The sequence below is a fragment of the Achromobacter sp. Bel genome (assembly GCF_012928505.1).
Classification (GTDB): Bacteria; Pseudomonadota; Gammaproteobacteria; order Burkholderiales; family Burkholderiaceae_B; genus Achromobacter.
Window position 1 is genome coordinate 1 of the sequence record NZ_JABBJN010000040.1, and the last position, 53,514, is coordinate 53,514.

At 64.4% G+C, this 53,514-nt stretch carries 42 protein-coding genes; 28 read left to right on the top strand and 14 right to left on the bottom strand.

Annotated elements, in window-relative coordinates; translation table 11 throughout:
• The 6 genes from HG262_RS21845 to HG262_RS21870 form a co-directional block, all read left to right on the top strand.
• The coding region (locus HG262_RS21845; protein WP_169273020.1) for a glycine zipper 2TM domain-containing protein at positions 1-401 on the top strand (401 nt) is incomplete at its 5' end.
• Positions 402-443: 42 nt separating this feature from the next.
• Positions 444-1,265, top strand: coding sequence for a PhaM family polyhydroxyalkanoate granule multifunctional regulatory protein (locus tag HG262_RS21850; protein ID WP_169273021.1), 822 nt, complete (start codon positions 444-446; stop codon positions 1,263-1,265).
• 65 nt (positions 1,266-1,330) lie between these two features.
• Positions 1,331-2,704 carry a bifunctional UDP-N-acetylglucosamine diphosphorylase/glucosamine-1-phosphate N-acetyltransferase GlmU gene (glmU, locus tag HG262_RS21855; RefSeq protein ID WP_169273022.1) on the top strand — a complete coding sequence of 458 codons (1,374 nt, stop codon included), beginning with the start codon at positions 1,331-1,333 and terminating at the stop codon, positions 2,702-2,704.
• A complete protein-coding gene (locus tag HG262_RS21860; protein ID WP_169273023.1) occupies positions 2,704-4,101 on the top strand; it encodes an MFS transporter in 1,398 nt (465 codons plus the stop codon). The genes glmU and HG262_RS21860 overlap by 1 nt, the downstream gene beginning before the upstream one ends.
• A 139-nt stretch (positions 4,102-4,240) precedes the next feature.
• Positions 4,241-5,563 (top strand): UDP-glucose/GDP-mannose dehydrogenase family protein, encoded by a 1,323-nt coding sequence (locus tag HG262_RS21865; RefSeq protein ID WP_169273024.1) that lies wholly within the window; start codon positions 4,241-4,243, stop codon positions 5,561-5,563.
• On the top strand, positions 5,560-6,618 hold the full coding sequence (locus HG262_RS21870; protein ID WP_169273025.1) for a glycosyltransferase family 4 protein: 1,059 nt from the start codon (positions 5,560-5,562) through the stop codon (positions 6,616-6,618). The genes HG262_RS21865 and HG262_RS21870 overlap by 4 nt, the downstream gene beginning before the upstream one ends.
• A gap of 18 nt (positions 6,619-6,636) precedes the next feature.
• On the opposite strand, the gene HG262_RS21875 is transcribed toward HG262_RS21870, so the two are convergent.
• Positions 6,637-7,125: an Lrp/AsnC family transcriptional regulator gene (locus HG262_RS21875; RefSeq protein ID WP_169273026.1), complete on the bottom strand. Its 489-nt coding sequence runs from the start codon at positions 7,123-7,125 to the stop codon at positions 6,637-6,639.
• A gap of 150 nt (positions 7,126-7,275) precedes the next feature.
• Here HG262_RS21875 and glmS point away from each other — a divergent pair, with 150 nt between their 5' ends.
• The 3 genes from glmS (at position 7,276) to HG262_RS21890 (ending at position 10,892) form a co-directional block, all read left to right on the top strand.
• A complete protein-coding gene (gene glmS, locus HG262_RS21880) occupies positions 7,276-9,108 on the top strand; it encodes a glutamine--fructose-6-phosphate transaminase (isomerizing) (protein ID WP_169273027.1) in 1,833 nt (610 codons plus the stop codon).
• A gap of 166 nt (positions 9,109-9,274) precedes the next feature.
• Positions 9,275-9,535, top strand: a complete 261-nt coding sequence (locus HG262_RS21885) for a helix-turn-helix transcriptional regulator (RefSeq protein WP_169273028.1) — start codon at positions 9,275-9,277, stop codon at positions 9,533-9,535.
• A gap of 43 nt (positions 9,536-9,578) precedes the next feature.
• Positions 9,579-10,892 (top strand): type II toxin-antitoxin system HipA family toxin, encoded by a 1,314-nt coding sequence (locus HG262_RS21890; protein ID WP_248293456.1) that lies wholly within the window; start codon positions 9,579-9,581, stop codon positions 10,890-10,892.
• Here the strand turns inward: HG262_RS21890 and HG262_RS31060 are convergent.
• Both HG262_RS31060 and HG262_RS21895 read right to left on the bottom strand, forming a co-directional pair.
• A complete protein-coding gene (locus tag HG262_RS31060) occupies positions 10,889-11,017 on the bottom strand; it encodes a DUF1643 domain-containing protein (RefSeq protein WP_248293457.1) in 129 nt (42 codons plus the stop codon). The two genes, HG262_RS21890 and HG262_RS31060, sit on opposite strands and share 4 nt — an antisense overlap.
• A gap of 11 nt (positions 11,018-11,028) precedes the next feature.
• Positions 11,029-11,925 (bottom strand): LysR family transcriptional regulator, encoded by an 897-nt coding sequence (locus HG262_RS21895; RefSeq protein WP_169273030.1) that lies wholly within the window; start codon positions 11,923-11,925, stop codon positions 11,029-11,031.
• Between the two features lie 106 nt (positions 11,926-12,031).
• On the opposite strand from HG262_RS21895, the gene HG262_RS21900 reads away from it, so the two are divergent.
• Together HG262_RS21900 and HG262_RS21905 are read left to right on the top strand one after the other, a co-directional pair.
• Positions 12,032-12,718 carry an RraA family protein gene (locus HG262_RS21900; protein ID WP_169273031.1) on the top strand — a complete coding sequence of 229 codons (687 nt, stop codon included), beginning with the start codon at positions 12,032-12,034 and terminating at the stop codon, positions 12,716-12,718.
• 39 nt (positions 12,719-12,757) lie between these two features.
• On the top strand, positions 12,758-13,735 hold the full coding sequence (locus tag HG262_RS21905; protein ID WP_169273032.1) for a tripartite tricarboxylate transporter substrate binding protein: 978 nt from the start codon (positions 12,758-12,760) through the stop codon (positions 13,733-13,735).
• A gap of 101 nt (positions 13,736-13,836) precedes the next feature.
• On the opposite strand, the gene HG262_RS21910 is transcribed toward HG262_RS21905, so the two are convergent.
• On the bottom strand, positions 13,837-14,418 hold the full coding sequence (locus tag HG262_RS21910; protein WP_169273033.1) for a TetR/AcrR family transcriptional regulator: 582 nt from the start codon (positions 14,416-14,418) through the stop codon (positions 13,837-13,839).
• Positions 14,419-14,585: 167 nt separating this feature from the next.
• Here HG262_RS21910 and HG262_RS21915 point away from each other — a divergent pair, with 167 nt between their 5' ends.
• Positions 14,586-15,773, top strand: a complete 1,188-nt coding sequence (locus HG262_RS21915) for a YbfB/YjiJ family MFS transporter (protein ID WP_169273034.1) — start codon at positions 14,586-14,588, stop codon at positions 15,771-15,773.
• Between the two features lie 32 nt (positions 15,774-15,805).
• Here the strand turns inward: HG262_RS21915 and HG262_RS21920 are convergent, their stop codons facing one another.
• The 6 genes from HG262_RS21920 to HG262_RS21945 form a co-directional block, all read right to left on the bottom strand.
• Complete coding sequence (locus tag HG262_RS21920; RefSeq protein ID WP_169273035.1) at positions 15,806-16,720, bottom strand: SMP-30/gluconolactonase/LRE family protein; 915 nt, start codon at positions 16,718-16,720, stop codon at positions 15,806-15,808.
• A gap of 57 nt (positions 16,721-16,777) precedes the next feature.
• The gene (locus tag HG262_RS21925) at positions 16,778-17,611 is read right to left on the bottom strand and encodes an NAD(P)-dependent oxidoreductase (protein WP_169273036.1); all 834 of its coding nucleotides are present in this window, start codon (positions 17,609-17,611) and stop codon (positions 16,778-16,780) included.
• 38 nt (positions 17,612-17,649) lie between these two features.
• Entirely contained in the window at positions 17,650-18,642 is a 993-nt protein-coding gene (locus HG262_RS21930; RefSeq protein WP_169273037.1) for a TRAP transporter substrate-binding protein, read from the bottom strand.
• 72 nt (positions 18,643-18,714) lie between these two features.
• Positions 18,715-19,986, bottom strand: a complete 1,272-nt coding sequence (locus HG262_RS21935; RefSeq protein WP_169273038.1) for a TRAP transporter large permease — start codon at positions 19,984-19,986, stop codon at positions 18,715-18,717.
• On the bottom strand, positions 19,983-20,522 hold the full coding sequence (locus HG262_RS21940; protein ID WP_248293458.1) for a TRAP transporter small permease: 540 nt from the start codon (positions 20,520-20,522) through the stop codon (positions 19,983-19,985). Before HG262_RS21940 ends, HG262_RS21935 begins: the two co-directional genes overlap by 4 nt.
• A gap of 175 nt (positions 20,523-20,697) precedes the next feature.
• The gene (locus HG262_RS21945; protein WP_169273040.1) at positions 20,698-21,633 is read right to left on the bottom strand and encodes a 3-hydroxyacyl-CoA dehydrogenase NAD-binding domain-containing protein; all 936 of its coding nucleotides are present in this window, start codon (positions 21,631-21,633) and stop codon (positions 20,698-20,700) included.
• Positions 21,634-21,777: 144 nt separating this feature from the next.
• On the opposite strand from HG262_RS21945, the gene HG262_RS21950 reads away from it, so the two are divergent.
• From HG262_RS21950 to HG262_RS21995, 10 genes are all read left to right on the top strand, one after another.
• A complete protein-coding gene (locus HG262_RS21950) occupies positions 21,778-22,671 on the top strand; it encodes a LysR family transcriptional regulator (RefSeq protein WP_169273041.1) in 894 nt (297 codons plus the stop codon).
• Between the two features lie 630 nt (positions 22,672-23,301).
• A complete protein-coding gene (locus tag HG262_RS21955; RefSeq protein ID WP_169273042.1) occupies positions 23,302-24,561 on the top strand; it encodes a nucleotide sugar dehydrogenase in 1,260 nt (419 codons plus the stop codon).
• 39 nt (positions 24,562-24,600) lie between these two features.
• On the top strand, positions 24,601-27,081 hold the full coding sequence (locus tag HG262_RS21960; protein ID WP_169273043.1) for a hypothetical protein: 2,481 nt from the start codon (positions 24,601-24,603) through the stop codon (positions 27,079-27,081).
• Positions 27,078-29,129: a glycosyltransferase gene (locus HG262_RS21965; protein WP_169273044.1), complete on the top strand. Its 2,052-nt coding sequence runs from the start codon at positions 27,078-27,080 to the stop codon at positions 29,127-29,129. Before HG262_RS21960 ends, HG262_RS21965 begins: the two co-directional genes overlap by 4 nt.
• 42 nt (positions 29,130-29,171) lie before the next feature.
• Positions 29,172-30,329, top strand: coding sequence for a polysaccharide biosynthesis/export family protein (locus HG262_RS21970; protein WP_169273045.1), 1,158 nt, complete (start codon positions 29,172-29,174; stop codon positions 30,327-30,329).
• Between the two features lie 7 nt (positions 30,330-30,336).
• Complete coding sequence (locus HG262_RS21975; RefSeq protein ID WP_169273046.1) at positions 30,337-31,677, top strand: ABC transporter permease; 1,341 nt, start codon at positions 30,337-30,339, stop codon at positions 31,675-31,677.
• 9 nt (positions 31,678-31,686) lie between these two features.
• Positions 31,687-32,403, top strand: a complete 717-nt coding sequence (locus HG262_RS21980) for an ATPase (RefSeq protein WP_169273047.1) — start codon at positions 31,687-31,689, stop codon at positions 32,401-32,403.
• Positions 32,404-32,524: 121 nt separating this feature from the next.
• Positions 32,525-33,556 (top strand): sugar ABC transporter, encoded by a 1,032-nt coding sequence (locus HG262_RS21985; protein ID WP_169273058.1) that lies wholly within the window; start codon positions 32,525-32,527, stop codon positions 33,554-33,556.
• Positions 33,549-35,453 carry a tetratricopeptide repeat protein gene (locus HG262_RS21990; RefSeq protein WP_169273048.1) on the top strand — a complete coding sequence of 635 codons (1,905 nt, stop codon included), beginning with the start codon at positions 33,549-33,551 and terminating at the stop codon, positions 35,451-35,453. The genes HG262_RS21985 and HG262_RS21990 overlap by 8 nt, the downstream gene beginning before the upstream one ends.
• A 12-nt stretch (positions 35,454-35,465) precedes the next feature.
• A complete protein-coding gene (locus HG262_RS21995) occupies positions 35,466-36,674 on the top strand; it encodes a polysaccharide lyase family 1 protein (RefSeq protein ID WP_169273049.1) in 1,209 nt (402 codons plus the stop codon).
• 58 nt (positions 36,675-36,732) lie between these two features.
• Here HG262_RS21995 and HG262_RS22000 read toward each other — a convergent pair whose 3' ends face one another.
• Complete coding sequence (locus HG262_RS22000) at positions 36,733-37,353, bottom strand: hypothetical protein (RefSeq protein ID WP_169273050.1); 621 nt, start codon at positions 37,351-37,353, stop codon at positions 36,733-36,735.
• A 98-nt stretch (positions 37,354-37,451) separates the two neighbouring features.
• Between HG262_RS22000 and HG262_RS22005 the strand changes: the two genes are divergently transcribed.
• The 5 genes from HG262_RS22005 to HG262_RS22025 all read left to right on the top strand — a co-directional run bounded on the left by HG262_RS22005 (position 37,452) and on the right by HG262_RS22025 (position 43,190).
• On the top strand, positions 37,452-37,928 hold the full coding sequence (locus tag HG262_RS22005; RefSeq protein WP_169273051.1) for a VOC family protein: 477 nt from the start codon (positions 37,452-37,454) through the stop codon (positions 37,926-37,928).
• 260 nt (positions 37,929-38,188) lie between these two features.
• Positions 38,189-39,106, top strand: a complete 918-nt coding sequence (locus HG262_RS22010; protein ID WP_348984415.1) for a LytTR family transcriptional regulator DNA-binding domain-containing protein — start codon at positions 38,189-38,191, stop codon at positions 39,104-39,106.
• Between the two features lie 154 nt (positions 39,107-39,260).
• Positions 39,261-40,406, top strand: coding sequence for a D-alanyl-D-alanine-carboxypeptidase/endopeptidase AmpH (ampH, locus tag HG262_RS22015; RefSeq protein ID WP_169273052.1), 1,146 nt, complete (start codon positions 39,261-39,263; stop codon positions 40,404-40,406).
• Between the two features lie 23 nt (positions 40,407-40,429).
• Positions 40,430-41,599, top strand: a complete 1,170-nt coding sequence (locus tag HG262_RS22020) for a hypothetical protein (protein WP_169273053.1) — start codon at positions 40,430-40,432, stop codon at positions 41,597-41,599.
• Positions 41,600-41,606: 7 nt separating this feature from the next.
• Entirely contained in the window at positions 41,607-43,190 is a 1,584-nt protein-coding gene (locus HG262_RS22025; protein WP_169273054.1) for a serine hydrolase, read from the top strand.
• A gap of 33 nt (positions 43,191-43,223) precedes the next feature.
• Here the strand turns inward: HG262_RS22025 and HG262_RS22030 are convergent, their stop codons facing one another.
• On the bottom strand, positions 43,224-49,391 hold the full coding sequence (locus HG262_RS22030; RefSeq protein ID WP_169273055.1) for an autotransporter outer membrane beta-barrel domain-containing protein: 6,168 nt from the start codon (positions 49,389-49,391) through the stop codon (positions 43,224-43,226).
• A gap of 171 nt (positions 49,392-49,562) precedes the next feature.
• Between HG262_RS22030 and HG262_RS22035 the strand changes: the two genes are divergently transcribed.
• Positions 49,563-50,339, top strand: a complete 777-nt coding sequence (locus HG262_RS22035) for a fused MFS/spermidine synthase (RefSeq protein WP_169273056.1) — start codon at positions 49,563-49,565, stop codon at positions 50,337-50,339.
• Between the two features lie 36 nt (positions 50,340-50,375).
• Here the strand turns inward: HG262_RS22035 and HG262_RS22040 are convergent, their stop codons facing one another.
• Positions 50,376-52,646: an FdhF/YdeP family oxidoreductase gene (locus HG262_RS22040; protein ID WP_169273060.1), complete on the bottom strand. Its 2,271-nt coding sequence runs from the start codon at positions 52,644-52,646 to the stop codon at positions 50,376-50,378.
• Positions 52,640-53,514 (bottom strand): chloride channel protein (locus HG262_RS22045; RefSeq protein ID WP_169273057.1); only part of this gene is annotated, 875 nt, incomplete at its 5' end. The genes HG262_RS22040 and HG262_RS22045, both read right to left, overlap by 7 nt.

Below are 53,514 nucleotides of genomic sequence, written 5' to 3' on the forward strand. Positions count from 1 at the left end.
CCTCGGCTGCGGCGCCCCGTCCCGCGGCCTCCGCCCCGGCGCCACAGGCCTGCCAGAGCTGCGGCGTAGTGGAGTCGGTGCGCCAGGTGCAAGTCCCGGTGAAGGACAACAGCGACCACCTGGTCGGCACCATCGGCGGCGGGGTGGTGGGGGGCGTTGTGGGTAATCAATTTGGCGGAGGCAGCGGCAAGACGGCGCTGACCGTGCTGGGCGCCGTCGGCGGTGCTTTGGCAGGCCGTGAAGTTGAGCGTAATATCAGACAGCAACAAACGGTGACGCACTATGAGCTGACGGTCCGCATGGGCGACGGTAGTGCGCGCCAGTTCCGCAGCGCGCAGCCGTTCGCCTTTGCCTCGGGCGACCATGTGCGCGTGGAGAATAACCAGCTGCTGCCGGGTTGACCGGCAGCCGGCGGAAACCATCCGTATTTGGGGAGACCTGGCATGAGCGACCAATTCACGAATCCGTTCGTCCTTCCTGGCATGGGACAGAATTCCGACCTGTCGGGCAATCCCCTTCTGGCCAGCATGGAAATGATGCGCCAGGCCTGGGCAGGCCTGACCGGGCCGGGCGGCCTGGCCAGCAGCCTGCCGATGGCCCCTCCCATGAACCTCGAAGACCTGGACCGCCGCATCGCCGAACTGCGCTCGGTGGAAAACTGGCTGCGCATGAACCTGTCGATGCTGTCGTCCACTATCCAGGGCATGGAAGTGCAGCGCTCCACCATCAGCACGCTGCGCGCGTTTGTGGACAGCGCGGCCAGCATGGACATGGGCATGGTCCGCGACAGCGGCGCGGCGTCTCCGCTGGAAGTGGTGCTGGGCCTGAAGCCTGCGCCCAAGGCCGCCGCCAAGCCAGCATCGAATGCGGCTCCGGCGCCAGGCAAGGCGCAGGATGAGCCGGCGGGCAAGGGCGCAGACGCCAACGCGTCGGCGGACCAAGCCGGGCCGGAATCCGCCATGCAAGGCATGAGCGAACAAATGGGCGCCGCCGCGCAATCGGCCTCCAAGGCGTGGTGGGATCTGCTGCAGCAGCAGTTCAACCAGATCGCTGCGGCCACCGCCGCATCCATGCCGGGCACGCCCGCCGCGCCGGGCGCGGACCCGGGGGCGGACGCCAAGGCCAAACCCGGCGAATCCAAGGCTGCGGCCAAGACCGAGGCCAAGGCGTCCAAACCTGCGGCACGCAAGCCTGCCGCCAAGACCGCCGGCAGATCCGCGACGAAAACCGCCAAGAAAATCGGGGCTGCCGACGGCAAGCCCTGACCTCTTTCAATCGACAAGCGAGACGGCCGCCAGGCCGCTCGGCGTCCCAACCCTACCTGGAACTTATGCTTAACGTAGTGATTCTTGCCGCCGGACTGGGCAAACGCATGCAGTCCGACCTTCCCAAAGTGCTGCACACGCTGGCAGGCAAACCGATGCTGGCCCACGTGCTGGACAGCGCGCGCCAGTTGAAGCCGGCGCGCATTATCGTCGTGGTGGGCCATGGCGCCGACCGCGTCAAGCAGGCGTTCGATGGCCAGGCCGATCTGCACTTCGTGCTGCAACAGCCGCAGCAAGGCACTGGCCACGCGGTGCAGCAGGCGGTGCCGCTGATGCTGGAAGGCGACGGCAAGGACGACGTGACGCTGGTGCTGTACGGCGATGTGCCCCTGGTGCAGCCGGACACGCTGCAACGTCTGCTGGCCGCGCGCGCCTCGGGCGCCGCCGTGCTGACGGAAGTGCTGGCGGATTCCACGGGCTACGGCCGCATCGTGCGCGACGCCCAGGGCAACGTGTGCCGCATCGTCGAGCACAAGGACGCTTCGGAAACCGAACACGCCATTAAAGAAGTGAACACCGGCATCCTGACGGCGCCGACCGCGCAACTGAAAGACTGGCTGTCCCGCATCGACAACAAGAACGCCCAGGGCGAGTACTACCTGACCGACGTGGTCGGGCTGGCGGTTGCCGATCGCGTGCCGGTAGGCGCGGCCCAACCGGGCGCGGGCTGGGAAACGCTGGGCGTGAACAGCCGCGTGCAGCAGGCCGAACTGGAACGCCGCTGGCAGGCCGAGCAGGCGCGCCGCCAACTGGAAGCCGGCGTCACGCTGGCCGACCCGGCGCGCTTTGACGTGCGCGGCACGCTTTCCTGCGGACGCGACGTGTTCATCGACGTGGGCTGCGTGTTCGAAGGCAACGTGACGTTGGCCGATGGCGTGCGCGTGGGCCCGCACTGCGTGCTGCGCGACGTGGCCGTCGGCGCCGGCACCCAGATCGAAGCGTTCAGCCACTTACAGCAGGCCGAAGTGGGCCGCGATGCGCGCGTGGGCCCGTATGCCCGCCTGCGTCCGGGCGCCGAATTGGGCGACCGCAGCCACGTCGGCAACTTCGTCGAGATCAAGAAGAGCGTACTGGGCGCCGACAGCAAGGCCAATCACCTGGCCTATATCGGCGACGCCGACATCGGCCAGCGCGTGAACGTGGGCGCCGGCACCATCACCTGCAATTACGACGGCGTGAACAAGCACCGCACCGTCATCGAGGACGACGCTTTCATCGGCTCGGACACGCAGCTGGTGGCACCCGTGCGCGTGGGCCGCGGCGCGACCCTGGGCGCAGGCACCACCCTGACCCGCGACGCACCGGCCGACAAACTGACCGTGTCGCGCGCCAAACAGCTCACCGTCGAGGGTTGGCAGCGTCCGGTCAAGAAGTCGTGATGGCGGGGAAGGACTCCGCCCAGGACACACCGCCGGGCGGGGGCACCAAGCCCGCGCCGCCCGACGGCCTGCCGGCCCCCCGCCGGTACTGGGCGGCCGCTACGGTGATGACGGGCATCAGCCTGTCGGTGCTGGACACCACCATCGCCAACGTGGCGCTACCCACCATCGCCGTCGACCTCAACGCGTCGCCCGCCGAAGCCGTCTGGATCGTCAACGCCTACAACCTGGCAGTGGTGATGACGCTGCTGCCGTTGTCGGCGTTGGCCGAGCGCATCGGCTTTCGCCGCATGTTCACCTTTGGCCTGATGCTGTTCACCCTGGCCTCGTTGGGGTGCGCGTTGGCCGGCACGCTGTGGCAGTTGACGGCGGCGCGCGTGTTCCAGGGCGTGGGCGCGGCGACGCTGATGTGCATGTTCGGCGGCCTGGTGCGCAATATCTATCCCCTGAAAATGCTGGGCCGGGGCATCAGCATCAACGCCACCACGGTGGCGGTGATGTCGGTGCTGGGCCCCACCATCGGGTCCGCCATCCTGTCGGTGGCGCCCTGGCCGTGGATCTTCGCGGTGAACCTGCCGATCTGCGTGCTGGCCATGTTCGGCCTGCGCCATCTGCCCGAAGTGCCGCGCAACGACGTGAAGCTGGATTGGGTCAGCGCCCTGCTGTGCATGGCGACGCTGGGCGTCTTCATTTCGGGCGTGGACATGATGGGCCAGGATTTGCTGCGAGGCATCGGCCTGGTGGCGATCGCAGCCGTGGCGGGCTTGGTGCTGGTGCGCCGCGTCCGCAAGCAGCCGGCGCCGCTGGTGCCGGTGGATCTGCTGCGCATTCGTACGCTGGCGTTTGCCGTGGGCGCGTCGGCCTGTACCTTCGCGGCACAGATGGCGTCGTATGTGTCGCTGCCCTTCTATTTCCAGCAGGTGCTGGGCCGGCCGTATCTGGAAGTGGGCATGTTGATGGGCGCCTGGCCCGTGGGCACGGCCCTCATCGCACCGCTGGCGGGCCGCCTGTCCGACCGCTATTCCGCCGCCACCTTGAGCGGCGTGGGGGCGGCGACCATGGTGGCCGGCATGCTGTGGCTGGCGTTGCTGCCGTCTTCGGTGTCGAACTGGCCCATCGTGGCGGGCATGTTCGTGGCGGGGGTGGGCTTCGGCTTTTTCCAGACGCCGAACAACCGCGCCATGCTGTCGGCCGCGCCTCGTTCCCGCAGCGGCGCGGCAGGCGGTTTGCAGGCCACGACCCGAGTCTTCGGCCAGAGCTTCGGCACGGCGCTGGTGGCCATCGCCTTCAGCGTCAGCGTCGCGCATGGCCCCGGGTTGGCGCTGGTGCTGGGCACGGTGTGCGCGGCGCTGGCGGTGGTGGTCAACACCGTCCGGTTCAACAAACTGCGGGTCTAGGGGCTGTTGGCACTGAAAGGCGCTTCGCACAGGCGCAAGAGCGGTTCCGCCCCGGCGCCCCGGCCGCTTCTATAATGGCGGCCAGCGCCGGGTCCAGGGACCCGGCGCGCAAGATTCCCTATTTTGAAGGCGTGCAGGCATGAAAATCACGGTCGTGGGTACCGGTTACGTGGGGTTGGTGTCGGGAGCGTGCCTGGCCGACATGGGCAACGACGTCATGTGTCTGGACGTGGACGCGGCGAAGATCGCCCTGTTGCGCCAGGGCGGCATCCCCATCTATGAGCCCGGCCTGGAAGACCTGGTCCGCCGCAACGTGCAGGCGGGCCGCCTGCATTTCACTGACGACGTGGCGCAAAGCGTGGCCTTCGGCGATGTGCAGTTCATCGCCGTGGGCACGCCGCCGGGCGAAGACGGTTCGGCCGACCTGAAATACGTGTTGGCCGCCGCCCAGAACATCGCGCGCCACATGACGTCCCGCAAGCTGATCGTGGACAAGTCCACCGTGCCCGTCGGTACGGCCGACAAAGTGCGCGCGGTGGTGAACAAGGAACTGGCCGCGCGGGGCGTCCAGATCCCGTTCAGCGTGGCTTCCAACCCTGAATTCCTGAAGGAAGGGGCCGCCATCAACGACTTCATGAGCCCGGACCGCGTGGTCGTCGGCGCCGACGACGACTACACGGTCGGTGTGATGCGCCGCATCTACGAACCGTTCCAGCGCACGCACGACCGCCTGATGGTGATGGACGTGCGCTCGGCCGAACTGACGAAGTACGCCGCCAACGCCATGCTGGCCACGCGCATTTCGTTCATGAACGAGATGGCGAACCTGGCCGAAGCGCTGGGCGCCGACATCGAGCAGGTGCGTCGCGGCATCGGGGCGGACCCCCGCATCGGCTACCACTTCCTGTACCCCGGCGCGGGCTACGGCGGTTCGTGCTTCCCCAAGGACGTGCAGGCGCTGGTCAACACGGCGGCCGAGAATTCCCTGCCCATGCGTGTTATCGAAGCGGCCGAAGCGGCCAACCACGCGCAGAAGTTCCGCTTGTCGGAAAAGCTGGTGGCGCGCTACGGCGAAGACCTGCGCGGCCGCAAGATCGCGCTGTGGGGTTTGTCGTTCAAGCCGAACACCGACGACATGCGTGAAGCGCCCAGCCTGACGGTCATCGCCGAACTGACGCGCCGCGGCGCCGAGGTGCGCGCCTATGACCCGGTGGCCATGCACGAGGCCGCGCGCATACTGGTTGGCCAGCCCGGCATTACGTTCGCCACCGACATGTACGACGCGCTGGACGGCGCGGACGCGCTTTTGATCGCCACCGAATGGAAAGTCTTCCGCGCGCCCGACTTCGACCGCGTGAAGGCCTTGCTGAACACGCCGCTGATCATCGACGGCCGCAACCTGTACACGCCCGCCGACGTGCGCGGCCTGGGCTTCGAGTATTCCGGCATCGGGCGCGCATGAAGATCCTGCAACTGAACTTCGAGAAAGGCTGGCGCGGCGGCGAACGGCAGACGCTGTATTGCATGCGCGCCTTCCGCAAGGCGGGCCATGACGTCGAAGTGATGTGCCGCGAGGGTGCGCCGCTGGCCGAACGCGCCCGCCAGGAGGGCTTTGTGGCCCACACGTGCCGCAATGTGCCGGGCCAGCTGGCGTTCCTGGCCGGCGCCGGCCGCTACGACATCATCCACGCGCAGACCGCCAACACCATCACGTGGGCCGTGCTGACCAAATGGCTGCATCGCCGCCCGGTGGCGTTCTCGCGCCGCACGTCGTTCGTGGTCAAGCCGGGCGACGAGTGGAAGACGGGGTTCAAGTGGCGCCACGCCAACCTGTTCGTGGCCATCAGCGAGATGGCAGCAAGCGAACCGCGCCGGCTGGGCATCGAGCCGGTCATCATCCGCAGCGCCGTCGAACCGCACGAGATCAACGCGGAAAACGTCGCCGCCCTGGTGCGTGAATTCGACCTGGCCGGCAAGAAAGTCATGGCGACGTCCGCCGCGCTGATCCGCGACAAAGATCCGGTGACCCTGGTGCGCGCCGTGGGCGAGCTGGCCAAGACGCGCCGCGACTTCGTCTTCCTGCACTTTGGCGCTGGCGGTGATCGCGAACAGCAGGCCAGGGACGAAGCCAAAAAACTGGGTATCGAAGACGTCTATCGCTTCGCGGGCTTTCGCAAGGGCGTCGAAGACTTCTACAGCATTCTCGACGTGTTCGTGATGAGCTCGGAGGAAGAAGCGTTGGGCAGCAGCGTGCTGGACGCGTTCCTGCAGCGCGTGCCGGTGGTGTCCACCGACGCGGGCGGCTTGAAGGAAAGCCTGGCCGACGGCCGCGGCGTGCTGGTGGCGGTGGGCGACCACCAGGCCATGGCGGCCGGCATGGTCCGCTGCCTGGACGACGCGGCTTTCCGCGACGACGTCACCGAGCGCGCCTATGCGTATGTGAAGAGCGAGCATGACGTCCAGGAGATGGGCAACCGCTACCTGGCGCAGTTCCAGCGCGTTCTGGGGCGCCGTTAGTCCGGCCGCGCCGCGGCATCACCCGCGCACGTCGATCCGCGTCTCGAACTTGGCGCGATGCACCGAAAAGAACGTGCGCACATTGCGCACGTTGGCCTGGGCCGTGAAGGCCCGGTGCACCAGCGCGTGATAGGCCGGCATGTCCTTGACCTGCGCGATCACCACGAAGTCCGGTCCCGGCGACACCCGGTAGCACTGCAGCACGGCGGGCTCGGCCAGCATGCCCTGCTCGAACGCATCCAGGCTTTCTGCCGCCTGCACGTCCAGCGTGATCTCCACGATCGCCGTCAGTGTGCTGCCCAGCTTTTCGGCAGCCAGGATGGCGACCTGGCGGGCGATCACGCCTTCGTCCACCAGCCGTCGCACCCGCCGCAGGCACGTCGGGGGCGACGCATGCACCTGCACGGCCAGATCCTGATTGGTCAGCGAACTGTCTTCTTGTAACTGTTCAAGAATGCGCCGGTCCAGATCGTCGAGTTCCGGCAGTGAAATCTGCGCGTTTTGCATGATTAATTCAAAAATACTGACTTTGAGAAAGATTATTTAATCACAATTATGTAAGGGAATTAATTTCCATTTATGTGATCATAAAGAAATCAAATTTCTCGGTGCCTCGCGCACAATGCGTCGGTACACGAACTTAGCGGAGTCTCTCCTATGTGCGGCATTGTTGGCGCCGTCGCCCAGCGCGACATCACCCCGATCCTGGTTGAAGGCCTGAAGCGGCTGGAATATCGCGGCTACGATTCTTGCGGCGTCGCCGTCTACGCCGACGGCCACTTGCGCCGCACGCGCAGCACGCAGCGCGTGGCCGAGCTGGCCGATCAGGTCGCCCAGGACAAGGTGCAAGGTTTCACCGGCATCGCCCACACCCGCTGGGCCACCCACGGCGTGCCGGCCACGCACAACGCCCACCCGCATTTCTCGCACCTGGGCAACGACGAGCCGCGCATCGCGCTGGTCCACAACGGCATCATCGAAAACCACGACGAACTGCGCGCCGAGCTGCAGGCCGTGGGCTACGTGTTTGAAAGCCAGACCGACACCGAAGTCATCGCGCACCTGGTGAACCACCTGTACGCCGGTGACCTGTTCGAAGCCGTGCAGAACGCCGTGCGCCGCCTGCATGGCGCCTACGCCATCGCCGTGTTCTGCCGCGACGAACCGCACCGCGTCGTCGGCGCGCGCCAAGGCTCGCCGCTGGTGGTGGGCGTGGGCCAGAACGAGAACTTCCTGGCCTCCGACGCGCTGGCTCTGGCCGGCACGACCGACCAGATCATCTACCTGGAAGACGGCGACGTCGTCGACCTGCAGCTTTCGCGCGTGTGGATCGTGGACGCCAACGGCAAGAACGTGGACCGCGAGGTCCACACCGTGCACGTGCACACCGGCGCTGCCGAACTCGGGCCCTACCGCCACTACATGCAGAAGGAAATCTTCGAGCAGCCGCGCGCGGTGGGCGATACCCTGCAAGACATCGAAGCCATCACGCCCGAACTGTTCGGCGACGATGCCTTCAAGATCTTCAAGGACATCGATTCGCTGTTGATCCTGGCGTGCGGCACCAGCTACTACGCGGGCCTGACCGCCAAGTATTGGATCGAGTCCATCGCCAAGATCCCGGTCGCGGTTGAAATCGCCAGCGAATACCGCTATCGCGACAGCGTGCCCAACCCGCGTTCGCTGGTGGTGACGATCTCGCAGTCCGGCGAAACCGCCGACACGCTGGCCGCGCTGAAGCATGCGCGTTCGCTGGGCATGGAAAACACGCTGACCATCTGCAACGTGTCCACCAGCGCGATGGTGCGCGAGTGCAAGCTGTCCTACATCACGCGCGCCGGCGTTGAAATCGGCGTGGCGTCGACCAAGGCCTTCACCACGCAGCTGACCGCGCTGTTCCTGCTGACGCTGGCGCTGGCGCAAGTGCGCGGCCGCCTGAGCGACGAGCAGGAAGCCGAGCATCTGAAGGCGCTGCGCCATCTGCCTGTGGCCATCGGTTCGGTGCTGGCATTGGAACCGCAGATCATGGCGTGGGCCGACCGCTTCGCTTCCAAGGAAAACGCGTTGTTCCTGGGCCGTGGCATGCATTACCCGATCGCGCTGGAAGGCGCGCTGAAGCTCAAGGAAATCAGCTACATCCACGCCGAAGCCTACCCGGCCGGCGAATTGAAGCACGGCCCGCTGGCGCTGGTGACGGAACACATGCCCGTCGTGACCATCGCGCCCAAGGACGAGCTGCTGGAAAAGCTGAAGTCCAACATGCAGGAAGTGCGCGCGCGCGGCGGCGAGCTTTACGTCTTTGCCGACGCCGACAGCAAGATCCAGAGCGCCGAAGGCATGCACGTGATCCGCATGCCGGAGAACTACGGCAAGCTGTCGCCGATCCTGCACACGATCCCGCTGCAACTGCTGTCGTATCACACGGCATGCGCGCGAGGCACGGACGTGGACAAGCCGCGCAACCTGGCCAAGAGCGTGACGGTGGAGTGATGTAGGGTAATTTCCGAGAAGGGCCGTAAAGCGGCCCTTCTTTTCGCCCGGTGTATGGAGTCCGCAAATACAGCTTTAATGGTGTATTCTTGTTTTACAACCTACGTTGTGTATTTCAATTTTACTCAGTAAAATTTGTAAATCAGCAAAACAACGTGAGGCTTGTATGCCCGACTTCACCGTCCGCACGGCGGAGCAGCTGCCAGCACTGCTCCAGGGGTTTCGCAAACAGTCCGGCCTGACCCAAGCGGATACGGCTATGCGCCTGGGCATCAGCCAGCAGGCCTTGTCCAATCTCGAGCGCCATGCCGACAAGGTCAGCGCCGACCGCCTGCTGGAGCTTCTGAGCCTCCTGGGCGTCGAGCTCGTGCTGCGCAAGACCAGCGAATCGCCGTCGCCCAAGGCGTCGGTTGGCCCCAGCTGGTGAGCCCATGGGGCGACGCTCACACACCCGCACCCTGAATCTCTGGATGAACGGCGAATTCGTTGGCACCTGGAGCGTGCAACCGCATGTCGGAGAAGTCCTGCAGTATGCCGACGCCTGGGTTGCTTCCGGCCTGGGGCGCCCGCTGTCGCTGTCCCTCCCCTTTACCCCAGGCAATTCGCCGCACCGTGGCGAAGCCGTGCGCACCTATTTCGAAAATCTGCTGCCGGACAGCAAAGAAATCCGCGAGCGCGTCGCACGTCGGTACCAGGCCGGTTCGACCAACGCGTTCGCCCTGCTGGCAGAAATCGGTCGGGACTGTGTCGGCGCGCTGCAAGTGGTGCCGGGCCCCGAGGCGCCGGACGGCGTTCAAGAGGTGAACGCGGTTCCGATGACCGACGCCGAGATTGCCCAGCTGCTTCGCAACACCCTGGCGCCAGGCCCTCTGGGCCGGAACGCTGCCGAGGATGAAGACTTCCGCATCTCCATTGCCGGAGCACAGGAAAAGTCGGCCATGCTCTGGCACGACGGGCGTTGGTGCCGGCCGCATGGCGCGACACCGACCACTCACATCTTCAAGCTGCCACTGGGCCTGGTCGCAAACATGAAGTTCGACATGAGCGATTCAGTCGAAAACGAGTGGCTGTGCTCCGAAATCCTGCGCGCCTACCAAATGCCTGTGGCGCGCACCGAGCCCCTGATGTTCGAGGACATGAAGGTGCTGGCGGTCGAGCGCTTCGACCGCATGTGGTGGGAGAGCCCAGGGGGCAAGCGCTGGCTCATCCGGCTGCCGCAAGAAGACATGTGCCAGGCGACGGCAACCCCGCCGCATTTAAAGTATGAGTCCGACGGTGGGCCGGGTGTGCGCCAAATCATGAAGCTGTTGGCCACGTCGCGCGCTCCTGACCGCGACCGCCGCACGTTCTTCCAGGCCCAGGTCCTCTTCTGGATGCTGCGTGCGACGGATGGCCACGCGAAGAACTTCAGCATTTTCCTGCGCCAGGGTGGCACCTACGAACTCACCCCGCTGTACGACGTGCTTTCCGCCTACCCCATGATCGGCAAGAGGGCAAATCCGCTGTCTCCGTACGACGCCAAGATGGCCATGGCCGTGTGCTCGAAAAACCCCCATTGGGTCATGCGCGACATCCTGCGTCGGCACTGGATTGCCGTGGGTACCGAACATGGCGTAGTGAATCACAACGGTAAGGGGGTGGAGCATGTCCTCGACGACCTGGTGGCGCGCACGCCGGGGGTTGTGAAGACCGTCCGTGCGCGGCTGCCGGCTGGATTCCCCATGCACGTGGCCGACAGCATCCTCAACGGCCTGCAAGAGGCTGCCGACAAACTGGCAGGTTAGCGCCAGAGGACCAGCAGGGTGGCGTAGCCCAGCATTCGAGGATGGCTGGGGTCTCCCGACTTGGCCAGGCCCAGGTGCTTCATCGGCTTGCCACTGTCGCGCAGGATGTCCAACATTTCGTCCAACGTCGTCCCCATCATCGCGCGACCGACTGCGCTGCGACGACCTTCATGAAATCGTCGGCAAGTCGATGCGAGATGCCTTTTGCGCGCACGGCATATACCTGTGCCGTGGCCGTCAGCCCCTGTACGGGCAGGAACAGGATATCGCTTCGGCTGTGGTCGGCGACCGACCTTCCTACCAAGGCAAAGCCCAGGCCGGCTGCGACCAGACCCAGCGCGGTGTGGATCTCCTTTGCCTCGTATCCCACACGTACCTTGGCGCCCGCCTGTTCCAACGCCTGGATGGTCGAGCGGGCGAAGCTGCTATCCGGATCCTTCGGATAGCTGATGAAGGCCATGTCGGCCAAGTCGTTGGGGGTGAGTCGCTTGCGCCTGGCAAGCGCATCCGCACAGGGCACGGCCGCAATCAGCGCATCCTCGAACAGCGGAAAGTAGTCCAGGTCCTCTTCCTCGACACGCGGGCCGATGGTGCGCGACAGACCCACATGGATAAGCCCGCTGCGCAGTGCCTCTGCCTGGTGTTCACTGAGAATCTCGGTTAGATCGATACGCACTTTGGGCAGGTCGGCCTTCATCGCGCGTACCGCATCGGGCAACACCGAAAAAATAGTCGACCGCGTGAAGCCGATACTCAACCAGCCGAAATGCCCGGAGGCCATGTCCTGCGCCTCGTCGAACAGACGCTGGGCGTCGGCCAGCAGCGCCTTGGCTTTGGGGTAAATGAAGCGCCCAAGCGGCGTGAGCGTCATGGGTCGTTTGGAACGGTCGAAGACCTTTGCGCCCAGTTGGGCCTCCAAGTGCCCCAACTGCATGCTGACCGCCGTGGGCACCACGTGCAGGCGTTGCGCCGCCAGGTTGGCACTGCGGCTTTCGACCACTTCGCAAAAGAACTGCAGGGATTTTAGGTTCATGGAATTTGATCTTACGCTCAAAAACGGTTGATTGATCTAGACTTTTCTTTAGCTGAACATGGGGTCGAACGCGCTATCGATGCGCCGGAACCTGGAGACCCTGTTAATGCCCGATTTGAACGAACCCGAATGGCTGACCCGTGCCCGCAGCCTTTCCACCGCAGAGGTGTCCGACGCCCTCGACTACTACAAGCTGCCGGGTAGCGCTCTGGGGATTCGGCCTGTCGCCGGTCCGTCCCGGCTGTTCGGTCACGCCTATACCGTCCGATTCGCGCCAATAGACGATGCCCAGCCCGGAACGGTGGGCGACTTCATCGACCGGCTCGCACCCGGCTCCGTCGCCGTCTTGGATAACGGCGGCCGGATGGACTGCACGGTGTGGGGGGGCATTCTCAGCCGCCTGGCTGCGCACAAGAATATTGCCGGCACGGTCGTGCACGGCGTATGCCGCGATACCGCCGAAGCCGACGATGCCAACTATCCGCTGTATGCCCGAGGCGCCTTCATGCGCACCGGCAAGGATCGAGTGCAGGTACAGGCCTATGAGGAACCCGTCGCGCTCGGTGACGTGCGCGTGTGCCCGGGAGATCTTGTGATTGGCGACGCCGATGGCGTGGTGGTGGTGCCCCGCGCGCGCATCCAGGAAGTTCTCGAAAAGGCGCTGGAAACACGGGCGCTGGAAAGCGAGATATTGGACGCCGCATTCAACGGCATGCCGCTTGCCGACGCGCGCAAGCAGTTCGGTTATCACACCCTGCAGCGCGCCCCGGACAGACTGACTGATTCATTCTGATTTTGTGCCGACAACAACTACACAATGCAAGGAGACATGATGTTGATTGCCCGCTTTTTAAGCGCAGGAGCGCTGGGTCTGTTCGCCACCGCAATCGCTGCGCCCGTCTTGGCGCAGGAACCTTACCCCTGCCAGCTTGTGAAGATCATCTCACCTTATCCCCCGGGGGGAACCACAGACATTCTGGCGCGTCTGATTGCGCCAGGCCTGGCCGATGAACTGGGCACCAACGTCATCGTCGAGAACAAGGGCGGTGCCAGCAGCAACATCGGTACCCAGTACGTCACCACGGCCGCGCCCGACGGCTGCACGTTGCTTTTGGGGAACAACACCGGGGTAGTCATCAACCGCAATTTGTACGCGTTGCGCAACGATCCCGTCAGCACATTGGCGCCGGTCGCCGAAGTGGCTGCGGTCCCGCTGGTGCTTTATGTCAACGCCTCCGTGCCCGCTAAAACCGTCGACGAGCTTTTCACCCTGATTCGTGCCAAGCCTGGCGAATTCAATTTCGCCTCGGGCGGCAGCGGCAGCCCGCAACATCTGATGGGCGAAATGCTTAAAGTCGACATGAAGCTCGACATGATCCACATCCCCTATCGCGGGCAAGGTCCCGCGCTGGCCGACGTGATCTCGGGCCAAGTGCCCATTGCGTTTGAAACCACTACCGCGATCGCCCCGCAGCTGGGCTCGGGCCGTATCCGCGCATTGGCCACTACTGGCCAAACCCGATCCCAAAGCCTGTCCGACGTGCCCACCATGAAAGAACTGGGCTATGCCAATTTCGTGATCGAGAACTGGTATGGAATCTTCGCCCCGGCACAGACACCTTCGGCATTGATCGAACGCCTCAATCTGGGGGTGGTCAAGACGCTGAAGCGTCCGACGCTAGCCAAGAGCCTGGCTGACATGGGCTCCGATGACGTGGCCGGAACGCCCGAACAGTTCGCAAGCTTTATCGCCAAGGAACTGCCGTACTGGGAATCGCTGGTGAAACGCACGGGCGCGAAGGTGGAATGACATGACCGAGCTGCCCGCCCCCTTGCGCTAGTTGGGCGCCGCCAAGCCCATCGACCCGACGGCATGCCTCGCTGGGGGGTATGCCAGGGGGATAGCCCGGCTTAATCCGGCTTCAAGAGTAGGGCAATCAGTTGATCAGCAGTCGTCCGCATGCGCCGCTCATCTTGGTAAATCCGTTCAATCACCACCAATCCTCGGGTCATGGTCACTATCATCCGGGCGGCTTGCCGTGGCGCTAACATCAGCCGTTCGCGCGCGTCGGCTCGGGAGCACCGCTCATTCAGCGCCGTTTCGATTTCGTCGATCATGTCCTGAATAGCCAAGCGCATGGTTTCATCAAGCTGCTCGGTACCCACCGCCGTCTTCGTGCTTAAGCAACCGCGGGTGGGCGTTCCCGTGGTCATTGACTTGATGGCAAAGCTAAAAAATCGACTCAGCGCGGCTCTCAGATCGGGCTGATCCAGCGCTTCTCGCATTTTGTGCACGTACTTCGCTTTGTATAAGCCGAACGTGCGTAGAAAAATTGCTTCCTTGTCGCCGTAGGCGTTGTACAGAGAGCCGCGTTGCACGCCGGTCGCCTCGGCCAATTCCTGCATGGTCGTCTTGGAATAGCCTTGCTGCCAGAAAAGCGCAAGCGCCTTTTCCAACACGTCAGACTCGTCAAATTGGCGCACCCCAGCCATTGCCCCTTCCTCCTTCGGAAATCCGCTACACATCGCCCATTCAGGATTGGATCACATCATTGACAATACCGTCAAACATGACTATCTTCCATTCTTGACGTCAGTGTCAAAGATGAAAAGTCTGCTTGGTGGGTCACTACCCGTCCGTAAATCCTAGAGTGAATACGATGTCCTCTCCCGGCGCTTTGTCCTCAGAAAAATCCCTGCTATGGCGGTACCTGTTTGCCGGGCTCTGCGCAAGCCTGGTAAGTATCGGGCTGGCGCGATTTGCCTTTACCCCACTCATCCCGGAACTGATTCAGGCCCATTGGTTCAGTGCCTCCGCAGTCGTCTATCTTGGCGCGGCCAATCTTGCCGGCTATGTGGTGGGTGCACTGGGTGGCCGAACCCTTGCATCGTGCTTGGGCAATGAGCACGTCTTGCGTCTGATGATGGTGTTGATCTGCGCCGCCTTTTTTGCGTGCGCCGTCCCGCTTTCGTTCACCTGGTACTTTGGTTGGCGAGTCGTATCCGGTATTGCCGGAGGGGTTGTGATGGTTCTTGTGGCCGGGACGATTCTTCCCCATGTTCCACCCGCCAAAAAGGGCGTGGCGGGAGGCGCCATATTCCTTGGGCTCGGCCTGGGCATCGCAGGATCTGGAACCCTGATCCCGCTATTTCTTGAGCTTGGCCTCCAGCAAACCTGGGTAGGTCTTGGAGCGGTCTCACTCGTGCTGACGGCCGCAAGCTGGTTTGCTTGGCCGGCCAGCAAACTGACCCCACCGACCCGCCGCGCCGGCGGGGAAAAAACCCACGCCGTCCGGTTTGGCAGTGAGGTCAAACGGCTCTATCTTCAATACGCACTGATGGCGGGGGCATCCGTTCCCACCATGGTCTTTCTGGTGGACTTCATTGCACGGGGGCTCGGCAAAGGCACGCATTTGGGGTCGGTCTATTGGACGACTTATGGCGTGGGAGCCATTGCGGGTCCGCCGTTGTATGGCTACCTGGCCGATCGGTTGGGTTCCAAGCGGGCGATAGGCCTGGTGGCGGCGGTGATGACGGCCGTGCTAGCAGGCTTCGCCTTTACCAGCGAGTTGCTTACGCTTGGCGTCCTTACGATCATCATTGGAACGTTTGCGCCTGGAATGGTGCCATTGGTTCTTGCGCGGGTTCATGAAATAGTACCTAACAATGCGACGCGGCAGAACGTCGCGTGGACGCGTGTCAGTGTCGTATCAGCCGCTAGCCTGGCGGGATGTGCGTATGCCTTCTCTGCACTGTTCGAAGCATCGGCGGGCGATCATCGCCTGCTATTTGCGGTTGCGGCGGCCATGCTCTTGCTGGCGCAGCTATTGGGCCTTCGACGTCAATAAGCCGCTACCGGTTTGCGCATCACGTCCCGCCGTCAAACCCCCGAATACATGACGCGGCCGGCAATGGGCATCGGCGCGCGCAGGATGGACCCCGATTCGGATTCGGTGATGTAGAGTGTTTTGCGGTCCGGGCCGCCAAAGGCGATATTGGTCGTCAATGCCCCCAGGGGCGAATTGACGCGCAACAGGGGTTCGCCACGGTTGCTGAACAGCCAGACTGCGCCCAGCCCCACGTGCGCCACCGCCAGATTGCCGTCTTCATCGATGGCCAGACCGTCGGGACCGCCGCCGCCGGACATCTGGATGAAGGTCCCGACTTTGGTGACATTGCCGTCCCGGGTAAGCGGCACGCGCCAAATCGCATTTGCCCGCGTCACCGCGACATAGAGCACGGACTCGCTTGGGTCCAGCACCAGACCGTTGGGGCTGGGGAGGTTGTCCAGCAGGCAATCGACACGGCCATCGGCGCGGCGCCGGAATACCCGGCCAGTCTGGTCGTGCCAGCCGGTCAGCCCTTGATCGGTGAAATACAGATCGCCGTTGGAGGCGAACACCAGGTCGTTCACCGCCTTGAGACGTTCGAGGTGCACGCGTTCGAGTACGGGCGTGGCCTTGCCCGTCTCGGGGTCAAGCTGCATGATGCCGCGCGCATAGTCCGCAATGAAGATGCGCCCGTCCTGGTGGATCTTCAGGCCGTTGGGCTCGCCGGCGTACTCGGCGATCAATTCGAACTCACCCTGCGCGTCGACCCGGAACACGCGGCCCCAAGGCACATCCACGCAATACAGACGGCCTTGTGCGTCAAAGGAAGGGCCCTCCAGCAGGGAATGCGGTGGCTGGTTGCCCGGTTGGTAGCGGTGCCATTCGGACGTGCCCTCCGGTTTGCGGAAGGCGTCGGGCAGGCGGGCGAACACTTCGGCTTGAATGGCAGGCGGTGCGGCGTACATGGTGTCCCGGCAGAAGATTGTTTATGGGCGGATGGCAGGGGGTTCTACACGGACGTCTCAGGAGATCCTGTCGGTAGTGCCGACGAAATCCAGGGGGCAGTAGAAACCACCGTGAAACTGGGCGGCGATGGGGTCTTCGGGAATGTCCTGCGCGAGTATTTCCGCCGCGAAGATTTCGGAGTCGTCCTGCGGTGCGTAACCAAGGAATTTCGCGTTGGAGTTGTCCCATCGGTTGCGTAGATTGTTCGATACGCCGTAGACCACGGTGAAGTGGTAGGACTCGTGCTCGATACAGCGGCGCGCCAGCTGCGCCATGTCCCGGTGGCTGAGCCAGGTCAGGAGTTGGCGGGCTTCACTTGGGCGGTCGGGCGTGCGGAATGTGCCGATCCGCAAGCAGGCGACAGACATGCCGTACTTGTCGGCATACATCCGGCCCAGGGCCTCGCCGAACACTTTCGAGACGCCGTATAGCGAGTCCGGCCGGGGATCCACGGTGTCATCCAGGAATTTCTCCCTGCGGTGGTAGCCCACGGCATGGTTCGAGCTGGCGAAGATGACGCGCGGCACGTTCTGGCGGCGAGCGGCTTCGAACACGTTGTAGCAGCCGTCGATATTCATCGGCAGGATCTTGTCCCAGGTATCCACGCCAGGAATTCCGGCCAGGTGGACGACACAATCGATGCCTTCCATGCAGCGCATGATGGAATCCATGTCGCGCACATCGATCGTGCAGATCTCCTCGCCTGCCTGCGCGGGTTCCTGCAAGGCGATGTCGGCCAGGCGCAGCAAGGCATAGCGGCCGCGCAGATGGGTGCGCAGGCATTTGCCTATGTTCCCTGCCGCGCCCGTGATCAGTACCCGCAGGTTTTCGGCTTTGGTGAAGTGGGTCATCTGTCTTCCTGTGTTCTCCGGCGTGACGGAGTCTTGGATTATTTGTTGGATTTGGCCTTGGCGGCGATCACGGCGTCATAGAGCGCCTGGCCGTTAGGCGCATCGCCGACCAGCTTCTTCACGACCGGCCGCGTGGCCTGCACCAGGGAGTCGATGTCGTTCGGATAGACGACCGTGATGCCCTTGTCCGCCATGGTCTTCATCCCTTCATCGTAGACTTTCTTGTAATAGTCGCGGGCGTAGGCCATGGCTTCATCGGCCGACTCCTTCACGATCTTCTGCTCGCTCTCGGAGAGGGAGTCCCAGCGCGTCTTGGACATGACCAGCAGCGCCGGGTGGATATTGATGTGCGTCATATTGAAGTACTTGGACACCTCGATGAACTTGTCAGACACGAACTGGTCCGGCGTGGTCTCGCCGCCGTCGATGACCTTCTGCTGCAGCGCCAGGTACAGTTCGGAATACGCCATCGGGGTGGCCTGCGCGCCCAGGGTCTTGTAGCTTTCGACGTAGCCCGGCGACTGGATGACGCGAATTTTCATGCCCTTCAGGTCGCCAGCGGAATTGACGGCCCGGTTGCCGAAGACATTGCGTTCGATGGCCGAAAACCAGCCCAGGCCAACAAGGCCATACTTGGGAAGGATGTCCATGAACTTGTCGCCGACGGGGCCAGCCAGGATTTCATTGGCTTGCTGGACGTTGTCGAACAGAAATGGCGTGTCAAAGACCAGGAATTCCTTCACCACGTTGTTCAGGGCTGGTTGACCTGTGACGAACAGGTCGGTCGCACCGGCCACGGCGCCCTGGATCATGGTGAGTTCGCCGCCTAATTGCGAGTGAGGGAACACCGTGACGTTGATTTTCCCGTTTGATTTCGCTTTGAGGATATCGGCAAATTTTTGCGTGCCGACGTGAAACGGGCTGTCTGTCGTCAGCGTGTGCCCCACATCCATGTTCAACGCATGCGAGGGCGCCGACAGCAGCGAAAGGCCGATGGCTCCGGCTCCAATGATCTTCTTGAGCATGTTCATTGTTTGTCTCCTGGGTGATTCTGAATTTGATGTTCTTTTCAATGCGCACCGTGCGACCGCCCGGCGCGCGACCTATAGAAACGCGGTACTGAGACTGGGCACGTAAGAGATGATCAGGATGTCGACGATCAGCACGGCCAGGAAAAGCACCAGGTAGCGGGCCAATTGATGCATCTTCAATTGCGCGACCTCGCACACCACGAACAGATTCACGCCTACTGGCGGGGTCACCATGCCGACGGCCAGGTTGGTAATCACGATCATGCCGAAATGAATCGGGTCGATGCCGAATGCCACGCTGATGGGCGCCAGGATCGGCACGATGATCAGGATCGCCGCCAGCGCTTCGATGAACATGCCAACGAAGAACAACATGACGTTGACCAGCAACAGGAAGACGATGGGATTGGTGGTTACCGATCCCAGCATGGCGGCGACGCGCTGCGGCACCTGATTGATTGTCAGGAGGTAGGCGAACACTGCGGCAAAGGCGACGATCAGCAGGATGATCGCGGACATCACCGCGGCCCGGCCGAAGATGCCGAGCAAGTTCCGGGGCGTGATTTCCTTGTAGACGAACATCCCCAGCGCCAGGCCGTAAAGCACGGCGACGCAGGACGCTTCGGTCGGCGTGAACAGGCCGCCATAGATGCCGCCAAGAATGATCACGGGCATCATCAGTGCCAGCATGGCGTCTCGCAAGGCCGTCAGCACGCCTTTGGTCCATTCCTTCAGGCTCAGCACGCGCACGGCGTCAAAGCCCTTGATGCTGGCAATCACGCAGACCGTCAGGATCAGTGACAGGGCGATCAAAAGCCCTGGCAGGATGCCCGCAATGAATAGCGCGCCAACCGATACGTTGGCCGTCAGCGCATAGACGACCATGGGAATGGAGGGCGGGATGATGGCCCCCAGTTCCCCCGAGGACGCCGCGATCGACGCGGCGAAGGATCGCGGATAGCCCTTTTTCTCCATTTCGGGAATCAGCACCGAGCCGATTGCCGCCGTGGTTGCCGATGACGATCCGGACACGGTGGCAAACAGCAAGGAGGTGAGCACCGCAACCGCGCCCAGGCCGCCGCGGATCCAGCCGACGAACGCGTTGGCCAGCTGGACCAGCCTTCGCGCGACGCCGCCCGACTGCATGAGATGGCCCGCCAGGATGAAGAACGGCACGGCCATCAGGCTGAATGAATCCAGCGATTGGAAGGCCATCTGCACGACGATCAGCAGCGACCGGTCACCCGATTGCAACGCCATTGCCGCGGACAGCCCCAGCGCGGTCATGATGGGCGCACCGATCAGCATGATCACGAAAAACGACAAGCCAAGCACCAAAATCATAATGCCCCCTCGACACTGTTCTTGATTTCCATGGCTTCTTCCATTTCCGCCGATTCCCGTTGCGGCGATTCCACATTCAGCAGCTCTTTGGCCGCATTCGTGAGGGTGTTCGCGCACATGAGCAGGCAGCCGATCGCCATCGACGCGTACACATAGGCCATCGGCATTTCGATCGCGGGCGACCATTGCTTGAAGCCCAGCTCAATCAGCCGGATGGATTTCCAGACCAGCAGCAGCGCCAGCGCCAAAGTCAGGAGATGGGACAGCAGCCGCAGCCAGCGGGCAATCCGCTCCGGGACCAGGCTGGCGAATACGTCGACCCCAATCAGGCGCAGGTGGTAGGCGGCCACCGCCCCGCCGATGAAGACGCTTCCAACCATCAGGAAACGCGCAAGTTCTTCGGCCCATGGAGTGGACAGGGAGATGCCGGTATAGGTGTAGAGCAGCCGGGTGAAAACAGAAATTGAAACGGCGGCGATCATGCCGAGAAGAAAAAGCCCGCTGCATTTTTCCGCGGCGTTGTTGATGGAATCCATGGTCCGTTGCAGCGCCAGGAACTTTCTGTGGGAGGCCGAGAGTCTGTTCATCGCGCCCCTCCGTTTTTCTTGTCTCGCTTCATCAAATCTCCCCTTGGTCCTTGATAGGAATCCGCACTGCAGATTTGCGTTGTTGGTTTGTTCTTTGAATGCTGCGCGTGCCGTGTAGCGGGTGTTAGTGGGTCGCCTCTTCATCCGAGAGGATTCGCGCGGCCTTCAGGAGCGCCGCTTCGTATCGGCGCTGCTCGACCGCCACTTGTTCGGGCGTCCATTGGTAGAAGCCGCGCAAGGTGGGGGACTTCACGCCTATGTCGCCGTCGGCGACCAGTTTGCGCATATAGGCGCTGGGCTGCTGGTCGGTGCGCAGGTAGGGATACATCGTCGTCGCCGCCGCGCAATGGATGTCGATGCCGGCCAGGTCCTTTTGCAGCAGCGGGCCGGCCGCGATGTACCGGAACCCGAACCCGTAGCGCACCGCGGCGTCTACGTCTTGCGCCGACGCGAAGCCCTCTTCGACCAAGGCGATTGCTTCGCGCATCAAGGCATGCTGAATGCGGTTGGCAAGAAACCCCGGGATATCGCGCTTGACCCGAATCGGCTTTTTCCCAACCTCGCGCATGATGGCGCTGACGTGGTCGGCGGTCGATGCATCGGAGGCGGCGCTGCAGACCACCTCCACCGCCGGCACCAGATGGGCCGGCATGAAAAAGTGCAGCCCGAGCATCCGGCCCTGCGTCGCCAGGCCCGTCGCGATCTGGCTTATCGGAAAGCTGGAGGAGTTGCTGGTCAACGGCGTCGGGGCCGCGCACAGGGTTTCAAGTTCGGCAAAGACTGCCTGCTTGAGTTCGAGATCTTCGAATACGCATTCAATGACGATATCGACGCCGGTCCAGTCGACGTCCCTCAACGCGTCATGGATGGCGGGCGGAGCTTCGTGCCCCTCCGCGCCCAGCGCTTGGGCTGCCGCCCCTACTTTTCCAGGCAAGGCCCGACGCGCCGCCGCATCCGGCTCGACGACGTGGACTCGCCACCCGGCCACATTGAACATGGCTGCGACCGCGCATCCCATGGTTCCGCCGCCCACCACCACCATCTTTCTGATGCTGCTCATCGTCTGTTCCTGGTTAGAAGCCTGGTCAATTGATGCACCACAATTTACATAGGCGGTAGCGATTGGTAAAATTCAAATAAACGAATAGAGTTTTCAAAAAAACGAATAGTTCATCTGTCGCGACGTCGAACCGGGAGGGCGGTAATGCTGGGCGATCTCAAGCAGTTGCGCGCGTTTCTCGCGATCGCCCGCCTGGGCAACTTCACCCGGGCCGCGTATGAACTGAACATCTCCCAGTCCGCGCTGACCATCCAGATCCAGCAGCTTGAGACGCACTTGCGCACGCAGCTGTTCGACCGCAATCGCAGAAGCGTGACGCTGACGCCGCACGGCCAGGAACTGTTCTCCCGGATCGAACGCCTGGTTGCCGAAATCGAAGACCTGGTCACCCATGCCCGGGAGGCGAACGATCCGGACCGGGGCACCGTGACCGTGGCAGCGTTGCCATCGGTGGCCGCGGGCCTGCTGCCTCGCGCGATCCATCGGCTCAATCGCGACTACCCGCGTATCACGGTCCGCATCCGAGACACCGTGGCCGCTCGCCTGACCTACATGATCCGAAACGGCGAGGTGGATTTCGGCGTTGGCAGTCCGGTCAAACGCGATCAGGAGCTGGTCTGGGAGAAATTGATGACCGACCGCTTTTGCGCCTTTGTTGCGCCGGACTACCCGTGGACGACGCGGGATTCCGTCACGCTTAAGGACTTGGCCGCGCCGCCGCTTATCCTGCCTGTCAGGGAAAGCAGCATTCGCATGCACATCGAGGCCGCGGCCGACAAACACAAGATCTCACTGCCCGCGGCCTACGAGGCGGTCTACAACTCGACCATCATTGCGATGGCGGCTCAGGGGCTCGGAGTGGCCATCCTTTCAGAGCTGGTGGTGCGCGGAGGCGACGCGCAGCGCCTGCGGCGCATTTCGATCGAGAATCCCCCCCTGTACCGCTTCATCGGCATCTTGCGCCGGGCGGGCCGGTCGCTGTCCCGGCCCGCCGAGCTGCTCATCGGCGCCTTGCGCGAAGTGGCAAGCGCGGACTGAGGGCCACGCCTGAGCGGGCGGCTGCTAGCGAATTTCCAGGCGCGCGGCAGGCGGGTATTAAACATAAGGTTGGTCGATGTTTCCAATTAAGAGGTAATGGAAGGGATCGACCCTGAAAGTCCGCGGATTTGGGGACGCGCGGCCGCGCTGACCCGCGCACTATAGGTCCAATATGCGGGGAGATCAGGACATTTACCTCATCATTACCCCGGGTCATTAATAAATAATAGCCGCTGGGGTATTATGTCTTTTCAGTTTGGTTAAACAAAAACAAGAAAAACGCTTTTTAATATTTGCTAACAACCTGGCCGCCCGGTCATGTTGCCGTTTGTGTAATGAATGTAATTATTTGAGGGATATCCCGGGTTTATTACGGGCATCTCTGATTTATTTCCACAGCAATAAAAATTTTTAGAAAAAAGTTTGCTGTCGGCGCCCTCTACCATTCGTTGGCTCGTCATACCCCGCATTTAAAGGGGTATCCAGCTGTAATCATTTATAAGCAATACGTCCGCCCGAATAGCACAAAGTTATTTCGATTTCACGTCGATAACTTGTCGCCGGGCATCGATTTCTAGTGTCTCCGACACGACGAAAACAGTGAGGTCCCCCGTGGTAAAGAGAATCGCAGTGTGTGGCCTTGGATATGTCGGCCTGCCCGTAGCCGTCGCATTTTCCAAGCGCTTTGATGTCATCGGCTTTGATGTGGATAAGCGGCGAATTGCGCGGCTGAAAGAAGGCGATGACTGGACTGGCGAAATCGAACGCGACGCATTGCTGGCTTCTCCCATGCAGTTCACCGACCAAGTGACCGAATTGGAAGGCTGCGACTTTTTCGTCGTCGCGGTGCCGACACCGGTCGACGAGAAAAACAACCCCGATTTTTCCTTGCTGGTCCGGGCGTGCCGCTCGATCGGCCCCGTGCTGCGCCCGGGATGCATCGTGGTCTTCGAATCCACCGTACACCCCGGCGCGACCGAGGAAATCTGCGGCCCCGAGCTGGAAAAAGTGTCGGGCTTGCGTTGCGGCATCGACTTCAAGTTGGGATACAGCCCTGAACGGATCAATCCGGGCGACCGCGAGCATCCGCTCGAGAAGATCGTCAAGATTGTGTCCGGCCAGGACGAGGAATCGCTGGAAACCATCGCCGGCGTCTACGAGAAGATCATCGACGCAGGCGTGCACCGCGCCTCTTCGATCAAGGTAGCCGAGGCCGCGAAGGTGCTTGAGAACACGCAGCGCGATATCAACATCGCGTTGATGAACGAAATGTCGAAGATTTGCGACCTGGTCGGCATCCGCACGTCGGAAGTGCTGGCTGCGGCCGGCACCAAGTGGAACTTCCTGAAGTTCACGCCCGGCCTGGTCGGCGGCCATTGCATCGGCGTCGACCCGTACTACCTGACCTCCAAGGCGCAGGAACTCGGCTATCACCCCGAGGTCATCCTGTCGGGCCGCCGCATCAATGACGGCATGGCCAATCACGTTGCCTCGCGGATCGTCCAGACCTTGGCCCGCAATGGGCGCCTGAATGCGTCGACCCGGGTCGGCATCCTGGGGATGACGTTCAAGGAGAACGTCCCCGACATCCGCAACTCGAAAGTGGTCGACCTCTACAACGCCCTGGGCAAATACGGCATTACGCCCGTCGCGTGCGACCCCATGGCCGACGCGGGCCAAATGGAGCACGAGTACGGCATCAAGCTCGTCGAGCGCGGCGAGTTCCGCGACATGGACGTGTTGATCCTTGCGGTTCCGCACCGCGAAACGATGGATGCCATTTGGGACGACATGCCCAGCCTGGTCAAGAGCGGCGGCATGGTCTGCGACCTGAAATCCGTGCTTGACAGCAAACGGCTTGCCGCCGACCTCTTGTACTGGACTCTCTAAGTTCGGTCTCGCTACCCATCACTGCAGGAGAGACCCTGAATGACTGCATTTACCACCGCTCCGATTGGCACCTGCCGCATCCATACGCCGCTGCGCGATGCCGTGGGCCGCTACCCGATCAAACTGCAACTCGGGCGCAACTACGGTTTCGTGCACACCAGCGCCGAGGCGCTTCAGCAGGCGCGCTTCATGTTTGGCCAGGGCGAGATCCCCGCCGACGTCCAGCGCCTGATCTTCCGTCCTTCGAATGGCGAGCAGGCACGCCGCGGCACGCATAAGCCGGCCGACCTGTACATGGTGGAGTTGTCTTCACGCAAACTGCTGACCATCGACGGCTATCCCATCCAGTCCAACTACCTGGTGCGCTACTTCAGCGAATTCTTCGCCGATCGTGCCCGCACCCGGATGTTCTGGTCGATGGCGCACGCCGATCGGCTCGCGGAACGCCGCGCGTTGCTGAATCAGGACCCGGTCTTCAAGAGCTTGTCATCCGACGATCGCGAGCTGCTGTCGCGCATCGTCAAGCGCGATCAGACGGATGAAGAGATTGAAACGGAAATGCGTCAGCTGGTCGACCTGCTTGGCCGGGACAAGATCGTGTTCGTCACGCACGTCAATGCCCTGACGCCTGACAACGTGCCGATCGAACAACGCGAGCAGTTGATCTCGGCGGTAACCGATGCCGCGCAGCGCATCGGCGTGCCTTGCTACGATCCAACGCCCTTGATGAACAAGATCGGGCAAGGCGAAGCGATGGAAGACGGCGGCCTGGACCTGACCCACTACACGCCGCTCTTTGCCGAGCGCCTGTACGTCGACTGGTTCAAGAACTTCATGCGTCCGCGGATGAGCGCCTCCACGCCGCAGGCTGCCGTGCCCAAGCTGGCTGCCGACGAAAGCGTCGAACGCATTGAAAAAATCTGGGACTCGGGCAATTTGCGCGAGGCCTCGCGTCGGGTGCGCGACGTGCTTCGCCGCCATCCCGGGCTGCCCGATCATGTGCTGCTGTTTGCAAGGATTCAGGAAGAACTGGGCGATTACGAAGGGTCGCTTGCGCTGCTGGGCAGTGCGGACGGCGCGCTGGCCTCCGGCAGCAAGGCCGAGCAGATCCTGATGCGCAACCAGTTCAAGCTGGGTCGCCATGACGTGGCGTACTCGCTTGCGGCCGGCCTGCTGGGCGACGAGATCGAAACCCCCGAGATCGTACGGATCGCGGCGGTGTCCGCAGGCCAGCTGGGCTATGTGGACGAGGCCCTGGGCAACTGGAAGCAACTGTTCCGCATTTCGTCTCCCGAAGACGCGGGCGCGGCGGAAGCCGCCGACACGGTGCTGTCCCTGCTGCAGACGAGCGGCGACATGGAGGCCGCCATCCGCTGGGTCCATGAAGTCCGCGCGGCCATGCCCGCGTATGGCCGCGGCTTTGCGGTGCTGTGGCGCGACCGCCTGCTGGCCGGGGATCGCACCGGACTGCGCGTCCTGGCGTCCGAGTCCCCGTCGCTGGAAGACGTCGATGCGCTGGAGCTCGTCAAGGAAGCCTCGTGGCGCGGATGCATCATGGCCGCGGCGGCGTTGGCGGTGTCTTGCGGCCTGGCTGACAGCGAGCAGGAAGATATTCCGGAATGGCTGATTGCGCAGTCCTCGGCGTGGGCCGAAGAAGGCAATCGTGCGTTGGAAGAAGGTCGGTTGCGCGATGCCGCCGAGCGGATCTGCGCACACCGCCTGCTCAATCCCAACGCCCTGACCGGCGCACGCGCGCAGCGGGCGTTCGAGCGCGCAATGCGCCTTGGCGTGCGGGCTGCGCTGCTGGCGGGCAACCATAAGGAAGTGATCGACCTGACGGATATCGCCATTGATACCCAAGTCGAATTCCCCGAGTTGGATGCGATGCGCGGCCGTGCGGCCGATGCGCTGGGAGACAAGCAGACCGCCATGCGGCATCTTGCCCAGGCCGCTGCCGGAGAGTCCGCCCCGCTTAGCGCGCAGTTGTTCTTCGCACGCGCGGCGTTCAACGGTGGCTGGTTCGGAGAAGCCATCGACGCCTACAAGATGGTCCTTGCGCACCCGTCGGCCGACCAGAGCGCCAAGGATGAAGCGGAACGCCAGTTGGGCAGGCTTGGGCCGCGCGCCATCCGCGGCGCCCGCGAGATCCTGTCCGCCGGCGATCATCAGGCGGCCTGGACGTTGCTGGACCGCGTCGCACAGTCGTGGCCGGAGATGACCGAAGTCGACCGTGAAAAGCGCCGCATCCTCACCGTCCTGTACGCCGAGGCGCGCGCCCTGGAACCGTCGAGCACGACCGAGCGCCTGGCGCTTGGCGAGAAGATCGTGCAGCTCGTGCCCGAAGATCCCATCGGTCTGCGCCTGGCCGCCGTCGGCGCCATGCGGCTGCACCGCTTCGAGCAGGCCTTGCCTTACTGGAAAAAGCTCCAGGAGCGTTCCGATAATCCGGCTCAGTTCGATCACTATATCGAGCGCTGCCTGGTGTGGATCGAGAAGATCAACCGGAGAAAGGCGGCATGAACCCACCACTGATTACCGAGCGTGCGGACGCCAAGTCCAACCTTCAATGGGTTCAAGCCCAATTAGAGGAAATCGTCGCGGCTTCAGGGCGGGTTCAAGTCGCGCAGGAAAACCTGGCTCGCGCGAAAGTGCTGGCGCGCGATCACATGGAAGATTCGAAGGTCCGTTTTCTGCTGCTCAGGCTGAAGGAGTCGGCGGGCCTGAACGAGGGCATGGCCGAACAGTGGTCGACGCTGTTGCAGGAATGCCCGGACGACCTTCAGATCGTCCGCTACTGCGCGACCCGCCTGGTGAAGGAACGTCATGTCGACGAGGCAATGGACCTGGTCGACCGTCATCTTCCCGAGTCGGAGGAGAGCCCGGACCGCCTGTTCGCGCGAGCCAAGCTGCTTAGCGACATCCGTGCGCACGAGCAGTCCGACGCATTGTTCCGCCGGTTGATCACGCAATACACGGATCGCAATATGCGCGTCGAATTCGCCAAGCGCTTGCGCAAACGCGGCTTGCTGGCCGATGCGTTCGAGGCGATTGCGCCCGTGGCCAAGCACCTGGCGCCCGGCAGCAAGGCGGCGGAACTTGCCGACGGGCTGGCGAGCGACTACGCCTTCTACCAGCGTTTCGAGCCTGAAGAAGGACTGGCCGGAAAAGACATCAGGATTGTGTCGATGAAACACGCGATCCTGCACTTCCGCGATCGGCAGGTAGCCGAGAATTCACCGGACAAGCCCGTGTCCGTCGCGCTGGTGACCGGTAGCCTGGGGCCTGGCGGCGCCGAGCGTCAGCTGACACGGCTTGCCGGCGAACTGACCCGTTTGGCGGAGTTCCCCGAACAGCGGCCGGCCGACGTGCTGATGAAGCCGAAGAAGGTCGAAGTGCTGGTGAAGCAGCACACCGAACCGCCGGGCTCCACCAAAAAGCAGGACCTGGATTTCTTCCTGCCCGTGCTGGTCAAGGCACAAATTCCGGTCACGGAAATCAATCGGCTGCCCGCCATTTCCGTGTCCCATCAAGCCTTGCCCGAAGGCAGCCTGGGGCGCTTGCTGGAGCAATTGCCGCCGCCCGTCCACTATGGCGTGACGCGGCTGGCGCCGGTCTTGCGCGCGGCTCCGTTCGACGTGGTGAGTCTGTGGCAGGACGGCACTTGCCTGTTCGGCGCGTTGGCGGCGCTGCTTGCCGGCGCGCCCACCATTCACCTCGTATTCCGTGGCCTGCCGCCGAACATCCGCAAGGACCGTTTCCGCGAAGAGTATCCGGAGCTCTACCAGGCCTTGGCTCAGGTTCCCGGGGTGGTCTTTGTCAGCAATAGCCGCAAGGCGGCCGAAGCCTATTCGGAATGGCTGGGCATCCCGATCACGCGCTTTCACATCCTGTACAACGGCGTGCCGGATCTGGCCACTGACGCGTCGGCCGCCGATGTCGAGAAGTGGAAGGCGTTCCAGGAAAGCACGACCGACGCCACCGAGACGATTGGCGGCGTCTTCCGGCTGGAGCCGGATAAGCGTCCGCAACTATGGATCAAGCTGGCCGCGTTGTACTTGAAGGAACGCCCGCAAGCGCGCTTTGTCATCGTGGGCGACGGACGCCTGCGAGAGAACATCGAAGCGCTGGCGCACGAGCTGAGCGTGACCGACCGGCTGTTGCTTGTCGGCTTGTCGAACCATGTCGGCTATTGGTATTCGCAAATGGACGCCAGCGTGCTGCTGTCCCGGTACGAAGGTCTGCCGAACGTGCTGATCGAAGCGCAGCTTCTGGGCGTTCCGGTGATTTCGACACCGGCCGGCGGCGCGGGCGAGTGCTTCGTCGAAAACGAGACCGGCCACTTGCTCAGCGACGTGGATCACCCGGATCTGCACGAGGCATGCGAGAAAGTCTCGTCGATGGTGGATCAGGTTCGCAGTAATGCGCAATTGAGGGCGCATAGCCGCAACCGGGCGCAAAAGCTGTTTTCGCTGGATGCGATGCTGACCAAGTTCCTGGCCTTGTGCATGCCGGTCTCCGAAAACGACGAGCGCATGGATCTGCAGCCCATGCGCCTGATGCAAGCCTGATTGGCCGCTTATCTTTTCAAGCTGCTAACGCTAAAGGATCTTATGCAAATGAACGTCCCGGCTTGGGGTCTGCGGCGCAACGCGGCCCTGGCCTTGATGCTGCTTTCCGCACTTTCACTGACGGGCTGCCAACTGCCGCGTTCCGGTCCGATGCTGAGCGAGATGACGGGGGCACACGACGACAAGGACGTCGTGGTGATGCCCGCGTCGCGTGAACTGGTGCAGGAAAGCAGGGTGCCCGACGTCGCTGATTTTCCCGTGCGCTATCGCGATCTGACGCAGGCGGGATTCGACAGCCTGGTGCCCGGCGACGGCATCAACGTGAAGGTCTGGGAGCGCGGCGGGCTGGGCGTATTCGCCGCGGACCCGTCCGGCGTGAGCGACCTGGGCAACCAGGAGATCGACCGGTCGGGAAATGTCACCTTCCCCATCCTGGGAAAATTCCGGGCCGAAGGCCTGACGCTGGGCAAGCTGCATGACGCGATCGTCGCGCGCCTGGCCAAACTGGTCGTGGGCGCGGATGTCAGCGTGACGCGCGCCGCCGATGCGCGAGGCCAGATGGTGACCGTCCAGGGAAATCTGACCAAGCCCGGCATGTTTCCGATCACGCAGACGGCGCAGCGCTTGAGCAGCGCGTTGGCGCAGGCCGCGCCCGTGCAGACCAATCCCGAGCAGCTCGTCATCAGCCTGCGCCGCGATAACCAGGTTGCTTCGGTGCGTTTGTCTGACATCTACCGCAACCAGAATAACGACATCCTGCTGCGGCCGGGAGATGTCATCACCGCCTATGACTCCCGCGAGTACCTGACCGTGCTGGGCGCGGCGGGCACCCAGGGGCGCGTGGCCATCAGCAAGCGCAACTACAGCGTGCTGGATGCCCTGGCGGACTCCCGGGGGCTTGACGACAAGCTGGCCGACCCGCGTTCGGTGTTCCTGTTCACACCCGCGAAGGCTGGCGTCGCCGGCAAGCCGGACCTGCTGCCCGTGGTCTATCAATTCGACCTGACCCGGCCGGAGCAGGTGGCGCTGGCGCGAGAATTCACCGTGCATGAAGGCCAGGCCATCTATATTTCGGATGCGCCGTTCACACAGGTGCAGAAGGTCTTGTCGGCGTTCCGCGTCACGATGAGTGCCGGCTTCAGCGCCACACGGGCAATCGACAGCGATTCGGGCTCCAGTTCGTCCGGCGTATCGCAATAGCGTGTCGATGAGCAACGAGGACCGGATCAAGGGCTGGCGCTCGCGCCGGAAAGAGAGCAACTACGCGGTTGGATCCGGCGTCGCCGCCTGGCGGCTGGATCCGGCCAAGCTGTTCGAGGAAAAGGCCTCACCGGCCGTGCTGCTCAAGCCGCTGGTGGCGCGCCTGCAGGGCGAGCCGCATGACTCCGTGGCCGCCCGGCGGGCGGTGTACGAGGCCGTGCAGGCGGAGTTGGACGCGGAGATCGCGCGTAGCGGGGTCGACGAGACGCTTGCCGATTTCTCGCGGCGGCGTCTGCGCCTGATCGTGCGGTTGCTTGAGCTGGACATCCGCGCGGACGCCAAGGTGTTCGAGCCGGGATATATGCCGCCCAAGCTCGTGGCCGAGGACGAGCGCCTGGCTGCGGCGCATGCGCGCCGCGTCGAACGGCGAAAGCAGGACGAGGCGCGCGAGGCGCGGCGCCATGCGTCCCGCAACGATATTGCGCTGGAAGTCGCGCTGTCCGAGGACGAGGCCGGCGACCTTGCGATTTTGCGGGACCGCATGCATATCCTGCATGGCGGCGATCACCCCCGGAGCGCCGATACGGGGCGGCCGGTGGGGAGCACGCTGTTGGCGTTGTTCGTCTATCAGCTGCGGGTGATACACGGCGAGAGCCGGATCGCCTTGCTGTGGGCCCTGGTCGGCCCCGTGGTGCTGTTGACGCTGATCTCGTCGCTGTACATCCTGATGGGCACGCATTACATCCTTGGCATGGACGTGCAGACGTTCTCGCTGTTGGGGGCCACCACGTGGATCATGTTCCGGCAGATCATTTTCAGAAGCAGCGCGGCGTACATATCGGCCCGCGGCCTGCTGAACTTCCAGGGCGTGACGCCATTGATGTGCGCGCTGGTGCAGGCGCTGATCTACCTTTCGGTGTATCTCGTGGTGTTCGCGGTGCTGATCAGCGCCGGCCACGCGCTGGAACTGATTACGTTGCCGGAAAGCTGGGCGGGGTTCGTGCTTTTCGTGGTGCTGATGGGGGGCTGCGGTGCGGCGATGGGGGTGCTGTTCGGGTCGATCGCGACGTTCTGGCATTTCTACCTGAGGCTTGCGCCGGTCATTGAACGGTTTCTCCAGATTTTCTCGAGTGTCTTTTTTGTTTCGGAGCAGTTGCCGGAACATCTGCGTCCCTGGATCCTCTGGTCGCCGTTCGCCCATGGCATGCAGCTCTTGCGCTCGGCGTACTTCGAGGCCTACGACTCCCAGGATGCGAGCCTGGGCTACTTCCTGACGTCGTTGGTGTTCCTGATGGTGGTCGCCCTGGCGGCCGAGCGTCTCGCGCGTCCCAATGTCCAGCCGATGTGAGGCAAGACGATGATTCATCTGAATGGCGTCACTGACGAACCCTATGCATTTGGAAGCCGGCAACCGCTGCTGCTCAATGCCGACCTCGATATTCCTGTCGGCCGCTACGCGTTGCTATCGCACTCGCCGGAACTGCATCGGCAGATCGTCGACGTGCTGTGCTGCCTGCGTCCGCCGCGCCGGGGCTTCGTCAAGCACGACGGCGTCGTGTCGTGGGCGATCGGCCGGCAAGGCTTTATCCGCGGCAAGGCCAACGGCCTGAGCATCATCGATTTCGTGTCCGAGATGTACGAGATCGATGCCGACGCCACGCACGAGCTGGTCGCGGACCTGGTCAGCGACCCCAAGTGCCTGGCCAAGCCAATGGAACATTGGCCGCTTTACGCACGGCAGGAGTTCTCGTTCGCACTGGCGCTGGCGCCGGCGTTCGACGTGTACGTGATCGAAGGGTCCATCCCTTTCGAGCCTTGCCGTTTCACCCGCCTTTGGCTGGCTCTTTTCGAAGAGCGGCTGATTGGCCGGACACTCATTTTTTCCAGTTACCGCCAGAACCAGATGGCGGACTACTGCCTAAAAGGCTTGATTTATGAACGAAGCGCTCTCAGCATCGAAGACGACCTCGACCAGTGCATCAGCAGATTCCCCCCGCGACGATCAAGGAGCGAATCCGGCACAGGCGACGACGGCTTCGGCGGCGGCTTCGAGGAAGGGCAGCTCGGCCTATGAGGGCGGGTCGGAAATCGAGCGCCGCCGCCGCGAGCGGCAGTCGTCGCTGCGCGAGCGCCGCCGTCACCGGTGGATCAACGCGTTCATCGTCATCGCGCCGGTCGTGCTGGCCCTGGTCTATGTGCTGGGCATCGCAACGCCCCGCTATGAGGCGGAGTCGCGGTTCTTCGTGCAATCGGGGTCGGGCCAGCAAGGCGGTGGAGGCGGCGCGGCAAGCCTGCTCACCACCGGGAACATGGGCGGCATGCTCGGCGGCTTCGTGGATGGATGGGCGGTCGCCGACTTCCTCAAGTCGCGCGACGCCATGCAGCAGCTGGACCGGAAAGTCGGCCTGCGCCAGTACCTGATCCGTGCCGGCATGGACCCGGTCAGCCACCTGGCCGAGGACGCAAGCGAGGACGATCTGTATCGCGCCTACCGCGCGTCGGTCCAGGTCTCGTTCAACGCGCTGGAGCAGATCGACGTATTGCGCGTGAGCGCCTTTTCGCCGGAAGATGCCGCGACCTTGTCAAAGGCGCTTATCGGCTTGGCGGAGGGGTTCGTGAGCTCCATGAACGAAAAGGGCGTTGCCGACAAACTGAAGGTCAGCGAAGAGTCGGTCCGGCTGGCCGAGCAGAAGGCGTTTGCCGCGAGAGAGGCGCTGACGACGTGGCGGACCACGCATGGCAACATCGATCCGACCGCCACGGTGGCGATGCTGCTGAATTTGTCCAGCCAACTCGAGGGGGAGCTCAATAGCGCGCAGATCAATCTGGACAAGATCCGCGCGTTGGGCAACAAGGACCATTTCATGCTCAAGCCCGCCGAGTTGCAGGTCGCGGCCTTGCAGAAGCGGATCGCGTCGTTGCGCCGCCGTCTTAGCGGCGAAGGCAATACGGAAGCGAAGCAGCTGAAGTCGTACGAGGCGTTGCGCAACACCCAGGCGTTCGCGGATTCGAACCTGACGCTGGCGCAGCAGACCTACCAGCAGGCGGTGACGGATGCGCTGCGGCTGCAGCGGTATTTGTCCATCATCGCGCAACCGGTGCCGACCGACCGGCCCAGCAGCCCGCGCACGGGGATCCTGCTGCTGCAAGCGTTGGCCCTGGGTTTTGTATTGATGTTCGTCTTCCGCGTGGCGACAGCGTTGTTGAGGGGGTTGCGTCATGGTTGATACGGCTATTGCGAATCGCCAGGCCGGGGTCGAGGCCACCGCCTTGCTGCGCGGTGCCATCAAGGACATCCATGCCGCCGACGATCCGGCGCGCGACATGGCGACACTGAAACCGGCGCTGTCGCGGGTGGCCGATGGCTGGCGGGATGTCCGCCGGTTGCTGGTGTCGCCCTTTGTGCGCGAGGGCCGCTTTGCGCCCGCTATCGCCGCGCTGGAAGTCCTTGCCGAGGCCTACCCCTCGCGTGCCGATGATCGCCGCCTGCTGGCCAGCCTGCTGGGGCGCACCGAGCAATGGGACCGCGCCATCGCCCACGCGGATGCCGCCGCCGGGATCGAACCGGATGACGTGTCGCTGCATGCCGCGCGAATCCAATTGCGCGTGCAGGCCGGGCGCGTGGCTGAAGCCGCCGGGGTCGCGCGCGCGACCGTCGGGCTGGCGCAGCGCGAACCGGGCGACGCGTATGCCTGGATGCTGGCGTTCACGCGCAATGGCGATGTGGCCGATGCGGCGGGCATCGCGGCCGCGCTGGAACCGGATGCGCTGCCGAACGAGCGCGTGGCGACGATGGCGGTGCGCGCGTTGCTTGAGGACGGCAGGGTGGCGGCGGCGATCCGATTGGGTGACGCGGCGCTGGACGCCGGCCACGATTGCGCGGCACTGCGCTCGTCACTGGGGCTGGCGCACCTTCGGCGCGGTTCCGAGGATGACCGCAAGACGCATGCGCTGACGCATTTCGAGGCGGGCCTGAAGGCGTCGCCGGCGGACGTGAGGCTCTTGACGCTTTATGGCGAGACCCTGTTGCGCGCCGGCCGTCCGAAGGAGGCCGTGGCGCCGCTTGAGCAGGCCATCGGCCTGGCGCCGGATCTGGAGCAGACGCGGGCCCTGTATGCGCGCGCCCTGCGATACACGTTGCAGTACGGCAAGGCCGCCGACCAGATGATGGCGTTGGTCGAGAAATCGCCCGACAAGCTGCTCTGGCAGCGTGCGGCCATCGGCGCGCTGTCGCAGGCGGGCCGCAAGGAAGAGGCCGAGGCGCTGTACGAGCAATATGTGGCCAAGCGCGGCGCGCATTTGCCGGACACCTTCCAGGCGGCGCTGGACCAACTGCAGGAACGGCTGCACACCGCCCCGATACCGCAGGCGCGCCTGGATTGGGCCTGGTCGCTGCGCGGCGACGCCAATGCGGACCGGGCGGAATGGGAGCGCCGCGCGCGTTGGGGCCATCTGGTCGACCATCTTCTGTACGATTGGCTGGAGTGCCGCGAAGACCGTGCGGAAGAGGCGATGCAGGTGCTCGGCGAGCTCGATACCGGTGAGCGTTTCTTTGCGCCGCTGTTGGCCGCAGGACGGGGCGTGGTGGTCGCTACCGCTCACGTCGGCCCCATGTATGCCGGGCTGATGGCGCTGGAGTTGCTGGGCATCCCGTCGCGCTGGCTTGCGACCGCGCCCAGCGTCGCTCAAAGCAGTTACGCCACGGCCTTGATTTCCACCGCGGACCAGACCGAGGCGCAAGTCGCCAAGGCCTGCATGCGCGCGCTCGGATCGGGCTACGTGCTGTGCCTGGCCATCGATGGCGCGGCCAACCCGGCGGCTCCGCGCACGACCTTCGAAGGACAGGACGTGACGTACTCCAGTTTCGCGTCGCACTTGGCGCACCGCCTGGGCGTGCCGTCGGTGTTCTACGCGCCACGGTGGGAGAACGGCCACGTGGCGTACACGCTGGAGATGCTGCCCGCCGTCGAACCCGGCGAGAGCGCCGATGCCTACTCGTTGCGATGGCAGAAGGCCTATTTCGAGCGGCTGCGTGAGCACGTGGCCGGCCCCCCGGAAAACCTGCGCTTGAGCGGGGGAATCTGGCGCCATGTGCAATCCGCGGACCGGTCCGCGCAGCGTTAGGAGCGATCGTCGATGAAGCTTGCAATGAATGCGATGCTGGGGCTGCTTGCCTTGGCCCTGTGGCAGGGCGGCGCGGTTGCCGCGAACGCGTCGTGCGCCAGTCCGGATGAGCAATGCCCGTTCGTGGCCTCGCTGCTTCAGCAACGCGAGGGCTATGGGGCCCGCGCCACGGGCGGCTTGGGCGGGAAGTTCATCGACGTCACGTCCGATCAGGATGCGGGACCGGGGACGCTGCGCGCCGCGCTGGCGCAAGCCAAGAAAGGCCCCACATGGATCCGCTTTGCGTCAGACATGACCATCGTCCTGGATTCGCAGCTGCGCGTGCCGTCGAACATCACGATCGACGGCCGCGGCAAGCGCATCACGTTGATCGACGACGGGCTGGGCGTGTACGGAAGCCAGAACGTCATCCTCACGCACCTGACGATCGATGGGCGCCTGACCCGCCTGACGCAAGCGGTGAATGTCGCCAATGGCAGCCGCGACGTGTGGGTCGACCATATGGACCTGTCGCGGATGTCCGACCGGCTGCTCAATGTGAAGAACGGGTCGACCGACGTCACGATCTCGTGGACGAAGTTCCATAATTCCAACAAGGTCATGTTGCTGAACAACATTACCTCGAAGAACCTCTTCCAGAACTACGAGCGCGATTCGATCGCGCGGGTGACGCTGCACCACAATTACTTTTTCAATACCGTGCAGCGCAATCCCCGAGGGCAATTCGGCACGTTCCACCTGTTCAACAATCTGTTGGAGAACTGGGACTTTTACGGCATGAGTTTCAGCCTGGAAGCCAAGGCGTTTGTCGAAGGGAACATCTTCAGCAACGCCACGCAGCGCAAGTGCGTAGAGCCCGAGTTTTCCCCCACGGTGGAAGGCATCAAGGTGAATTACTGCCACTACATCCCCATCGCGTCCAAGCGCAGCGCGCTGGAAAACGGCGAATCCGATCGCGGTGCGTACGAGAAGCTGAAGGCGCAGCATGGCTACACGCGCGACTACAAGGCGTTCTTGCGCTTGAAAGACAACCTGTACCTGGGCGACGCCAAGCCGGTGCTGGAAGACTACCGCCCCGAATCCGCGCCGACGCCGCCGTATTGCTACGGTTACGAGAAGGCCACGCCGGAGCTGGCGGAGAAGATCCGCCAGTTCGCGGGGAACACGGCGGGAGATACGCCGTTGCCGGCGTCACGGACGGGGTCGGGTTGCCCGGCGTGAGATGCGTTGTGTCGCGGTCGCTTCGGATCGGGAATAGGCCGCGCCTCGCGGCCTTGTCTCATTGCGCCTGATTGCGGGCGCGGATCACGTCGCGGAGATTCTGGCGCAGGGTGTCCTCATGGTGTCGGAGTTCGGCGCTATAGAGAATTTGCGGACGATCCAGCAGCCCCTGCAAGAAGCGCGAGCGCCTGGCCGAATAGTCGTCCCAGTCCACGACAAGATGGGCGTTTTCCTTGAAGATCAGATCCCCGTCCCGGAAGACTTCCGCGATGGGCCCGGCCAGGCCCAGCAGGTCCAGGTCCAGCACCACTGACGACGGTGCCTGCGTGGGGATATGGTGAATCGTGTCCAGGATGATGCGTGCCGTGATGTCGAGCGTGTCGGGTTCGACGTGTTCGCGCGCGAGCGATCGCAAGAGCAGGCAGGACTCCTGTTCGTTCTTGCCGCCCTGCGCGCCTGGTACGTAGACCGCATCGTGAAACAACAGGGCAAGCGTCTGGGCCTGGGTTAACGCGATGGCGTGCGATTCCACGGCCATAACCATGCGGGCCAGATGCTCGACGGTGTGATAATGCCGCTGCGGTTCGGCGTACCGGCGCAGCGTGGCCTCGATGATCGATTCGGGTATCCCGCAATGCGCAAGCAGGAACTGCCTCAGGGCGGGATAGGTCGGCGGCATGGAGGGGCCTGTTGGAATTGACGCGTTGCCCTGGATGATAGCCGCGCCTACGCATAAGCAGGCATGGACGCCCGCATGCCAATAAACAGGACGAGCAAATGAATCAACAAGAACGCAACGGCGCATCTTCTGATGGGCGCGCGCCCACGGGGGGCTTCGCGGCGATGGTCCCGGAACTGGACGTCACCAGCCTGCCGGCCAGCCTGGACTTCTGGTGCCGGCTGCTCGGGTTTGAAATTGCCTATGCGCGAAGGGAAGCGGGCTTCGCGTACCTGGAGCGTGGGCCGCTTCAGATCATGCTTTGCGAAATCAACAATGAATGGGACACGGCCCCGCTTGAACGGCCGTTTGGCCGGGGTATCAATTTCCAGATGCAGGTGGATCGCGTGGAGCCCATCGTGCAAGCGCTGACGGATGCGCGGTGGCCACTTTTTCGCCCCATCGAGGAAAAGCGCTACCGCGTCGGTGCAGGCTGGTCGTCATGCAAGGAATTCCTGGTGCAGGACCCGGACGGCTATCTGTTGCGGTTCGCGGCGGACGGGGCGTCCGTATCCGGTGGCGGATCCGCCATCTGACGCGGCACCAGCGCGACGTTCAAACTTCAGGCCCCATTTACAATTCACAAACAATAACTTGTATTAATCAGGCGCTCAGCGTTCGGAGGCGCCAAAAATACAAATTATGATTTGTGAAATGAGGCGGAGGCCGTCAATTCGCATCAATCGCTCACATTCGAGAGTTCTTGTCATTACCCGTTACCAGGGTGAAAATTCCGCTTGGCGCCGCGTAGGCAGCGCAAGGACGATGCTTGATCCGGCCGCCGGGGGAATTGCACGTGAAGGATGCTGGTCAGTACAAGACGCACGACGCAACCGTACTTGAACCCAGTCCGTCGTCGGACTGGTTGTACCGGTGCGCGATGAGCCTGCTTAAACGCCCGGCCGACGACGCGATTTCGGAGTTGCTGGCGTTCATGGGCGAGACCTCGGATGTGGACCGGTCGTGGATGATCGAATACCGCCCCGACATGCTGCGCCTGCGCAATACCCATGAATGGTGCCGCGGCCAGACGCAGCCGTTCGTGGCCGAACTCCAGGACGTGCCCACCACGCTGATCGCGTGGCTGCACCGGTTCATGGTGAAGGGCCAGGCCGTGGCCATCCACGATGTGAACGATCTGCCGCGCACCGCGCGGGCCATCCAGGCCGAGTTCCAGCGCCAGGGAAACAAGAGCGTGCTGAGCGTGCCGGTGTTCCACGACCAGAAGCTTTGCGGGATCATCGGCTTTGACACCACCGTCAAACACAGGACCTGGTCAGCCGACGAGGTTCAGGCGCTGTACCAGTGCGCCAATCTGATCGGGCAGGCCAAGTATGCGAACGGCCGCGATCCCGGCCGGACGGCGAGGCACGACAGTTCGACCGCGGTGGTCTATCTGAGCATGCGCGGGGTGGTCCGGGGCGTACAGCCCGAGGCGATCGTCGGCGTGCGGTCGGCGGGCAATTACAGCGAGATCTGGCTTGAGGACGGATCGATGGTGCTGGATTCGCGAGCGCTGGGCATGTGGTCGACGCTACTGCCCGAAAAGACGTTCTTCCGGGTCCACCGGACGGCCATTGCGAACGCGTTGCATGTCATGGATGTGGACCGCCGAAGCGTCGACAAATGGTTGATCAGGATGCGGTCGGTGGACAGCAACTGGCCGGTGTCGCGTTCTTACCGGAAACTGCTGCGCGAACGCATGGGGATCTGAGCGCGGCAAACCGATAGCCGCCGCTCGGGCAATATGCAATTCGTCATGCCGGAATGTTGTTTCGTCCTTGGGCGCATGGACGGCCGTCAAGTTTTTGGGATCATCTTGCATGCGGTGGAACTCCCGTTCCCCGGACTACTTTGTGAGAATCGGCATGCTGGCGTCCCGCGCATTGCTTCGCTTCACCTCCCTGGCGGTATCGGCCGCGTGCGTGCTGGGCGCGCCCCCGGCCCGCGCCGCCGACTTGGCCTTGCAGGACGCCGTGTCCATGGCGGGCATGCAGCTCTATTTGAACTCGGGCGCGCCCGCCGTGATCATCGCCGTGGTGCGCGGCGACGATGTGGTCATTCAAGGGTACGGCGAGACGGCGCCGGGCAATGGCGTGGAGCCGGACGCGAATTCGATCTTCAGAATCGCGTCGGTGTCCAAGGTCTTCGCCGCCGACGTGTTGGCGTCGCTGGCCGCCAAGGGCCAGGTGAAGCTGACCGATCCGCTGGCGAAATACGCGCCTGCCAACACGCGTGTCGAGACGAATGGGCGGCCCATCACGTTGCTGGACCTGGCCACGCATTCGGCCGGCCTGCCGCGCGAACTGCCCGACCCGAACGCCAAGCCGTCCGACAACCCCTTTGCCGCCTTTGATCGCGCCTACTACTGGAAATGGCTGGGCAGCAACAAGCCTGCCTACGTGCCGGGCACCACCACGCTGTATTCGAACCTGGGCTTTGGGTTGCTGGGCGACGCCCTGGCCAAGGCGGGGGGCGCCGACTACTCGACGGTGCTGGCGAACGAAGTCACCAAGCCGGCAGGCCTCGTCGACACCACCAATGTGCTGAACGACGCGCAGAAGAAGCGGTTGATGACGGGGCTGGATCCGTTTGGCAAGCCGGACGCGAACGCCACCGTGCCTGACGTGATGTACGCGAGCGCGGGTATTTACTCCACCGCGGCGGACATGGCGCGCTGGATGCGCTGGCACCTGGACGGCGCTAAGCAGGCCAAGGAGGCCTTTGCGCTGGATCATGTGATGTGGCTGCCGTATGACGGGTTGAAGTCGGTCGTGGGCACCGAAGTGACCGACGCCGATGGCATGGGGCTGGGCTGGGTGGTGACGCTGCCGCGTAACGGTACGCCTTTGCTGCTGGGCAAAAGCGGCGGCTTGGGCGGTTTCATGAGTTATGCCGTACTGTCGCCGAATCGCGACCTGGGCGTGTTCGTCGTGGCCAGCCGCGTGAATTTCGCCATGTTCGGCGACATCCATTCCCAGGTGCGTGAACTGGCGGCCGAGCTGGCGCGGTGATCGGGCCGGGCTTGCGCACGAAAATGGGCACGCGCATCGGGCCCGCACTCGGCATGGCCGCGATCGTGGCGGCCTTGCTTACGCAAGGCGCGTCCGCGCAAGAGGCCCGGGATATCTTCAAGACGGAGATCTTCCTTACGCCCTATAGCGAATTGGGCGAGGGCGAGGACACGTATCCGCAGTTGAATGGCCGCTTCCTGCTGATGACGGGGTACACGGGTTTTTTCGGCGTCAAGGACGACAACGGGCAGATTCCGCGTTCGCATTGGAGTAGCGTGCAGCCCACGGCGGAGGCCGCGCTGGTCTTGCAGCTGACGCGGGAATTCTCGATCCGCACGAAAGCGACGTTCAATTCGTCGACCAATGAAACGCAGGACAACGCCTTCTCTGATCTGGGCGTCGACCTGGACAACCTGTTTGCCGCCTACACCGCCGATCGCTACGCGCTGTACGGCGGCAAGATGGATCTGGGCTTCGGCGATGCCTGGCACGTCATCGACGGCCTGTATAGCGGCTTCAATGAGAATTCGGAGTTTCGGGGATCGATCGGGTTGGGCGGGCGCTATACGTTCGAGCCGGCCGGCTACGGGACGCATTCCGTGGCCGCCGTGCTGTTCAAGCGCGACGACACCGGCCTGAACCACCGGCTGAGCCTGGACGACGGCTTCATCCGGCCCGACCAGCCGCCGCCGTTCAGCGACCAATTGAAGTCGTTCATCCTGTCATACGATTTCCGCGACCTGCCGGGGCTTGAGCGCTTTTCGGGCGGGGTGGACGCTGGACGGCTGCATGTCGATCCGGGCCATGGCGAAAGCGCCAACACCGTGTCCGCGCGGCTTCGCTATGACGCGCCGCTGGGCAATGCGTGGAACATCGGCTGGTTCAACGAGGCGACTTTCTCCAGCGCTTTCCGGGGCGCGCCGGTCTCCAACGGCAACGCCGTGACGTCGGTGTCGTTCTCTCGCGACCGCTGGCAGCTGACCGCGACGGCCGCCCTGCGCAAGCTGTCGGGCAGCGAACAGAAGCTGGCGCGGTTCGGGCTGGAAGACGATACGGATTGGGCGATTTCAGGCGCGGTCACCTACGTGACGCCGATCGGATTCATCGTGCAGGCGGGGCTGACGCATCAGCGCGACCAGACCACCCACATCAACCAGGGCGTTTTTCGCATCGCTTATCAAGCGGGATTCTGAGGGCATCATGACTAGCAAAACATCACTCATCGCCGGCGCATGCGTGCTGGCGCTTGGCGGGTCCCTGGGGGCGTGGGCCCAACCGGTCGCGGTCGCCATCGACAGCGCGACGAATCCGCCGGCGGACGCCGTTGCGATCCCGGCGGACAGCAAGGCGCGCGCGGTCCAAGCGCTGCCGGGCATCGTCGAAGACATCATGAAGCGCAGCGGGGTGCCGGGCATGGCCGTCGCCGTGGTCATCGATGGCAAGACGGTGTTGGCCAACGGCTACGGCACGCGCGAGGCGGGCAAGGCGGCGCCCGTGGACGCGCAGACCGTGTTCCAGATCGCTTCCATCTCCAAGTCGCTGTCGGCGACGGTGGCGGCAATGGAAATGTCGAAGGGAGCCGTCTCCTGGGACGACCCGGTCGCGCGGTATCTGCCGGACGCCAGGCTAAGCGACGCCTATGTGTCGGCGCACGCCACGATCGGGGATTTCTTCGCGCACCGGTCGGGCCTGCCGGGCACGGCCGGCGACGATCTTGAGGATCTGGGATTCAAGCGGGACGACGTCATCGCCCGGCTGCGCCTGTTGCCGCTTGATGCCTGGCGCACGTCCTATCACTACGCGAATTTCAGCACCACCATCGGCGCCGAGGCGGTGGCCCGCGCCGCCGGCCGTCCCTGGGAATCGCTGGCCGACGAACGGCTGTTCAAACCCTTGGGGATGAAGGCAACGAGCTATCGGTTCAGCGATTTCATGGCCCACGACAACCGCGCAGTGCTGCACGGCTACCAGAAGGGCGTCTTCGTGCCGATGGGGCAGCGCGACGCGGATCAGCAGGCGCCGGCGGGCGGCGCGTCGTCGACGGTGATCGATATGGCGCAATGGCTGAAGCTGCTGCTTGCCGACGGCCAGTACCAAGGCAAGCGCTTGATCGATGCCGGCGTCCTGCTGCCCGCGCTGACCGCGCAGGCATTCAGCGCACGGGCGCATGACCTGGATTCGCGCTCCGGCTTCTACGGCTATGGCTTCAACATCAACACGGAACTGGGCGGGCGGCCGTCGATGGGGCATTCCGGCGCGTTCCTGATGGGCACGGGCACGACGTTCAAGATCGTGCCGTCCGCCGGCATCGGCATCGTGGTGCTGACGAACGGCGCCCCGGTGGGCGCGGCCGAATCCGTGGCCGCCTCGTTCATCGACACGGCGCTGTACGGCAAACCGACGCGCGACTGGTACGCGGCGTATCACGGCGCGATGCTGGGCTTTTTCGAACCGCAAGCGGATCTTTCCGCACAAGCCAGGCCCGTGAAGCCGGCGCCGGCCAAGGCGTTGTCGGCCTATGCGGGCCGATTCGACAACGCCTACTACGGCGCCGCCGACATCCAGGAATCGGATGGCGGCCTGGTGCTGGTGCTGGGGCCCAAAGGCATGCGCTTCCCGGTCAGGCATTGGGACGGCGACACCTTCGCGTTCTCGCCCGCCGGGGAGGCGGAGCTGGTCGACTCGCTGGCGTCTATCGTCTTCAAGACAGAACAGGGAAAGGCGAGCGGTTTCGACATCAAGTTCTATGACGACAACGGCCTGGGGCATTGGGCCAGGAAGTAACCGGACGGCAACGGCCGCCCGCCTGCCGCGCGATCAGAAGCGGTAGGCGGCGCGCAGCGTCAGCGACTGGTCGCGGTATTGCCCGTTGCCGCGCAGCGCGTATTCCGTTTTCAGCTCCATGCCCTTGGGCGTGACGTATTCCAGGCCGGCGGACAGGTTGCCGTAGGTCTTCGGCATGCCCGACTTCAACGAGAACGGCGTCGTGTTGAACCCGCTTAACTGCAGGGTCGTTACGACGTCGCCACCGCTGAGGAAGCTCATCCCGGCCGCCGCGTACGAACGCAGGGTCGCCCCGTTGTCCAGGTCTTTGCGCCCACCGATCTCGACCATGGGCGAGACCATGACTGACGTGGTGTCGTTGCCGCGGACTTTCAGGTTGAATACGCTGGGGCCTTGTTCGCGATAGCCGTCCTGGCGGATATGGTTCACGTCGACATCCACATAAGGCCGCAGGTACCACGACGGCTGGCTGAATTCGTAGGCCGTGCGCAGCCGGGCGGCCAGGAACGACGACTCGGGCTTGCTTTTGGCGACGCCGTCCAGCGTGCCGCGCGACATCCTGCTTTTCTCGACGCCGCCATGCACTGCGACGGCGATCTGCCAGGGCGCGTTGTTGTACTTCAGGGCCAGGCCGCCCGCGAAGGTGTCGCTGTTGGCCGACAGGTCGGATGACGACGAGGTCTTGCCATAGGCATAGCTCAGCGATCCGCCCAGGAACCAGTTGGTGACGATTTCGCGCTGTGCGCCGATCGTAAGCGCGGTCTGGCGGATGCGATAACCCTGGTCGTTCGAGGTGCCTTCTCGCGTCGTCCAGTTCGTGTCCAGGCGCGACCATACGCAATCGCCCTCGCGCAGAATCGTGCTTTCGCCGACAAATCCCGGGCAGCTCATCATGCGGTTCATCGACGCGTAGGACGCATGCATCTGATTCGACGCGCGCGCAAACTGCCCATCGTGCGCGACGCCGTTCAGCGCATCCCGGTATTGCTGCGGGGTCTGAACGCCGGTGAATTTGTCGAACAGCGAGGCGCTGCCTTTGCTGCCCTGGTTCCACAGTCCTTGCAGCGCGTTCGCGATGCTCGCGCGGTCCGCGCTGAGGGGCAGCGCGGAAGGCGTGAAGTCGGCGTCGACGGAAATGAGCGGGTCGCGAAGACCGCCGGCGCCGTTGTTCTTGATCGCGTACTGGAACAGCGGACTGTCGCTGGCCAAGGCCGGGACGCTGGTCTGCGCCGCATCGAAATGGCCGATCCCCAGCCAGACGTTCTTCACGGGATTGCGCAGTACCGGATTGACGGTGCCCGCGAAGGTCGACGCGCCCGACACGGAGATGAAATCGCTGTTGTGGCCGCCGAAATCCAGGTCAGGCCGGTAGGTGCCCGTGTGGTTCAGCGAGCCCGTGATCCGTGTCGCCATAAACGTGCCCGGCCCGCCAGGATTCAGCGTGCCTGCGTTGTTCAGGTCGCCTTGGAACCGGGCGCCGCTGTACAGGTTGGCGCCGGTATGGTTGTTGAAAGTGCTGCCGCCGCCCATCGATACGTCGCCGGCCACGGTCCCGTTGTTGTCGGCGACCGTCAGCCCGGACGTGTCGATCGCGGTCTTGGCCTGGATGGTGCCGGCATTGGTGATGCGGGTGGTGGCCAACGGCGCGATAGCAAGAATGGCGGTTCCGGATGCCTTGTCCGCGCTTACCAGGGCGCTTGGGCCGACGTTGACGGTAATGGTCCGGCCTCCGCCGTTGGCGCCGTTGCTGACGGCGACGATGGCGGGCGAACCGGCGCCGGTGGCGACGACGTACGCGGCCTGGCCGATATTGATGGCTATCGGCCCCCCGTATGTCAGGGCGTTGTCCGGGGTGTCGTACTGGTACAGCGTGCCGTCCTTGAAGACACCGCCGCCGCCCACGCTCATCGCCAGGATCGCGGGCGCGTTCGCGCCGGTGGTCTGGAGGGTTCCCCCCGTGCCGATGGACACCGTGACCGGGCCGCCATTGCCGGTGCCGCCGGTCAGCCCGGCGCTTTGGATGAGGCTTGTCGTGTAGCGCGCGGCGGACTGATCGCCCGTCAGGCCGCCGCCGCCACCCACGCTCTGCGCCAGGATGCCGGCGGCGCCGTTGCCGCTTGTGGCGATCGTGCCTTCGATCGACAGGTTGACGGCGTTGCCATCGCCCTCTTCGGAGGAAGATGCCACGGGCTTTAATGTCGTCATGCCCGGTTGGGTGGACAGCCCCGCGATGCCACCGCCACCGCCGACGCTTTGCGCCACGATGCCGTGCGAATTCGTGCCGGACGTGGAAATGCTGCCGCCCACGTCTTGCGTCACAGTGACCGTGCCCGCGGCGCCGCGCATCGGCGAGTTCGCCCCGAAGGTGATGTTCGCGGCATTCGCCGCAGGCTGCACGCCATTGTCGAGGGTGAGAAACCCTCCGCCGCCGCCAATGCTTTGCGCCAGCACCCCGAAGGACAGCGCGCCGTCGGTGGCGATGCTGCCGCCCGAGTTGGCGACGGTGACATCGCCGCCATTGCCGGTGGCCGTCGTGAAAGCCGGGCCGATGGCGTCGATGGCGATGCTGCCTAGCTGGATGTCGACGCTGCCGAGCGACGCGCTGGACGACACCGCGGCCAGCCCTCCGCCGCCGCCCACGCTTTGCGCCAGGATCCCCGGCGAGAACACCCCTTGCGTCACGATACGGCCGGCGTTGTTGCCGACGTTCACGGTGCCGCCGGGCACCAGGGAAAAGTTGGCTCCCCCGAAGCCGTTCGTCAGGTATCCGCCGCCCAGCGTGATGGCCGCCGAGGCGGTTTGCGGCATGGCGGCCAGGCTGGCATTGCGCAGCAAGAGCGTGCCGATCCCGCCGCCTCCGCCGACGCTTTGCGCGATGATCCCGGCGGATCCGCCGGCGCTGGTCGCAAGCGTGCCGCCGTGGATGACGTTAACGGCGCCGCCCATGCTCAGCTGGGCGCCCTGGCCCTGATCGCCCGCCACGCCCAGCGCCATCGTCGACGTGGTCTGGCTCCACAGGAACAGCGGTTGGTCGACCACCGATATGCCGCCGCCTCCGCCCACGCTCTGGGCAACGATGCCGGGCGCCTGGTAGCCCTGCGTGACGATACGGCTGGTCGAGGCGCTGGCGTCGACCGTGACCACGCCGCCCGCGCCGCTGGCGCCGTCCGTGCCGCCGTTGCGGACATTGATCAGCGATCCCAGCGCAGAGCCGCCCTTGGTGCCCAGGAGGTTGATGATGCGGGTGATCTTGTCGAGGATCTCGGGGCCGGCGCCGCCAGCCCCGGCGGACACCACCGCCTGCAGGTCCTGGCCGCTGGCCGCGCTGCGGCCGCCGCCGCCGCCGATGCTTTGCGCCACGATGCCGGCCGACCCATTGCCTTGCGTGAAGATCGAGCCTGTGTTTACGACGAGGGCGGGATCGGAGGCCGTGCCGCCTCCCGAGCCTGCCGCGCCGCCGCTGCCGCCGGTCTGATGGGTGATGCTGGTTTGCGGCAGGGCGACGGTGAACACGTTCTGCGCGCCCGATTCGGCGGCCTTGATCAGCGCGTCAATGCTGGAGAGCAGCGTGGAGGCCCCCGCCGAGTCGATCATGCCGGCATTACCCCCGCCACCGCCGACGCTTTGCGCAAGAATGGCCGGCGCGTGATCGCCTTGGGTCGAGATGACGCCGTCATTGCGCACATTGAAGGGGCTTGCCGACGTGCCGTCGCCGCCGTTGCCGCCGGTCGTGACCCCGACGGACAGGCTGACGGCCTTGCTGATCGCTATTTGCGGACCGCTTTCCAGCCAGCTGACGGCCTTGTCCAGCAGGCCGGCCAGATTGGCGGGCGAACCCAGGATGTCGTTGAAGGAGTTGGCATCATGCGCCTGGACGATCCCGCCGTTGCCGCCGCCGCCGCCGATGCTCTGCGCCACCATCCCGGCAGAACCCGCGCCCCAGGTGGCGATGGTGCCCGAATCGGAGTTGGCCACTTGCACGCGGCCGCCATTGCCGCCCTTGCCGCCTTGCGCGCCGTGGCGGACGGTCAATTGCAGGTCGATCAGCGAATTGCCGATGGTCGGCGTCTTGATCGGCGCCAGGACGCCGCCGCCGTTGCCGCCGCCACCGCCAACGCTTTGCGCGACGACACCGTGGCTTTGCGCGGCAGCCGTGCTGATGGCTCCGTCGTTCGTGATGATCGCCATGCCGCCGTCGCCGGCCCCTTGCCCCATGCCGCCATTCGAAATCGCCAGCGCGACCGTGCCGCTGGGGTTGTCGCCTAATGGCGGCGCGATCGTGATGGCGCGGGAGTTCGCCAGCCCGCCGTTGCCGCCACCGCCGCCGATGCTCTGCGCCAGGACGCCGTGGCTTTGCGCACCCAGCGTCGTGATCGTCCCGGGGGTTGCCTGCGTGAACGAGACGGTGCCGGCGGCGCCGCCGCTGCCGCCTTTGCCGCCGGTCGCCACCGTCACGTTCAGCCCGACACCCACGCCGACCGCGTTGGCCGATCCGCCGCTGCCGCCGCCTCCACCGATGCTCTGAAGGACGACGCCCGACGCGTTGCCGGCGCGGGTCAGGATCTTGCCCTGCGATGAAAACTGGACCAGGCCGCCGTTGCCGGCCGCGCCGCCGGTGCCGCCGATGGCGACGGCCGCAATGACGCCGGTGGCGTTGGCGTCGCCGCCGAGGCCACCGCCGCCGCCGATGCTCTGCAGAATCACGGCTGCGCTGTTGTCGCCCGACGTGTCGATGGCGCCAGTGTTCGTCATGGCCACGCCGCCGCCCGAGCCGCCCGTTCCCCCATGGCCGCCGCCCACGCCGATGATCCCGTTGCTGGATGCCGCCATGCCGCCGCCGCCGCCCGCGCTGTTGGCGATGACGGCTGCGGCGTCGTTGCCGAAGGTACTGATGGCCCCTGCGTTGGTGATGGTGATCGCCTGGCCGGCGCCGGCGCCCGCGCCGCCGTTGCCCCCCGGTCCGAAGGCGCCGCTCGCGCCACCGGGCCCGCCCTCGCCGCCCAGCACGCTGGTCACGATGCCTTTTGCACCGACGGTGCCGATCGAGCCTGTGGTGATCGTTCCGGTATGGGTGATGGTGATGGCGCCAGGCGTGCCGCCCGCGGCGCCGTTGTGCCCGCCTGCCCACGATCCGTCGCCGCCGTTGCCCCCATTGCCGCCTTGCGTCAGCGCGTAGATGCCGATGCCGCGGTTGCCGGTCGTGCTGATCAAGCCGCCGTTAGAGATATTGACCTGGCCGGCATTGCCGCCCGCCCCGGCTTGCGTATTGACGTCGTTCTGGGTCGACGCATTGCCGCCGATGGAGCGCGCGATCACGCCATACACGCCATCGCCCTGGCCGATGACCGATGAACCCGCCGACGATACGAACGTGATGGTCGACGCATCCCCACCCCGTCCGGCATTGACGTGCCCGCCGAAGTCGCCGCTGCGCGCGCCCGTGCCGCCGTTGCCGCCGGACGAGATCAGGCCGACGGCCGCGCTGACGTCATCCGGTCCGGGGCCGCGCGCGGTGACCGACGTGCCCTGCAACGTCACGTATGCCTCGCCTGCGCTGCCGCCGTGGCCGGCGTTGTCCGCGCCGCCAAAGCCGCCGACGATTCCGCTGTCCGACCCCCCGCCGCCCCACGATTGAACGGCGACGCCGAAGCCTGTACCCGTGACGGTGACGTTGTTCAGTGTGACGCCGGCCCGGTGCCCGTCGCCGCCGATGCCGTAGCCACCATTTGGCCCGTCGGCATTCCCCCACAGGCCGCCGCCGCCGCCCGCCGAGTACAGGTCGATGCCGCGGCCGGTGGCGGTGACAGAGCTGGTCGCCAGGGTGTAGTCGATGATCCGTCCGCCGCCGCCGTTGCCGCCCCAGTGGTTGGGATTCGCGTCCCGGCCATCGCCGCCCCGTCCGCCGCTGACATCGATGAGGATGCCGGTCTGGCCGGGGGCGGTCGCGTTGATGCGCTGATTGCTGTCCTGGTGGACGAAATCCGACGGCGCCCATTGGCCGTCGTGGCCGTTGTTGGGGTAGTCCCCGCTTGAACAGCAAGTGCCGTCCGCGCCCCGATTGACATACGACAGCGGCTCCGACTGCGCATAGGCGGGCCGGCCGAACACGTAAAGCGTCGAGATGCCGGCCTGCAACAGGACGGCAAGCCAGGGGAATCGCAGGCGGATGCGGCCCGGGTTCGGAAGATCTTGCGTGGACATGGATAGCGGCGCGTCGACGGGGGATAGCGGCAGAGTAGAAATGCCGCGGCCTGCCGGACAAGGCCAAGATGACGAATCAACCATGCCGCCTGACGAGTAGCCATCGACGGTCTGATGAGGGGGCGCGCGGCGGGTGGTATCTTGTGCCTGTTTTCTCTACCCGCCCTGCCCATGTCCGACACTTCGCATTCCGCCCACTCGCCGCCATCCGATGAGCCGGCGGCCATCCACCGGCCTTTCGTCCAGAACAACGGCACCCGCCGCACGCTGCATTTCACGCAGAAAGAAATCCAGAGCAGCATGTCCGTGCTCAATCCCGACGCGCTGGAGCTCGAATACACGCGGATGATGATGGGCTTCGTGCTGTTCAATCCCGAGCCCGCCCGTATCCTGATGGTGGGCCTGGGCGGAGGGTCCCTGCCGAAGTTCTGCTACCGCCACTTGCCGCGGACGGCGATCGAAGTGGTCGAGATCGATCCCGCCGTCATCGCCTTGCGGGACGCCTTCATGGTGCCGCGGGACGACGCGCGCTTCTCGGTGATCCAGGCCGACGCGGCGGAGCATCTGCGCGGGCTATCGGAGCACGCCGACGTGATTTTCCTGGACGGCTTCGGCGTGGGCGGCATTCCCGATGCGCTCTGTTCCGAGGCGTTCTACGCCGATTGCCACCGCGCACTGCGCGATGACGGCATCCTGGTCATCAATTTCCACGTCAATCATCCGATGCATCACGACTACCTGGCCCGCGTGCGCGCCGCCTTCGGGTCAGCCATGTTCGAAGTGGTGGACGACGACATGACCAACAGCATCGTCTTCGCCTGCAAGGGCGACCTGCTGAACGACCCGGCCGCGGCGGAGCTCACGCGGCCCGCGTCCATCGGGAAGGACGCGTGGCGGCAATTGATGCCGACCCTGCGGGTGATCGGGGCGACCCTGGAGCTGCGCTAAGCGGCCCGCCCGCCTGGTCAGGGCATCGGCGAACGACTACGCGGCCTTTCTGATCACGACCGGGATCGACTTGTAGCTGGGCGTGCCGCTTTGCTTGTCCTGATAGTCCAGCGGGCAAAGGTTGTTGGCCTCGGGGTAGTAGGCGCCGACCGAGCCCGGTGCGATGTCGTAGGCGATAGCGGTCAGCCTCAGGCTGCGGTGCGATTCGCCCGGCAGGCCGGTGCTGATGTCGACCGCGTCGCCGTGCTCCAGGCCGTGCCGCGCAAGGTCGGCGGCATTCATGAACAACACGTCGCGCCGGCCGAACACGCCGCGGTAGCGGTCGTCCAGCCCGTAGATGGTGGTGTTGTACTGGTCATGGCTGCGCAGCGTCGTCAGTTTGAGGCTGCCCGATTCGACGGCGCCGGGGTCTTCCTGCAAGCCCTTGAAGGGCAGGAATTCGGCTTTGCCCGATTTTGTCTTCCAGATGCGCTCGGTGGGCGGCAACGGCAGGCGGAAGCCGCCTGGCTTCAGGATGCGTTCGTTATAGCCGCGGAAATCCGGGTAGACCTTTTCGATCAGGTCGCGGATGCGCCCGTAGTCTTCGATCAGGTCATGCCATGGGACGCGCGTGTGGGGCAGCGTGGCGGCGGCCATGCCCGCGATGATGGCGGGCTCCGAGCGCAGGTGTTCGGAGGCCGGCGCCAGCTTGCCGCGCGAGGCGTGCACCATGGACATGGAGTCTTCCACCGTGACGGACTGGGCGCCGGTGGCCTGAACGTCGCTTTCGGTGCGGCCCAGCACCGGCAGGATGATCGCGTCGCGCCCGATCATCAGGTGCGACCGGTTCAGCTTGGTGTTCATGTGCACCGCCAGTTCCAGCCGGCGCATGCCGGCTTCGCACTGCTCGGTGTCTGACAGGGCCATCGCCAGGTTGCCGCCCAGGCAGATCAGCACGCGGGTGTAGCCGCTGACCATCGCTTTCATGGCGTCGACGGCATCGTGCCCGTGGCGTTCGGGTGGGCGGAAGCCGAAGGTCTTCTCGATGTTGTCGAACATCACCGGATCGATCTTCTCGGTGATGCCGACGGTCCGGTTGCCTTGCACGTTGGAGTGCCCGCGCAGGGGGCAGATGCCGGCGCCGGGCCGGCCGAAGTTGCCGCGCATCAGCAGCAGCGCGGCGATCTGCTGCACGTTCTGCGTGCCGCGCGCGTGCTGGGTGATGCCCATGCCATAGGTCACGATGGCGGCCTTGGATTTGGCATAGGCGGCGGCGACCGCCTCAAGGTCGGCCTGCGTCAGGCCGCTGGCCTGCTCGATGTCGGCCCAGGCGGTGTTGTCCAGGTCTTCGGCATAGGCGTCGAAGCCGTTCGTGTGTTCGGCGATGAATGCGTGGTCGATCGCGCCGGGCGCGCGGCGGTCGGCCGCCAGCAGCGCTTTCATGATGCCCTTGAGCGCGGCCGCGTCGCCGCCGACCTTCACCTGGTAGTAGGTGGACGCGATGCGCGTGGACCCCAGGGTGCCCATTTCAACGGGGTTTTGCGGATCGGCGAAGCGTTCAAGTGCGCGTTCGCGCAAGGGGTTGAACACGATGATGGGCACGCCGCGGCGCGCGCATTCGTGCAGGGTGCCCATCATGCGCGGATGGTTGGTGCCGGGGTTGTGGCCCATCGAGATGATCAGGTCGCAAACGTCGAAGTCGTCCAGCGACACGGTGCCTTTGCCGATGCCGATCGTCTGCGGCAGCCCGACGCTCGTGGCCTCGTGGCACATGTTCGAGCAGTCCGGGAAGTTGTTGGTGCCGAATTCGCGCGCGTACAGGCTGAACAGGAAGGCGGCTTCGTTCGAGGCGCGGCCCGAGGTGTAGAACTCGACCATGTCGGGTTCAGGCACGCTGGCCATGGCACGGCCGATGCGCGCGAATGCGGCGTCCCATTCGATGGGCTGGTAGGTGTCGCTGGCGGCGTCGTAGATCAGCGGGTGCGTCAGGCGGCCAGCGTCTTCCAGGTCATGGTCCGACCAGGTCTGCAACTCGGTCACCGTATGCGCGGCGAAGAATTCCGGCGTGACGCGCTTCTTGGTGGCTTCCCACGTGACCGCTTTCGCGCCGTTCTCGCAGAATTGGAAGGTGGACGTGTGGGCCTTGTCGGGCCATGCGCAGCCCGGGCAGTCGAAGCCGTCGGGCTTGTTGGTGCGCAACAGCAGCACGGGCGCTTCGGCCAGGCGCATCTGGTCGGCCACCGCCTGGGCGGTCGCCTTGAGCGCGCCCCAGCCGCCTGCGGGCGCGTCGTAACGATGGATACCGGTCAGGTTGCGTGATTTCATGATTCATCTCTTAAGGGGTGCGGCGCATCGTCCCCCGGGGCGGCCGCCGGGGATCGGGCGGCGCGGGACGATAAAAAATGGTGCGCTGCCGTAGAGCCTGCCACAGCCAGGATGATCGGCACCAGAAAACCCTGATCGACACGCGTGAATTCGGCAATCAGCACGATGGCCGTCAATGGCATGCTCATGGAGGACGCCAGGAACGCCGCGGCGCCCACGACGGCGTAGGCGCCGAGCGGCGCGCCCGGCCAGGCCAGGCTCCATAGCCCGCCCAGGACGACGGCCAGCAGCGCGCCGATGGCGATGCCCGGCGTCAGCAGGCCGCCCGAGGCCCCGGCGCGCAGCGAGCCGCTGGTGATGGCGACTTTCAGCACCAGCAGCGTGGCCGCCATCCCGATGGTCAGTTCATTGCTGAAGCCCAATTGGGCAGCGCCCTTGCCGTTGCCCAGCAGCGCCGGCAGCGCGATGGCCAGCCAGCCGATGAGGGTGAAGTTGATCAGCGCCGCGACGGGTAGTTGCCAGCCGCGCGCGGCATGGCGGCGGGCGGCCGACGTCAGCCGGACGAAGCCATAGGCCGCAAGGCCGAATACCGGGCCCGCCAGCACCGACCAAGCGATCAGCCCCGCGTTGACCGTCATGGCGGGCAGGGCGTACTGGATCTCGTCGCCCAGGCCGATCCAGGCGACGACGGCGCCAATGCAGCTGGCAGCCAGGGCGGCCGTGGCTGCGGGCCAGGCGGTAGTGCCGAGCAACACTTCCAGCACGAAGAGCGCGGCGCCCAGCGGCACGTTGTAGACGGCGGCCAGGCCCGCGCCCGCGCCGCACGCCACGATCAGGCGATGCTGGTCAGGCGGCAGGCGCAGCCACGCTG

Excerpts from the sequence above, each read along its gene's own strand:
- HG262_RS21850 (WP_169273021.1), top strand. The coding sequence starts at position 444 with ATGAGCGACCAATTCACGAATCCGTTCGTCCTTCCTGGCATGGGACAG.
- glmU (WP_169273022.1), top strand. The coding sequence starts at position 1,331 with ATGCTTAACGTAGTGATTCTTGCCGCCGGACTGGGCAAACGCATGCAG.
- HG262_RS21860 (WP_169273023.1), top strand. The coding sequence starts at position 2,704 with ATGGCGGGGAAGGACTCCGCCCAGGACACACCGCCGGGCGGGGGCACC.
- HG262_RS21865 (WP_169273024.1), top strand. The coding sequence starts at position 4,241 with ATGAAAATCACGGTCGTGGGTACCGGTTACGTGGGGTTGGTGTCGGGA.
- HG262_RS21870 (WP_169273025.1), top strand. The coding sequence starts at position 5,560 with ATGAAGATCCTGCAACTGAACTTCGAGAAAGGCTGGCGCGGCGGCGAA.
- HG262_RS21875 (WP_169273026.1), bottom strand. The coding sequence starts at position 7,125 with ATGCAAAACGCGCAGATTTCACTGCCGGAACTCGACGATCTGGACCGG.
- glmS (WP_169273027.1), top strand. The coding sequence starts at position 7,276 with ATGTGCGGCATTGTTGGCGCCGTCGCCCAGCGCGACATCACCCCGATC.
- HG262_RS21885 (WP_169273028.1), top strand. The coding sequence starts at position 9,275 with ATGCCCGACTTCACCGTCCGCACGGCGGAGCAGCTGCCAGCACTGCTC.
- HG262_RS21890 (WP_248293456.1), top strand. The coding sequence starts at position 9,579 with ATGAACGGCGAATTCGTTGGCACCTGGAGCGTGCAACCGCATGTCGGA.
- HG262_RS21895 (WP_169273030.1), bottom strand. The coding sequence starts at position 11,925 with ATGAACCTAAAATCCCTGCAGTTCTTTTGCGAAGTGGTCGAAAGCCGC.
- HG262_RS21900 (WP_169273031.1), top strand. The coding sequence starts at position 12,032 with ATGCCCGATTTGAACGAACCCGAATGGCTGACCCGTGCCCGCAGCCTT.
- HG262_RS21905 (WP_169273032.1), top strand. The coding sequence starts at position 12,758 with ATGTTGATTGCCCGCTTTTTAAGCGCAGGAGCGCTGGGTCTGTTCGCC.
- HG262_RS21910 (WP_169273033.1), bottom strand. The coding sequence starts at position 14,418 with ATGGCTGGGGTGCGCCAATTTGACGAGTCTGACGTGTTGGAAAAGGCG.
- HG262_RS21915 (WP_169273034.1), top strand. The coding sequence starts at position 14,586 with ATGTCCTCTCCCGGCGCTTTGTCCTCAGAAAAATCCCTGCTATGGCGG.
- HG262_RS21920 (WP_169273035.1), bottom strand. The coding sequence starts at position 16,720 with ATGTACGCCGCACCGCCTGCCATTCAAGCCGAAGTGTTCGCCCGCCTG.
- HG262_RS21925 (WP_169273036.1), bottom strand. The coding sequence starts at position 17,611 with ATGACCCACTTCACCAAAGCCGAAAACCTGCGGGTACTGATCACGGGC.
- HG262_RS21930 (WP_169273037.1), bottom strand. The coding sequence starts at position 18,642 with ATGAACATGCTCAAGAAGATCATTGGAGCCGGAGCCATCGGCCTTTCG.
- HG262_RS21935 (WP_169273038.1), bottom strand. The coding sequence starts at position 19,986 with ATGATTTTGGTGCTTGGCTTGTCGTTTTTCGTGATCATGCTGATCGGT.
- HG262_RS21940 (WP_248293458.1), bottom strand. The coding sequence starts at position 20,522 with ATGGATTCCATCAACAACGCCGCGGAAAAATGCAGCGGGCTTTTTCTT.
- HG262_RS21945 (WP_169273040.1), bottom strand. The coding sequence starts at position 21,633 with ATGAGCAGCATCAGAAAGATGGTGGTGGTGGGCGGCGGAACCATGGGA.
- HG262_RS21950 (WP_169273041.1), top strand. The coding sequence starts at position 21,778 with ATGCTGGGCGATCTCAAGCAGTTGCGCGCGTTTCTCGCGATCGCCCGC.
- HG262_RS21960 (WP_169273043.1), top strand. The coding sequence starts at position 24,601 with ATGACTGCATTTACCACCGCTCCGATTGGCACCTGCCGCATCCATACG.
- HG262_RS21965 (WP_169273044.1), top strand. The coding sequence starts at position 27,078 with ATGAACCCACCACTGATTACCGAGCGTGCGGACGCCAAGTCCAACCTT.
- HG262_RS21970 (WP_169273045.1), top strand. The coding sequence starts at position 29,172 with ATGCAAATGAACGTCCCGGCTTGGGGTCTGCGGCGCAACGCGGCCCTG.
- HG262_RS21975 (WP_169273046.1), top strand. The coding sequence starts at position 30,337 with ATGAGCAACGAGGACCGGATCAAGGGCTGGCGCTCGCGCCGGAAAGAG.
- HG262_RS21980 (WP_169273047.1), top strand. The coding sequence starts at position 31,687 with ATGATTCATCTGAATGGCGTCACTGACGAACCCTATGCATTTGGAAGC.
- HG262_RS21990 (WP_169273048.1), top strand. The coding sequence starts at position 33,549 with ATGGTTGATACGGCTATTGCGAATCGCCAGGCCGGGGTCGAGGCCACC.
- HG262_RS21995 (WP_169273049.1), top strand. The coding sequence starts at position 35,466 with ATGAAGCTTGCAATGAATGCGATGCTGGGGCTGCTTGCCTTGGCCCTG.
- HG262_RS22000 (WP_169273050.1), bottom strand. The coding sequence starts at position 37,353 with ATGCCGCCGACCTATCCCGCCCTGAGGCAGTTCCTGCTTGCGCATTGC.
- HG262_RS22005 (WP_169273051.1), top strand. The coding sequence starts at position 37,452 with ATGAATCAACAAGAACGCAACGGCGCATCTTCTGATGGGCGCGCGCCC.
- ampH (WP_169273052.1), top strand. The coding sequence starts at position 39,261 with ATGCTGGCGTCCCGCGCATTGCTTCGCTTCACCTCCCTGGCGGTATCG.
- HG262_RS22020 (WP_169273053.1), top strand. The coding sequence starts at position 40,430 with ATGGGCACGCGCATCGGGCCCGCACTCGGCATGGCCGCGATCGTGGCG.
- HG262_RS22025 (WP_169273054.1), top strand. The coding sequence starts at position 41,607 with ATGACTAGCAAAACATCACTCATCGCCGGCGCATGCGTGCTGGCGCTT.
- HG262_RS22030 (WP_169273055.1), bottom strand. The coding sequence starts at position 49,391 with ATGTCCACGCAAGATCTTCCGAACCCGGGCCGCATCCGCCTGCGATTC.
- HG262_RS22035 (WP_169273056.1), top strand. The coding sequence starts at position 49,563 with ATGTCCGACACTTCGCATTCCGCCCACTCGCCGCCATCCGATGAGCCG.